The 57,671-nt window shown below is 72.3% G+C and carries 45 protein-coding genes and 1 pseudogene (1 of these 46 running past the window's edge); 16 read left to right on the forward strand and 30 right to left on the reverse strand.

Annotated elements, in window-relative coordinates; genetic code table 11:
- On the forward strand, positions 1-984 hold a 984-nt coding region (locus tag AC507J_RS27740), incomplete at its 5' end, for a pectate lyase family protein (RefSeq protein WP_496292654.1).
- Between the two features lie 103 nt (positions 985-1,087).
- Positions 1,088-1,687: a mycothiol-dependent nitroreductase Rv2466c family protein gene (locus AC507J_RS27745; protein WP_496292656.1), complete on the forward strand. Its 600-nt coding sequence runs from the start codon at positions 1,088-1,090 to the stop codon at positions 1,685-1,687.
- A 112-nt stretch (positions 1,688-1,799) separates the two neighbouring features.
- Here the strand turns inward: AC507J_RS27745 and AC507J_RS27750 are convergent, their stop codons facing one another.
- Positions 1,800-2,150, reverse strand: coding sequence for a UBP-type zinc finger domain-containing protein (locus AC507J_RS27750; protein WP_496292658.1), 351 nt, complete (start codon positions 2,148-2,150; stop codon positions 1,800-1,802).
- A gap of 718 nt (positions 2,151-2,868) precedes the next feature.
- Between AC507J_RS27750 and AC507J_RS27755 the strand changes: the two genes are divergently transcribed.
- Entirely contained in the window at positions 2,869-3,945 is a 1,077-nt protein-coding gene (locus AC507J_RS27755) for a helix-turn-helix domain-containing protein (RefSeq protein WP_496292660.1), read from the forward strand.
- Between the two features lie 100 nt (positions 3,946-4,045).
- Complete coding sequence (locus AC507J_RS27760; RefSeq protein ID WP_496292663.1) at positions 4,046-4,336, forward strand: hypothetical protein; 291 nt, start codon at positions 4,046-4,048, stop codon at positions 4,334-4,336.
- Between the two features lie 9 nt (positions 4,337-4,345).
- Here AC507J_RS27760 and AC507J_RS27765 read toward each other — a convergent pair whose 3' ends face one another.
- A complete protein-coding gene (locus AC507J_RS27765; RefSeq protein WP_496292665.1) occupies positions 4,346-5,254 on the reverse strand; it encodes an LLM class flavin-dependent oxidoreductase in 909 nt (302 codons plus the stop codon).
- A 128-nt stretch (positions 5,255-5,382) separates the two neighbouring features.
- Entirely contained in the window at positions 5,383-6,645 is a 1,263-nt protein-coding gene (locus AC507J_RS27770) for an NAD(P)/FAD-dependent oxidoreductase (RefSeq protein ID WP_496292666.1), read from the reverse strand.
- Positions 6,646-6,775: 130 nt separating this feature from the next.
- Between AC507J_RS27770 and AC507J_RS27775 the strand changes: the two genes are divergently transcribed.
- Positions 6,776-8,329, forward strand: a complete 1,554-nt coding sequence (locus tag AC507J_RS27775; RefSeq protein WP_496292667.1) for a helix-turn-helix domain-containing protein — start codon at positions 6,776-6,778, stop codon at positions 8,327-8,329.
- A 55-nt stretch (positions 8,330-8,384) separates the two neighbouring features.
- Here AC507J_RS27775 and AC507J_RS27780 read toward each other — a convergent pair whose 3' ends face one another.
- From AC507J_RS27780 to AC507J_RS27795, 4 genes are read right to left on the reverse strand one after another with little or no spacing between them, the layout of a single operon-like run.
- Positions 8,385-9,161 carry a class I SAM-dependent methyltransferase gene (locus AC507J_RS27780; RefSeq protein WP_496292669.1) on the reverse strand — a complete coding sequence of 259 codons (777 nt, stop codon included), beginning with the start codon at positions 9,159-9,161 and terminating at the stop codon, positions 8,385-8,387.
- The gene (locus AC507J_RS27785) at positions 9,158-9,898 is read right to left on the reverse strand and encodes an ABC transporter ATP-binding protein (RefSeq protein WP_496292736.1); all 741 of its coding nucleotides are present in this window, start codon (positions 9,896-9,898) and stop codon (positions 9,158-9,160) included. Before AC507J_RS27785 ends, AC507J_RS27780 begins: the two co-directional genes overlap by 4 nt.
- A 41-nt stretch (positions 9,899-9,939) precedes the next feature.
- Positions 9,940-10,920 carry an ABC transporter substrate-binding protein gene (locus AC507J_RS27790; protein WP_496292671.1) on the reverse strand — a complete coding sequence of 327 codons (981 nt, stop codon included), beginning with the start codon at positions 10,918-10,920 and terminating at the stop codon, positions 9,940-9,942.
- A gap of 26 nt (positions 10,921-10,946) precedes the next feature.
- Complete coding sequence (locus AC507J_RS27795; RefSeq protein ID WP_496292673.1) at positions 10,947-12,035, reverse strand: FecCD family ABC transporter permease; 1,089 nt, start codon at positions 12,033-12,035, stop codon at positions 10,947-10,949.
- Positions 12,036-12,110: 75 nt separating this feature from the next.
- Between AC507J_RS27795 and AC507J_RS27800 the strand changes: the two genes are divergently transcribed.
- The 5 genes and pseudogenes from AC507J_RS27800 to AC507J_RS27820 all read left to right on the forward strand — a co-directional run.
- Positions 12,111-13,271, forward strand: a complete 1,161-nt coding sequence (locus AC507J_RS27800; protein ID WP_496292675.1) for an MFS transporter — start codon at positions 12,111-12,113, stop codon at positions 13,269-13,271.
- An 89-nt stretch (positions 13,272-13,360) separates the two neighbouring features.
- A complete protein-coding gene (locus AC507J_RS27805) occupies positions 13,361-14,917 on the forward strand; it encodes an ABC transporter substrate-binding protein (RefSeq protein WP_496292677.1) in 1,557 nt (518 codons plus the stop codon).
- Positions 14,914-15,879, forward strand: a complete 966-nt coding sequence (locus AC507J_RS27810; protein WP_496292679.1) for an ABC transporter permease — start codon at positions 14,914-14,916, stop codon at positions 15,877-15,879. The genes AC507J_RS27805 and AC507J_RS27810 overlap by 4 nt, the downstream gene beginning before the upstream one ends.
- Complete coding sequence (locus AC507J_RS27815; protein ID WP_496292681.1) at positions 15,876-17,966, forward strand: dipeptide/oligopeptide/nickel ABC transporter permease/ATP-binding protein; 2,091 nt, start codon at positions 15,876-15,878, stop codon at positions 17,964-17,966. The genes AC507J_RS27810 and AC507J_RS27815 overlap by 4 nt, the downstream gene beginning before the upstream one ends.
- A gap of 90 nt (positions 17,967-18,056) precedes the next feature.
- Positions 18,057-18,731 (forward strand): annotated as a pseudogene (locus AC507J_RS27820) (ATP-binding cassette domain-containing protein); the annotation flags it as partial.
- A gap of 36 nt (positions 18,732-18,767) precedes the next feature.
- On the opposite strand, the gene AC507J_RS27825 reads toward AC507J_RS27820, so the two are convergent.
- On the reverse strand, positions 18,768-19,991 hold the full coding sequence (locus AC507J_RS27825; protein WP_496292683.1) for a putative manganese transporter: 1,224 nt from the start codon (positions 19,989-19,991) through the stop codon (positions 18,768-18,770).
- A gap of 427 nt (positions 19,992-20,418) precedes the next feature.
- Here AC507J_RS27825 and AC507J_RS27830 point away from each other — a divergent pair, with 427 nt between their 5' ends.
- Positions 20,419-21,666 carry a cytochrome P450 gene (locus AC507J_RS27830; RefSeq protein WP_496292685.1) on the forward strand — a complete coding sequence of 416 codons (1,248 nt, stop codon included), beginning with the start codon at positions 20,419-20,421 and terminating at the stop codon, positions 21,664-21,666.
- 19 nt (positions 21,667-21,685) lie between these two features.
- On the opposite strand, the gene AC507J_RS27835 is transcribed toward AC507J_RS27830, so the two are convergent.
- Positions 21,686-23,035, reverse strand: coding sequence for an MFS transporter (locus AC507J_RS27835; protein WP_496292687.1), 1,350 nt, complete (start codon positions 23,033-23,035; stop codon positions 21,686-21,688).
- 231 nt (positions 23,036-23,266) lie between these two features.
- Between AC507J_RS27835 and AC507J_RS27840 the strand changes: the two genes are divergently transcribed.
- On the forward strand, positions 23,267-26,164 hold the full coding sequence (locus tag AC507J_RS27840; protein ID WP_496292689.1) for an AfsR/SARP family transcriptional regulator: 2,898 nt from the start codon (positions 23,267-23,269) through the stop codon (positions 26,162-26,164).
- Here the strand turns inward: AC507J_RS27840 and AC507J_RS27845 are convergent.
- Genes AC507J_RS27845 through AC507J_RS27905 form a run of 13 tightly spaced genes read right to left on the reverse strand, consistent with a single transcriptional unit; the run spans position 26,079 to position 39,116 of the window.
- Positions 26,079-27,251: an NADase-type glycan-binding domain-containing protein gene (locus tag AC507J_RS27845; RefSeq protein ID WP_496292691.1), complete on the reverse strand. Its 1,173-nt coding sequence runs from the start codon at positions 27,249-27,251 to the stop codon at positions 26,079-26,081. The two genes, AC507J_RS27840 and AC507J_RS27845, sit on opposite strands and share 86 nt — an antisense overlap.
- A complete protein-coding gene (locus AC507J_RS27850) occupies positions 27,248-27,772 on the reverse strand; it encodes a phage tail protein (RefSeq protein ID WP_496292693.1) in 525 nt (174 codons plus the stop codon). The genes AC507J_RS27845 and AC507J_RS27850 overlap by 4 nt, the downstream gene beginning before the upstream one ends.
- A 31-nt stretch (positions 27,773-27,803) precedes the next feature.
- Positions 27,804-29,759 (reverse strand): putative baseplate assembly protein, encoded by a 1,956-nt coding sequence (locus AC507J_RS27855; protein WP_496292695.1) that lies wholly within the window; start codon positions 29,757-29,759, stop codon positions 27,804-27,806.
- Positions 29,759-30,169, reverse strand: a complete 411-nt coding sequence (locus AC507J_RS27860; RefSeq protein ID WP_496292697.1) for a GPW/gp25 family protein — start codon at positions 30,167-30,169, stop codon at positions 29,759-29,761. The genes AC507J_RS27855 and AC507J_RS27860 overlap by 1 nt, the downstream gene beginning before the upstream one ends.
- A gap of 5 nt (positions 30,170-30,174) precedes the next feature.
- Complete coding sequence (locus AC507J_RS27865; RefSeq protein WP_496292699.1) at positions 30,175-30,456, reverse strand: PAAR domain-containing protein; 282 nt, start codon at positions 30,454-30,456, stop codon at positions 30,175-30,177.
- 60 nt (positions 30,457-30,516) lie between these two features.
- Complete coding sequence (locus tag AC507J_RS27870) at positions 30,517-32,259, reverse strand: VgrG-related protein (RefSeq protein ID WP_496292701.1); 1,743 nt, start codon at positions 32,257-32,259, stop codon at positions 30,517-30,519.
- Positions 32,249-33,019 (reverse strand): CIS tube protein, encoded by a 771-nt coding sequence (locus AC507J_RS27875; RefSeq protein WP_496292703.1) that lies wholly within the window; start codon positions 33,017-33,019, stop codon positions 32,249-32,251. The genes AC507J_RS27870 and AC507J_RS27875 overlap by 11 nt, the downstream gene beginning before the upstream one ends.
- A gap of 4 nt (positions 33,020-33,023) precedes the next feature.
- Complete coding sequence (locus tag AC507J_RS27880) at positions 33,024-33,461, reverse strand: phage tail protein (protein WP_496292705.1); 438 nt, start codon at positions 33,459-33,461, stop codon at positions 33,024-33,026.
- 47 nt (positions 33,462-33,508) lie between these two features.
- The gene (locus tag AC507J_RS27885; protein WP_496292707.1) at positions 33,509-36,505 is read right to left on the reverse strand and encodes a hypothetical protein; all 2,997 of its coding nucleotides are present in this window, start codon (positions 36,503-36,505) and stop codon (positions 33,509-33,511) included.
- Between the two features lie 4 nt (positions 36,506-36,509).
- Positions 36,510-36,668 carry a DUF6760 family protein gene (locus AC507J_RS27890; protein ID WP_341716248.1) on the reverse strand — a complete coding sequence of 53 codons (159 nt, stop codon included), beginning with the start codon at positions 36,666-36,668 and terminating at the stop codon, positions 36,510-36,512.
- Complete coding sequence (locus AC507J_RS27895) at positions 36,665-37,114, reverse strand: hypothetical protein (RefSeq protein WP_496292709.1); 450 nt, start codon at positions 37,112-37,114, stop codon at positions 36,665-36,667. The genes AC507J_RS27890 and AC507J_RS27895 overlap by 4 nt, the downstream gene beginning before the upstream one ends.
- Before the next feature lie 4 nt (positions 37,115-37,118).
- Positions 37,119-37,562, reverse strand: a complete 444-nt coding sequence (locus AC507J_RS27900) for a phage tail protein (protein WP_189047989.1) — start codon at positions 37,560-37,562, stop codon at positions 37,119-37,121.
- A gap of 24 nt (positions 37,563-37,586) precedes the next feature.
- Positions 37,587-39,116 (reverse strand): phage tail sheath family protein, encoded by a 1,530-nt coding sequence (locus AC507J_RS27905; RefSeq protein ID WP_496292712.1) that lies wholly within the window; start codon positions 39,114-39,116, stop codon positions 37,587-37,589.
- A gap of 174 nt (positions 39,117-39,290) precedes the next feature.
- Between AC507J_RS27905 and AC507J_RS27910 the strand changes: the two genes are divergently transcribed.
- Positions 39,291-39,632, forward strand: coding sequence for a PadR family transcriptional regulator (locus tag AC507J_RS27910; RefSeq protein ID WP_496292738.1), 342 nt, complete (start codon positions 39,291-39,293; stop codon positions 39,630-39,632).
- Positions 39,629-40,834 (forward strand): hypothetical protein, encoded by a 1,206-nt coding sequence (locus AC507J_RS27915; protein ID WP_496292714.1) that lies wholly within the window; start codon positions 39,629-39,631, stop codon positions 40,832-40,834. Before AC507J_RS27910 ends, AC507J_RS27915 begins: the two co-directional genes overlap by 4 nt.
- Before the next feature lie 121 nt (positions 40,835-40,955).
- Here the strand turns inward: AC507J_RS27915 and AC507J_RS27920 are convergent, their stop codons facing one another.
- From AC507J_RS27920 to AC507J_RS27950, 7 genes are all read right to left on the reverse strand, one after another.
- Positions 40,956-41,297: a hypothetical protein gene (locus tag AC507J_RS27920; RefSeq protein ID WP_496292716.1), complete on the reverse strand. Its 342-nt coding sequence runs from the start codon at positions 41,295-41,297 to the stop codon at positions 40,956-40,958.
- Positions 41,298-41,325: 28 nt separating this feature from the next.
- Entirely contained in the window at positions 41,326-44,844 is a 3,519-nt protein-coding gene (locus AC507J_RS27925; protein WP_496292718.1) for a phage tail protein, read from the reverse strand.
- A 272-nt stretch (positions 44,845-45,116) separates the two neighbouring features.
- Complete coding sequence (locus AC507J_RS27930; protein ID WP_496292720.1) at positions 45,117-45,878, reverse strand: eCIS core domain-containing protein; 762 nt, start codon at positions 45,876-45,878, stop codon at positions 45,117-45,119.
- Positions 45,879-45,996: 118 nt separating this feature from the next.
- On the reverse strand, positions 45,997-48,108 hold the full coding sequence (locus AC507J_RS27935; RefSeq protein WP_496292722.1) for an AAA family ATPase: 2,112 nt from the start codon (positions 48,106-48,108) through the stop codon (positions 45,997-45,999).
- A gap of 3 nt (positions 48,109-48,111) precedes the next feature.
- On the reverse strand, positions 48,112-48,738 hold the full coding sequence (locus tag AC507J_RS27940) for a Pvc16 family protein (RefSeq protein WP_496292724.1): 627 nt from the start codon (positions 48,736-48,738) through the stop codon (positions 48,112-48,114).
- Between the two features lie 4 nt (positions 48,739-48,742).
- Entirely contained in the window at positions 48,743-52,477 is a 3,735-nt protein-coding gene (locus tag AC507J_RS27945) for a VWA domain-containing protein (RefSeq protein ID WP_496292726.1), read from the reverse strand.
- Positions 52,478-52,617: 140 nt separating this feature from the next.
- Positions 52,618-53,241: a response regulator transcription factor gene (locus AC507J_RS27950; protein ID WP_496292728.1), complete on the reverse strand. Its 624-nt coding sequence runs from the start codon at positions 53,239-53,241 to the stop codon at positions 52,618-52,620.
- Positions 53,242-53,401: 160 nt separating this feature from the next.
- Between AC507J_RS27950 and AC507J_RS27955 the strand changes: the two genes are divergently transcribed.
- Positions 53,402-54,733, forward strand: coding sequence for a COG1470 family protein (locus AC507J_RS27955; RefSeq protein WP_496292730.1), 1,332 nt, complete (start codon positions 53,402-53,404; stop codon positions 54,731-54,733).
- Between the two features lie 141 nt (positions 54,734-54,874).
- Positions 54,875-55,507: an HNH endonuclease family protein gene (locus AC507J_RS27960; RefSeq protein WP_496292732.1), complete on the forward strand. Its 633-nt coding sequence runs from the start codon at positions 54,875-54,877 to the stop codon at positions 55,505-55,507.
- 83 nt (positions 55,508-55,590) lie between these two features.
- Here AC507J_RS27960 and AC507J_RS27965 read toward each other — a convergent pair whose 3' ends face one another.
- Positions 55,591-57,671 carry the 3' portion of a fibronectin type III domain-containing protein gene (locus AC507J_RS27965; protein ID WP_496292734.1) on the reverse strand. It continues 49 nt past the right edge of the window, so 2,081 of the gene's 2,130 nt are visible here — the last part of the coding sequence; its start codon lies off the right edge, out of view; it ends in the stop codon at positions 55,591-55,593.

Raw genomic sequence — 57,671 nt, forward strand, 5'->3', positions numbered from 1 at the left:
GTGGCGCGGATGCAGTGGCGGTTCAACCCGACCTCCGGCACCCCGACCAACCCGCCGACCACGGCACCGCCGAGCACGCCGCCGCCGAGCAATGTGCCGTACTCCAACAACCCGGACGGCTTCGCCGGGGCGGCCGGCACCACCGGTGGAGCGGGCGGCACCACGGTCACCGTCACCAACCAGGCCGACCTCGAACGCTACGCCTCCGCCAGCGCGGCGCACATCATCCGGGTCAACTCGGCGATCACCATCACCCCGTACGGCAAGGAGATCCGGGTCGGCTCGAACAAGACCATCGTCGGGGTCGGCCGTAACGGGCAGATCGTCAACGGCGGGTTCTTCCTCGGCGCCGGCACCAGCAACGTCATCATCCGGAACCTGACCATCCGGGACACCCGGGTCGCCTCCGACGACCCCGACGACAAGGACTTCGACTACGACGGCATCCAGATGGACACCGCCAACCGGATCTGGATCGACCACAACCACATCACCCGGATGAACGACGGCATCATCGACAGCCGCAAGGACACCACCAACCTGACCGTGTCCTGGAACATCATCGCCGAGGCGAACAAGACCTTCGGCATCGGCTGGACCGAAAATCTCACCGCCCGGATGACCATCCACCACAACTGGTTCCGCGACACCCGCTCCCGCGTCCCCAGCACCGACAACGTGGCCTACGCCCACCTGTACAACAACTACCTCCAGAACAGCGGCTCCGGTAACCACTCCCGCGGCCGCACCAAGATGGTCCTGGAGAACAGCTACTTCGACCGCGTCACCAACCCCTACTACCGCGACTCCGGCGCCGAACTGCGCCAGAGCGGCAACATCGTGGTCAACAGCAGCGGCCGACGCGAATCCAGCGGCTCGGCGTTCAACCCGTCGAGCTTCTACTCCTACCGCCTCGACCCCGCCGCCGACGTCCCGAACCTCCTGCGCACCTACGCCGGCCCCCAGGACGCCATCGGCCGGTAACCCCTCCCACGCGTACGGCGTGACCCGCGGAAACTCCGTCGGGTCACGCCGTGCCCGTACCTTGAGATCGACGAACGGGTGCGTTGCGTCGAGGAGGACGCCGATGACACGGACCGTGGACTTCTGGTTCGACCCGAGTTGCCCGTACACCTGGGTCACCTCGCGGTGGCTGGTCGAGGCCGCCACGGTACGACGGCTGCTCATCCGGTGGCACGTGATGAGCCTCTCCGTGCTCAACGAGGGCCGCGAGGTCGATCCGGAGGGCGACACCGAGGGGTGGCTGTGGCGCCCGGTCCGAGTCTGCGCGGCCGTGCGGCAGCGGCACGGCCAGGACGGGCTGGCGGCCTTCTTCACCGCGTACGGCCGGCGGGTCCACGAAGGCGGCCAGTGGTGCGACTTCGGTGACGCGCTGGCGGACGCCGGCCTGCCGAGGGACCTCGCGGACGCGGCCGAGACGGCGGAGTTCGACGCTGCGGTACGCGCCTCGCACGCCGAGGGCATCGCCCTGGTCGGCGAGCACGTCGGCACCCCGATCATCGCCACCACCGACGACACCGGCCGGCGAGTGGCCTGCTTTGGCCCGGTCATCTCCCGCATCCCGCGCGGCGAGCAAGCCGGCCGCCTCTGGGACGGCACCCTCCTGGTAGCCGCCACCCCCGGCTTCCACGAACTCAAGGGCCGCCCCCCGCTCCCCCCGCGTTGATCATGAGGCTGCCGGCTCCCCCCGGGTTGATCATGAGGTTGACGGCAGTTGTTGATCTTCAAACTGCCGTCAACCTCATGATCAACGGGGTGGGTCCGGTGGGGCCGTGGGTTCAGCGGTGCAGGTGGCGTTTCCAGTCGGCGGGGACCCGGTCGGCGGGGGCGGGGACCGGTTGGTCCAGGGGGCGGTGGGTGGGCGGCGCGAGGGCCGGACCCTGGTCGTAGAGCACCTGGTCGGTGTAGTCCCAGAACCACTCCTCGCCCGGCTCGAAGCTACGCGCGAACCGGTGACCGGTGCTGGCCGCGTGCGCGCTGGCATGCTGGCCGGGGGAGGAGTCACAGCAGCCCACCTGCCCGCACTGGGCACACCGCCGCAGATGGACCCACCAGCCCGGTGGCTCCGCCGCCGCGCAGTCGGCACACCCGGTGCCGCTGGGCGGTACGTCGGGATCGATGCCCTCCATCGCTCGTCCTCCTTCAGGTGGCCGCGTCAAGGTCGACTCAGCGATCCGGCAACCGTCGCAGCCGGTACCCGCCCGGTCAAGCCCGACTTCCGATCATGAACGAGGAGGCGGGCGGGGCGAGCTGCCAGCGGAGCAGGGCAGATGAGCCTGACGCCGCCCAAACCAGCTGTTTCAAGCGACATTCGTTACCCCATCTCGGCCTGGCGCGAGATCTTGGAGACTTCCCGTTAATCGCTAGCTAATCGCTGGCGGTAAATTTCCAAGATCTAAACGACATCATCCCGCCACGCGAGAGCAGCGGCGCGTGCGTGGCGAGCCATGCCGGTATCGCGGCGTCTCTTGTGCGCTTTAGTGCGACCGGCAATAGGCCGTCCGTGGTGTCTCGCCGCCGTTCCGCGTCGCTCACCGCCGCCCACGGCTCGGCCCACTGCCGGGCAGCCCGACGCCGGCACGCCCTTCCGCGTTCCCTGTCGAGCTGAGCCGTCTACGCCATCACACGACGCAACGCCCACCGTCACCCCGCCGGCAAGCCGCGATCCGTCAATGCGGTCAGCTCGACAGGACCAACACCCGTACCCTGACCCGCCCTATTGCCGGTCACACTTAGTCACCGTCGCGGGGTGCGCAGTGCGGCGGCTGGTGGGCGTACCGTCGACTGTGGCGGTCTGCTGGTCGTAGCGCTCGGTGGTCCGTCGGCCAGACCGCTACCTGGGAGGCGATGGTGACCGACCCGGCAACCTTTGGTGCGCGGCTCCGCGCGTATCGCGAGCGTTCAGGAAAGACTCGGCCGGTCCTCGGCGGGCTAGTCGGCCGGAGTGCGGAGTGGGTCAAGGCCCTGGAAAGCGGCCGGCTTCTGCCACCTCGTCTGCCCATGCTGCTGCGGCTGGCTGAGGTGCTGGACATTTCCGATCTTGCGGATCTGACCGGTGATCAGTCCCTGCCGGTGGCCTCGGTGACCGCCGCTGGGCATACCGATGTCGGCAAGTTGGCTGCCGCCATGCAACGTGCTTCCCTGCCGGTCGGGGCGGTCACACCGGTCGAGGTTGTGCGTGGCCTGGTCGACCAGGCGTGGGCGCTGTGGCATCGATCGACCACCGAGCGTACGGCGGTAGCCGCGGTGCTTCCCGGGTTGCTGACGGATGCGCAACGTAGCGCCCGGCGGCTGGACGGGGTTGCGGCTCGTCGGCAGGCGCTTGTCGAGTTGGCGCGGGTCTACCACCTGGTGCAGTTGTACCTGGCCCACCAGCCGTACCCGGAACTGGTGTGGCTTGCCGCCGACCGAGGAATACTGGCGGCTCAGGAGGCCGACGATCCCGCCGCGATGGCGGTGGCTGCCTGGTACTACGCCCACGTCTACCGGGGTGCGAACCAGGTGGAGGCTGCCGAGCAGGTGCTGATCGACGTCGCGGGGCTGGTCGACCCAGCGGCAGGCGGCGAGCAGTTGGCGCGATGGGGTCAGGCGCAGCTCGGCATCGCGTTGGCGCACAGCAAGGCTGGTCGGGCGGGCCGGGCCTGGCGTGCGTGGGATGCCGCAGATTCGGCGGCGAGTCGCCTCGGTGGCGGGTACGTCCACCCGTGGTTGATGTTCGGGCCGGCGGCCTGCGCGGCGTACGCGGTCACCATCGAGACGGACCTTTGCCGGCCGGGCGAGGCCGTGCGACGGGCCGACACCACCGACTACCGCGCACTGCCCTCACACACCCGTCGGGCTGGCGCACTGGAACTGTCGAACCGCCCGGGGACGATCGGTGAGGACGCACGGGAGTTGGCCCTCGCCATCGGAGTGACGGGGTAACGCTCCCTCAGGTACAAACTCTCCCTACCGCCGCCGGTGACCGTTCTCGTACGCGGTGGTGCGGGATCGGCCAGCCCCGACGGTGCCCGTCGATCGTCTCGTGCGCCAGGTCGGGTACGCCTGGACGGTCTACCAGCATGCGCGCTATCCGCAGGTGGTGCGGTTGCTGCCCCGGCTGCTCGGTGATGTCGACCGGGCCGGTGCCCGGGATCCGGTGGCGGGGCGGGCGGCGGTGGTGGCGGCGTACCGGTTGACTGCGGCGTTGCTGGTGAAGCTGGACGATGCGAATCTTGCCTGGTTGGCCGCGGACCGGGCGGTGACTGCCGCGACCGGTGATCCGAAGGCACCGGCGGCGATCGGCGAGCTGGCGCTCAGCCTCGGCCTGGTGTGAAGCGGGCGGTCAGTCGAGTAGGGCGCGGGCCTCGGCGAGGAGTTCGCACTGCCGGCGCCAGTCGCCGCCGGAGAACCCGATGACGAGGTGGTGTGCTCCGGCGCGGCGGTAGCCGGCCAGGCGCTGGGCCGCCTCTCGGGGCGTACCGGTGATCGGGATCGTCGCGGCGCGTTCCGCCGGAATGCCGTACGACCTGGTCAGGCCGGCGGCGATCGCCGCGCGGGTGGGCAGGTCGCCGTTGGTGCCGAGGACTCCGGTGGCACCCACCGCGACGGTCGGGGTGGGCCGTCCGTGGGACGCGGCGAGTTCGGTGAGCCGGGGCAGCGCTTCGGTGATCTCGTCCTCGGACACGAGCGAGGGGAACCAGCCGTCGCCGTGGCGGGCCGCGCGGCGGATCGCGACCGGGGAAGCGTTGCCGACCCAGAACGGTGGCGTCGGCACGGAGAGAGCTAGGTCGACGACGGGTTGGCCCGGCTCATCGCGCAACTGGACCGGCTGCCCGGCCAGCAGGCCGGGCAGCAGCTCCAGCGCGGTGTCGGTGCGCCGCCCCCGTTCGGCGTACGGCACACCGGCGGCGGCCCACTGGTCCGGCCCGCCGCCCGAGCCGATGCCGACCACCAGCCTGCCCCCCGATACGTGCTGGAGGCTGGCGATCTGCTTGGCGGCCCAGGCGAGCGGACGGATCGCCGGAACGAGGACGCTGGCGCCGATCCGGATCCGCCCGGTGGCGGCGGCCGCTGCGGCGAGCGCGACGGCGCAGTCCAGGGTCGGCATGCCGACGGCCAGGTGGTCGCCGTGCCAGACGCTGTCCAGGCCGAGTTCCTCGGCGTGCCGGGCGGCGGCCGGCAGGTCCAGGTGTTCGCGCTGCTGGACCGCGATCGACGGCAGGATCGCGCCGACGCCCAGTGCTGCCGTCATCAACCGACTCCATTCCCGTCGTCAACGGGATCGAGTCTGCGACCTCAACCTTGGTTGAGGTCAAGTCGCCCGGGTTCCGGTGGTCTGCCCCGCGCCGGCCTGTCCCTCGCCACCGCCGCCGGTCGGGCTCAGCGCAGCGGGTCGAACGGTTGGAGTTCGGCGGGCTGCCGGCCGGTGGTGATCTGCTCGGCGAGCAGCTTGCCGGTGAGGGGGCCGAGGGTGATGCCCCACATGCCGTGGCCACCGGCCGCGTGAACCCGTGGGGACCTGGTCCGGCCGATCAGCGGCAGTCCGTCCGGGGTGCAGGGGCGGGACCCGACCCACTCGTCGACGCGGGCGTCCAGGTCGGCGTCGCGCAGCAGCGGCCGCGCGGCCTCGGCGATGGCGGAGATGCGGCGACGGTCCAGCGGCGCGTCGGCGCTGCGGAACTCCATCATGCCGGCGACGCGCAGCCGGTCGCCCAGCGGCGTGCAGGCGACGCGCTGCGCGGGGAAGTACACCGGACCGGTCGGTACGTGCTCGATCGGGACGCTGAAGCTGTAGCCCCGGCCGGCCTGCACGACGGTCCGGACACCGAAGCGTCGGGCCAGCTCACCGAGCCAGGTGCCGGTCGCCAGCACCACCGCGTCGTAACGTTCATCGGAGCCGTCGGCGGTCACCACCCGGACCCCGGCACCCTCGTCCTGCACCCGCACGACGTCCGCCCCGGTCACCAGGGCCGCGCCGCGAGCGCGTACGGAGGTGGCGAGCGCCTCGACGTACTGCCCGGGGTCGATGTAGCGCTGGTTGTGCAGGCGGATGGCCGCGCCGATCGCGTCCGACAGCGAGGGCTCCACCTCACGTGCCTCGGCCCCGGTAAGCACGTCGAACTCGATCTCCTGGCCGGCGGCGTGGATGTGCGCCAGCTCGTCCAGCAGGACCGACCGTTCGGCCTCGGTCCGGTACGCCGCGACGAACGACTTGGCCTCGTTCGTCATCGCCGCGACCCCACCCGCCGTCAGGTCGTCGAACGCCTCGAAGGCCCGCCGGTTCATCGGAATGTACGCCCGCATCGCGAGCTGCCACTTCGCCGCGGTGCTGTGCCGGGCGAAGCCCGCCAGGAACTTCAGCAGCCGGGCGTCGGCGCGCGGCGGCACGTAGACCGGTGACGACGGGCTCAGCACGGCGCGCAGTCCGTAGCGCAGCACCGCAGGCTCCGGCAGGGGAGTGGTGATGCCGGGGGTGAGCCAGCCGGCGTTGCCCCACGACGCGCCCGCCGCGACGCCGGTGCGGTCGAGCACGGTGACCTGTACCCCGCGCTCCTGGAGGAACCAGGCGGTGGCCAGCCCGACCATCCCCGCGCCGATGACGGCGACGCGCCGGGGGGCGGGTACGGACTCGAGGGCAGGCATGTTCTCTCCTTCGAAGCAACCGAGGTTGCCGCAATCCTGTCCCCGTCGCGCCGGGTCGTCATTGTCCTGAGCAGCCAATACTCGTTACGACCGTTGGTCGGAGCGGACAACACCGAGGGATAATCCGGTCATGATCACCGTGGCTGGGGTGGTGGACGCGGTCGGTGCCGCGCTACTCAAGATCGTCGTGCCGGGCGATGCGGTGGAGGTGCGCGATGTGACGCTCACCGAAATCGACGAAGCATCGTCCGGACAGAGCGGCGACCTCGTCCTCGGCGTCGGCATCGCCACCTGCGACCAGGCGCTCGCCGTCATCCGGCGCTGCGCGGAGACCGGCGCGGCCGGCCTCGTCCTCAAGCCCCCGCTCGCCTCGCATCCGGACGTGACGTCGGCCGCCGCAGATCGCCAGCTGACCCTGGTCGAGCTGGGCAGCCACGGATCGTGGACGCAGCTTGTCTGGCTGCTCCGGGGAGTGATCGACACGGCCGCCGTGCCCGGCTCACCCGAGACCGGCGAGGCCGGGGTGTACGACCAGCTGTTCGCCCTCGCCGACGCGGCCGCCGCCATCGTCGACGCGCCGGTGACGATCGAGGACGCCCAGTCCCGGGTGCTGGCGTACTCGTCCCGGCAGGATCGCACCGACCCGGCGCGGGTCTCCACAATCGTCGGACGACGGGTGCCGGGCGACGTGATCGCGTACTTCCGGTCCCGTGGCGTCTTCCGCAAGCTCGCCAAGGGCAGCGTGCCGATCTTCGTACCGCAGGGGCCGGACGGGACGTTGCCCCGGCTGGTGATCCCGATCCGGGCCGGCGGTGAGCTGCTCGGCTCGATCTGGGCCGTGGTCGAATCCCGGGTGCCGGCGGAGCGGCTGCGCGAGCTTCAGAGCGCGGCAAGCGTACTGGCGCTGCACCTGCTCCGCCTCCGGGTGCAGGCCGACGTTGCCCGCCGGGCGTCGGCCGACCGCCTGCGGATGGCGCTGCGCGGCCCCGTCCCGGCCGGCCAGGACCTGGGCCTGCCCCCGGGGCCGTGGCGGGTCTTTGCGCTCGGGGCACACGGCGGGACGGGGGAGCTGGTGCACGACCTGGCGTTGTGGGAGTCGATCACCCGCCGCCACGGCTGGCGTCAGCCGCTCATCGCGGACGTCGGTGACGTCCTCTTCGCCGTCGTGGTCGACCGGGGTGAGTCACCCGGCTCCCGGGCCTGGCTGGAGCAGCTGATCCACGACATCGCCCTGCACGACCCCGGGGCGCGCGCCGCGTCCGGCAGTGTCGCCACCACCCTGGCGGAGCTGCCGCGATCCCGCGCCGAGGCGGCCGAGCTGCTGACGCTGCACCGCTCGACCCGACAGCGAGGTCCACTGCTGCGCTTCGAGGACGTCTGGGCCGAGGTGGTCGTCCACCGGGTGGTCACCACGGTGCCCCAGGTCGACCTGCTGGTCGGCGGACCGCTGCCCGACCTCGTCGCCCACGACCGCAGGCACGGCACCGAGTACGTTGCCACGATCGCCGCCTGGCTCGAGCAACAGGGCGAACCGACGAAGGCGGCCCGGCAGTTGCACGTGCACCCCAACACGCTCCGGCACCGGATGCGTCGCCTCGCTGAGGTCGTCCCTGTCGATCTCGACTCGCCGCGTACCCGGCTGGCGTTGCAGATCCAGCTGGCGGCGCTGCGTCCGGGGGACTGACCTGCGGACGGCTGGGCGCTCACCGCGTCGCCGGCACGTCGCGTGCCGGCGCGGCTCAGACCGTGCCGGTGACCAGGTACTGCATCTGGTGCTCGTGGTTCGGGGCGACGCCGTACCGCTTGTCGAGTTCGTAGATCGAGGTCAGCGGCGTCACGGTGACCTTCGCCAGGCCCGCCTCCGCCAGGACCGCGACGGTCTTGTCGATGGAGGTGGCGGCGGCCAGCGGCAGGACCGCCTGGACCTGGGGGTCGTAGTGCTCGGTGAAGTTCTCCGAGGCGTTGTCGAGACCGTCGGGGAACCAGGTGCTGTCGACCACGGCGATGGTGCCGCCGGGGCGCAGCAGGCGGGCCCAGTTCGCCACGGCGATCTGCGGCTCGCGCAGCGTCCACATCAGATAGCGGCTGGTCACCGCGTCGAAGCTGGCGGCCGGGAAGTCCGGTGCCACGGCGTCGCCGGACCGGATGACCGGGCCGTTGTCGACGCTTGCGGCGTGCCGACGGGCCTGGTCGAGCATCCCCTCGGCGAGGTCGATGCCGGTGACGCGGTGCCCGAGTCCGGCGAGGACCATGGCGACCTGCCCGGTGCCGGTGCCGACGTCGAGCACGTCCAGCGGTGCCGCCGGCAGGGCCTGCGCCCAGATCCGCGACCAGGCCGCCTGGTCGTCGGCGAGCCGGTCGGGGCGTTGCTGGTACGCGTCGTAGTCCGGCGCGCGCCCGGTCCAGTACGCGTTGATCCGTTCCTGCTCGCTCAGGCCGGTCCTCCGCTGGCGCTCCGGGCCGGCCTGAGGCTCCACGGCACTGTGCTGATGATTCGCTCGCTGACGCTCGCTCATGCGGCACTCCTTGCTTCGATGGTCTGGTCGATCGGGTGGTAGAGCAGGTGGATGCCGTTGTCGAGGTCGAGGCGCTGGATGCCGATGCCGTAGACCGGTTCCAGCACAGCGGGGTCGAGCACCTCGTCGGTGGTGCCGGCGGCGGCCACCCCGCCCGAGCCGAGCAGCACCAGGTCGTCGCAGTAGCGGGCGGCCAGGTTGAGGTCGTGCAGCACCACGACGGCGCAGGTGCCGAGGGTGCGTACCAGGTGCAGGATCTCGTGCTGGTAGCGGATGTCCAGATGGTTGGTGGGCTCGTCGAGCAGCAGGTGGGTGGCCTGCTGGGCCAGCGCCCGGGCGATCAGCACCCGCTGCCGTTCACCGCCGGAGAGCTGGGCGAAGGCCCGCGCGCCGAGGTGCGCGGCACCGACCCGGGCCAGGCAGCGGGCGGCGATCTCGTGGTCGGTGCGGCTGGTGCGCTGGAACGTCGACAGGTGCGGCCCCCGGCCCAGCAGCACCAGCTCCGCCACGGTCAGCGCGGTCTCGCCGCCGGTCTCCTGCACCACCACGGCGAGCCGGCGGGCGGCCTCCCGCGCCGGCAGGGTGGCCAGTTCGTCGCCGTCGACCGCGACCTCGCCGGTGGGGCTGCGCAGGGCGCCGTAGAGCAGCCGCAGCAGGGTGGTCTTGCCGCTGCCGTTCGGGCCGATCAGGCCGAGCACCCGGCCCGGCCGGGCGGCCACGCTGACCCCGTCGATCACCGGGTTCGCGCCGTAGCGCCAGGAGACCCGGGTCGCGGTGATCACGCGGGGTCCTTGAAGCGCTGCACGATCCGCTCCAGGCCGTCGATCGAGAGCGGCGTCGGCGGCTCGGTGAAGTTGAACAGCTGGGTCATCACCTGACCGTCGCGGACCGCGGCGAGCTTCTCGCCGCCGGGCAGGCCGGTGAGCGCCTGCTCGACCGCCTTCGGGTCGCCGTCGCCGTAGAGCAGGATCAGCACGTCGGGGTCGCGGCCGAGCAGTTCCTCCACGGTGACCTCGAAGACCCGGTCCTTGACGTCACCGAAGACGTTGCGGAAACCGGCGGCCTCCAGTTGCGGGTGGGCCATGCTGGCGGTGCCGTAGGCGTACGTGGTGCCGCCGCCGACTGTCGGGTACAGCACCGCCGCGCTGCGCCCGGAGGCCGTACCCGACTCGGTCTGGATCTTGGCCATCCGGTCCCGGAGCGCGGTCACGGCCGTCGCGGCCTCGGCCTCGCGCCCGAACACCCGGCCGTACGTCTCCAGCTGTCGGTAGATGTCGTCGAAGCTCGGTACGGCGGTGCTGTCCGGGCACATCGCCGGCTCCTCCAGCAGCGGGATCTGCACCGCGGAGAGGGCGTCGCGGGAGAGGTTGTCCACCTCGCCGAGTACCAGGTCCGGCTGCTGGCTGATCACCACCTCCTTGGAGATCTGGAGGTGACCGCTGGTGTCGGTCTTGTCGGTCAGCAGCGGGATCCGGTCCAACTCGGCGAGGGTCGCCGCGTCGTAGTACTCCCTCGGGTACTGGCCGGCGCGGGCGGTGACCCGGTCCAGCACGCCGAGCGTGTGCAGGTACGGCACGGCGGCGCTCTTGAGCAGGACGACCCGCTGGGGAGCGGCGTCGAAGGTCACGTCCACGCCGCAGTTGGTGACGGTGACCGGGAAGCCGGGGCCGGTCGCGGCCGGCTCGCCGGTGGTGCCGCCACCGCACCCGGCGACCACCAGCAGGAGGGCGGACGCGGCGGCGAGACGGGTTGCCTTCATGGGTACTCCTCGACTCCGGCCGGCGCTCATGCGCCGTTGGCGTGCAGACGACGGATCAGGATCAGCAGGAAGGGTGCGCCGAGCAGGGCGGTGATGATGCCGATCGGGATCTCCTGCGGGGCCAGCAGCACCCGGGCGAGCACGTCGGCCCAGACCAGCAGGATGGCGCCGAGCAGTGCGGCCACCGGCACCACGCGGACGTGCGGCGCCCCGACGATGCGGCGGGCCAGGTGCGGCACGACGAGGCCGACGAACCCGATGCTGCCGGCGGCGGAGACCAGCACGCCGACGCTCAGTGAGACCAGCACGAGCAGGCGCAGCCGGAACCGGTCCGGCGACACACCGAGGGTCTGCGCGGTCTCGTCCCCGATGGCCAGCACGTCGAGCCGCCGCCCGGCGACGGTCAGGTAGCCGATCATGCCGATCAGCACCACCGCGGCCACCGCCAGCAGGGCGTCCCAGCGGGCCAGGCCCAGGGAGCCGAGCAGCCAGAACATCACCGACCGGGCACCCTCGGCGGACCCCGAGGCGAAGATCAGGAAGCTGGTGGTGGCGTAGAGGGCGTAGCCGACGGCGACGCCGGAGAGCAGCAGCCGGATCGAGGTCACCCGCCCGCCGCTGCGGGCGATCAGGAAGACCAGCAGCGACGCCGCGAGCGCGCCGAGGAACGCGCTGGTGGAGAGGGCGTACTGGCCGAAACCGGCGCCGGCACCGAAGAGGATCGCCGCAGCCGCGCCGCTGGAGGCGCCGGAGTTGATGCCGAGCAGGTACGGGTCGGCCAGCACGTTGCGCACCATGGCCTGCAACGCCACGCCGCAGACGGCCAGCCCGGCGCCGACCAGCATGCCGAGCAGGACCCGGGGCAGTCGTACCTGCCAGACGATGGCCTCCTGCGGAGGCGTCCAGGTCGCCTCGCCGGGCAGGCCGACGAGGTGGTGGCCGATGATCCGGGCCACCGTCAGCGGGGGAATCCCGATCGCACCGGAGCCGACCGCGACGACCCCGGTCACGACCAGCCCGGCCGCCAGCGTGAGCAGCCAGAACGCCGTCCGGCGTCGCTGTGCGGCGACCCCGAGCAGGTCCGGCTCACCCCGTGGCAGGGCGATGGCGGTCACCGTACCCCCATCTGCATTGCTCTTGCTCTTGCAAAGTCTTTGCGAAAAGCTACCAGCAAGATCAGGGAGGCGGTAGTGCGGGCTCGGGTGGCGTTGCTGGTGAGCGGCTTCCTGGTCAACGTCGGCTCGTTCTCGATCTATCCGTACCTGGCCGTGCTGCTGCGCGACCGGATGGCCCTGGGGATGGGCCAGGTGGGGATCGTGCTCGGCACCGCGACCCTGGTGCAGTTCGCCAGCGCCCCGGCCACCGCAGCGCTGGCCGAGCGGGTCGGGCTGAAACGGTCCCTGCTCGGTGCCACGGTCCTCTACAGCCTGGGCGGCGGTGCGTTCCTGACGGGGGCGGGCCACCCGGTGCTCACCGTCGCGGGCCTGCTGCTCATCTCGGCCGGCGGCTCGCTCTACTCGCCGGCCTACCGCAGCTACCTGGTGCACGGCGCGAGCCCGCAGCAGCGGCCCCGGCTGCTCTCCGCCGGCAACGCCGCCGGGAACCTCGGGATCGCGCTCGGGCCGGTGGTGGGGGCCCTGCTCATCCGGTACCCGGGCGCGATGTTCGCAATGGTCACGGCGATCTACACCGCGCTGGCGGTGGGGCATCTCTTTCTACCGACGGAGCGGCCCGACGCGGACGCCCCGGCGGTGGAGCCGTTCCGGCGGATGCTCTCCGGTGTGGCGGTGCTGCCCTTCGCCGCCACCGCGCTCTCCATCTACCTTTACATGCAGTTTTATCAGTACCTGTCCAGTTACGCCCAGGGGCGGATCGCCACCCTGCTCTTCGGGGTCGCGATGATGGGCTACTCCCTCGGCCTGGCCCTCGCCCAACCACTGCTCGCCGACCGGGTCGGCCGGATGGGCTACCCGGCGGCGATGGCCGTCGGCTTCGGCGCCCTGGCGGTCGGGATGATCGGCTTCGCCGGTGGCACCGGCCTCACCGTCGTGCTCGGGGTGATCACCATCAGCGTCGGCAACGCGGTGCTGTTCCTCAAGAACGACCTTGCCGCGCTGGCCGGGTCGAGGCGCTCCGCGACAGTGGTCTTCGGGCAGCAGCGGCTGGCCGTCGGGGTCGGCGCCTTCTTCAGCGGCGTGGTCGGCGGCAACGTGTACGCGGCCTTCGAGCACGCCGGCATCCTGCCCGGATTCTGGCTGGCGGTGGCCGCACAGTGCGTCCTGCTGCCCCCGCTGATGCTGGGCGTACGGCGACTGCTCCGGCGTACCCGCCGCCGGGCCGGCCCGGCCTGAAGATCGCGGGAACCAGCGTTGTCGGGCCGCCGACTACTCCTATCGAGCGCCACCCATGCCACCGGCTGCCGCCCCTCGGGAGTTGATCAGTGCCGCGACCACGTCCGCTCGTTGCCGCCCTCGCCATGTCGATCGCGCTCACCAGCGCCTGCGGCTCCGGCTCCGGCACCGCCACACCGTCAAGCACACTGCGCATCGGGTTGAGTGCCGAGTCCGGCGCGCTGGATCCGCACGCGTTCACCGGCAACTTCCTGCTGCTCGACGCGATCTACGAACCGCTTGTCGGCTACGGCGAGGACGGGCGGCTGGAACCGGCCCTGGCTCGGTCCTGGACCGTGGCCGAGGACGGCCGGCAGGTGACCTTCGAACTGCGCGACGGGGTGCGCTTCACCGACGGGACGCCGCTCGACGCCGCCGCCGTGAAGTGGAACTTCGAACGCTGGGTGGGCAACAAGCGCTTCTCGTTCTTCCGGGCCGCGCAGGTGATCTCCGCCGTCGAAGCCGTCGACCCGGACACCGTACGGCTCACCCTCGCCGAGCCCTACGAGCCGCTGCTCCAGGAGCTGTCGATCGTCCGCCCGGTACGGCTGCTCAGCCCGAAGTCAGTGGCCGCCGACGGCACGTTCCAGACCCCGGTCGGCACCGGCGCCTGGCAACTGGTGTCCAACACCGCCACCGGTGCGGTGCTGGCCCGCAACGACGACTACTGGGGCAGCAAACCCCGGCTGGAACGGCTCGAATTCAAGGTCATCCCGGACTCCCAGGCGCGCGTCGACGCGCTCACCAACGGCGAGATCGACCTGATCGGCGGCGCATACCTGGCCCCGATCACGCCGGTGGAGGCGAAGTCCCTCGACGAGCGCGCCGACGTCGAACTGCTCACCGGCGCACCGGATGTCTCGATCATGCTCGGGTTCAACCCGCGCGGCCCGGCCGGCGACCAGGCCGTACGGGAGGCGGTGATCCGGGCGGTCGACACCGCCGCCCTGGCGAAAACGCTGCTGCTGGGCTACGCCGAGCCGGCCCGACGGGTGTTCCCGCCGGACGTACCGGATTCCGGCACCGATCTGCCGCTCGGCTTCGACCGGGCCGCCGCCAACCGGGTGCTGGACGCCGCCGGCTACGTCCACGACGGAGACACCCGGGCCAGGGACGGCAGGCCGCTCGCGCTGCGCCTGCTCATCCCCGCGACCCCGGCCGAGGGCCAGCTCGATCCGCGCACCATGGCCTCGGCGATCGCCGCCGCCCTCAAGGAGGTGGGCATCGCCGTCGAGATCACCCCGGTCGACGCCGCCGCCTACTACGACGAACGGGCGGAGGGCAGGTACGACCTGACGTTCTTCGAAACCCTCGGGGCGCCGTACGACCCGTCCAGCTCGATCGTCTCCCTCTTCACAGGCGGTGCGCGGGCCCCGCTCTGGGCGACACCGGCCACGGAGGAACTGGTCGACAAGGCGTTGTTCGCCCGCGATCCCGCCGCCCGGGGCGCGGCGTACCAGGACCTGTACCGGGCCGTGGCCGCCGACGCCGGGTTCGTGCCGCTGGTCTACCGGCCCCGGCTCTGGGCCGTACGGAACGGGGTGACCGGGTTCGCGGTCCCACCCAGCGACGTCGACCTCGAACTGACCGGGGTCACCGTCGGGTGAGCGCACCCGGGCGGTTACGCGCTGCCGGCGGTCACCTCGCCCGCTGGGCGGTGGACACCGTCGGCGTGCTGCTCGCGCTCTCCGCCGGCACCTTCGCCCTCGTGCTGCTCGCCCGCGGCGACCCGGCGGCGGTGCTGGCGGCGACCCGGGCCGGCCGACCCGCCACGCCCGAGCAGGTCGAGGCCGTCCGCGCCGAGCTGGGCCTGGACGCGCCCGCACCGGTGCGGTACCTGCGCTGGCTCGCCGACGCCAGCACCGGCGACTTCGGGCTCTCGCTGCGGACCAACACGCCGATCGGGCCGGAGATCGCCGACCGGGTCGGCGTCACGCTGGGACTGGTGGCCGGCGCCGCCGTGATCGCGCTCGTGGTGGGCGTGGGCATCGGCATCGCCGGCGCGGTGCTCCGGCGCGGTCCGCTGCGCGGCGCCCTGCGGGTCGGGGCCCTGCTGGTCACGTCGGTGCCGGCGTTCTGGCTGAGCTACCTCCTGGTGCTCTTCCTCGCCCTGCGCCTGCGGGTGGTGCCGACCTCCGGCATGGCGGGGCCCGCCACCTGGGTGATGCCGATGCTGGTGCTCGGACTGCCGGCGGCCGGCGCGCTTAGCCGAGTGGTGGCCGTCACGCTACGCGAGGCGCTGGACCGGCCCTACGTGCTCGCCGCGCGGGCCCGGGGCAGCGCACCGCTCTCCATCGTGTTCCGCGACGGCCTGCCCAACGCCGCCGGACCGATCCTCTCCGTGGCCGGCTTCACCATCGGCACCATGCTGGTCGGCACGGTGGTGGTGGAGCAGATCTTCGGCTGGCCCGGCCTCGGCGCCTATTTCGTCCGGGCCGCCGGGGCTCGGGACGTCCCGGCGCTCCAGGCGGGCACGCTCGTGCTGGGCGGCGGGTTCATCCTGGCCAACCGGCTGGCCGACGTGCTCCAGCTCCTCATCGATCCGCGTGCCCGCCGGGGCGCGGCGTGACGGCGGACGAGCGCCGCAGCGGCGGCCAGGCGGGAGAGCGCGGAGGCGGCGTACCGGCGGGGAAGCGCCGACGCGGCGTGCCGGCGGGCGTACGCACCGGCCTGGTCGCCCTGCCGCTGGTCGGGTTCGTGATCGTCGGGGCGCTGGCACCGGTCCTCGCCCCGGCCGACCCGACCGCCAACGACCTGGCGGCCAGCCTGCTGCCACCCTCGACCGAGCATCCACTCGGCACCGACCAGCTCGGCCGCGACCAGCTCAGCCGGATCCTGCACGGGGCACGGGTCTCCCTCACGGTCACCACGGCGGTCCTGGCGGTCGCGCTTACCGTCGGGGTGGTCACCGGCACGATCGCCGGTTACCTGGGCGGCTGGGTCGACCGGGTGGTCTCCCGGGTCGTCGACCTGGCCGTCTCGCTACCCGGGATGCTGGTGGCGTTGGCGGTCATCGGCGTACGGGGCCCCGGTGTGCAGAACCTCATCATCGCGATGTCGCTCTGGGCATGGGCACCGTACGCCCGCATCGCCCGCGCCCGCGTCGCCGGCCTGCGCGGCAGTCCGCACCTGGACGCCCTGCGACTGCTCGGTGCCCGGCCGGCGCGCATCATCGGTCGCCACCTGCTGCCGCCGGCCGTCGCGCCCTGCCTGGTCTACGCCAGCACCGATGTCGGGGCCATCGTGCTCGGCGTCGCCACGCTGAGCTTCCTCGGCCTGGGCATCCCGCCGCCCCAGGCCGAGTGGGGGCAGCTGCTCATCGAAGGGCGCCCCTACCTGGCCTCCGCCTGGTGGCTGGCGTACCCGCCGGGCGTCGCCATCACCGTCGTGGTGTTCGCCAGCAACCTGCTCGGCGAACGCCTGGCGGTGGGGGAGGAGCGGCCGTCGATCCTGCGCTGGGTACTGCCCGCCCGGCCGCGCCGCCGCGCCGCCGATCCGGCACCCGGCCGGCCGGGCGCGGTGCCGGCCGCACCCCCGGCTCCCGGCGTCGGCACGGTGCTGCGGGTACGCGACCTCTCCGTCAGCTATCCGCACGGCGGCGGTCGCCGCCGGGTGATCGCCGACGTCGGCTACGAGGTATGCCGTGGCCGGATCCTGGGTATCGTCGGGGAGAGCGGCAGCGGCAAGACCACGGCGGCGCTGGCTCCGTTCGGGCTGCTGGACCCCAGCGCGGTCGTCACCGGCTCGGCGCTGCTCGGCGACGGGACCGGGGCCCGCCAACTCGTCGGCCACGAGCCGTGTGACCGGCACCGGGTCGACCCCCGCCGGGTGGGCATGGTCTTCCAGGACAGCCTCGCCGCCCTCAACCCGCTGCGGAGCATCGGCGCCCACGTCGACGAGGCGGTCCGCAACGCGGGTCGTGGCGGCCGGCGCGACGCGACCCGCCGGGTCACCGAGGAACTGCTGCGCCTGGCCGGTCTGCCGGATCCGCCCGGGACCGCCCGCGCGTTGCCGCACCAGCTCTCCGGCGGGATGCGCCAGCGGGCGCAGATCGCCATCGCCCTCGCTGGTGAGCCGGAGCTGCTCGTCGCCGACGAACCCACCTCCGCTCTCGACGTCACCGTCCAGGCGCAGCTGCTCGACCTGTTGGCCCGGCTGCGCGACGAACTCGGCATGTCCATGATCATTATCAGCCACGACCTGGCGGTGGTGACCCGGCTGGCGGACGAGGTGGCCGTGCTGTACGCCGGCCGGATCGTCGAGTCGGGACCGCTGGCTACCGTGCTCGAACAGCCGCAGCACCCGTACACCCGTGGCCTGCTCGACGCGGTGCCGCGGCCTACGGCGGTACCGGGCACCCGGTTCCGCACCATGCCGGGGCGCTCCGGTGCGGGGCCGGACGACACCGGCGGCTGTGCCTTCACGCCGCGCTGCCCGATCGCCGTGCCGGCCTGCGCGGAGCATCGGCCAACGCTGGAAACGCTCGACCCGCTGCCGGCCACGCGGGATTCGGTGCCGAGCACGCTCGACCCGGTGCCGAGCGCGTCTGGCCCGGTGCCGAGCGCGTCTGGCCCGGTGCACCGAGCCGCGTGCCTTCGACCGCGCGGCGCGACCACGCGGCTGCCCGGGACCGCCGGCACACCGTACGAGGAGTGACCGATGTTGGAGATCGAGCAGCTCACCGCCGGCCACCCCGGCGCCCGGGGTCGGGGTCGGGGTCGGGTGACCGTGGTCGAGGACGTGACGATGCGCGTCGAGGCAGGCGAGATCGTCGGGCTGGTCGGCGAGTCGGGCTGCGGCAAGACGACCCTGGCCCGCGTGATCACCGGACTGCACCGACCCGACACGGGATCGGTACGGTTCGCCGGCATCGACGTGCACGGCCTGCGTGGTCGGCGCCTACGGGAACACCGGCGACAGGTGCAGATGGTGTTCCAGGACCCCGGTCTCACCCTCAGCCCCCGACAGACCGCCCGCCAAGCCATCGCCGAACCGCTGCACATCCACCGCATCGGCGCCACCCGCCTCCGGTCCGCACGCGTGGACGAACTGCTGGATCTCGTCGGCCTCGATCCTGGCGTGGCCGACCGCCGGCCCCAGCAACTCTCCGGCGGCCAGCAGCAGCGCGTCGCGATCGCCCGGGCGCTCGCCGTCGAGCCGCGCCTACTCGTCTGCGACGAACCGGTCACCGCGCTCGACGTGTCGGTGCAGGCCAAGATCCTCAACCTGCTCTGCGACCTGCGCGATCGACTCGGCTTCGCCTGCCTGTTCATCTCCCACGATCTCGCCGTGGTCCGGCAACTCGCCGACCGGATCGCGGTGATGCGCAACGGTCGCATCGTCGAACAGGGCGAGACCGTGGCGGTCACCACCGGCCCCCGCCATCCGTACACCCGGGCACTGCTCGCGGCGACGCCCATGATCGAACGGTCGGGACTCCCGGGGTCGGACGGTGCGTCAGAGGAGGACGAGCAGGGCGGCACCGACGGTCGCTGCGGGGACGGTGGTGATGACTGTCGCCACCAGCGCGGAGTGCCGGCGCAGCGCGGCGAGCGGGATGAGGGCGTCGCCGTCCTGGCTGATGGCGTTGGCGACCAGGGTGGGTAGCGGCAGCCCGCCGTTGACGTAGAGACCGGTGAAGACGATCTGCACGGCGCAGCCGGGGATGAGGCCGATCGCCGCGCCGACCAGTACGCCGAGGATGCCGGTCAGGACGAGCTGGGAACCGTCGAAGCCGGTGGTGGTGGTCAGCACCTGCCAACCGAGGTAGGCCACGGCGACCCAGACGGTGACGAAGCTGGCCTCGTGTGCGCTGTGCCGCATCGTGGCGGCCATCGAGCGGGCATGCGCGGTCTCCAGGGTGTCGTCGGCCAGCCGTCCCCGCCCGGCGGCGAAGATGAGCGCCGCCACCAGCGTGCCGAGGACACCGAGCGTGAGGTACGGATCCACCCCGCCGAGCAGCCGGGTCAGGGCGTTCGGGTCGACGAGTTGGAACACCACAGGCACGGAGACGGCGAAGGCGGGCGTGGTGAGCCCCCAGAACGCGGTCGCGGCGGAGACCCGGGGCAGCACCCCGCCGAGCAGGCGTCGGGACGAGGCGAGGTCGGTCCCGGCGTCGCTGGCGAGGCTCAGCCCGGCGGCGGTGGGGCCCGGGGCGGCCGGGCTGAGCGCGGCCGGGCTGAGCGCGGCCGGGCTGAGTGCGGCCGGGCTGAGTGCGGTGGCCGGGCTGAGCGCGGTGGCGGTGGGGATCAACGCGGTGGCGGGAGCCTGCGGTCTGACGGCGGCGCGCGCGGGATCGATGCCGAGCGCGTCGACGACGTACCCGGTGACCAGACCGACGGCGAACAGGAGCACGTGCAACTTGAGCGCGAAGAGCGGGTTCCAGGCGAGCACCACCCAGGACGAGTCGCCCATGGTCGCGACCAACGCGGCCACCACCGTGCCGAAGCTGACCTTGCCGCGGGCGTACAGCGGCATGAGGATGATCGCGCCACCGCAGCCGGGACTGACGCCGAGCAGCGCGCCGAGCAGCGGCCCCACCCGGCGGCGACGGGCGAGCCCGTCGGTGACCCGGTCCCCGTAGCGCCAGCGCAGCCACCCGAACAACGCCACCATGACGGCGACGTAGACACCTACCTGCATGAACGCGTCCGCGAGCGGGCGGAACACGAGTTCGGTCATCTCGCCTCCTCAAGGAGGGGGCGTCGGGCCGTCGGAACGAGGGCCGTGACGCTGGGCAGGATCGCAGTCAGGGGTGCCCCCGGCTCGTCCGGTCGGCTGGCGAGCGTCAGCCCGTTGACGCCCGTCGCCCCCTCGCCGAGCACTGCCGCCAGGTGCGTCGCCTGGTCGCGCCCATACCGTCCCCGCAATTGCCCGGCTCCCCCCGGTCGCCGTGAACCGCACGGTCGTACCCGTTTGGGAAGGGAACAGGCATGTGCGGGTCCGACTCGACCGATGCCACCTGGCGAGCTGGCCTGACCGGCTACCTCGGCCCGTCTAGGGGAGCAGAGGAGAGAGCAAATGTTAAAAGGGGGCCCCTTTGCTACCGCAGGCGTTAATGGGGGGCCCTTCCTTGTTTCGGTGGCGGCTGAACGGGCAGCACCAGCACATGCTGTTTGACCTGATGGGACGCGTGGACGACACCTTGACAGTCGCGATTCAGGGGTACGGGTGGCTGCCCAACCGGATGCGCCGCGAGCACAGGGACGTGTTCCGTACGCGGCTGCTCGGGCAGCAGGCGGTCGCGTTGCGCGGCCCCGAGGCCGTGCGGTTCTTCTACGACGAACGCCACATCCAGCGCGAGGGTGCCGTTCCGGAACCACTCCAGGGGACGCTCTTCGGCAAGAAGGCGGTGCACACCCTCGACGGTGAGCAGCATCGGGTCCGCAAGGCGATGTTCACCGCGTTGCTGATGAACGGTGGGTTCGAGGGCCTGGTCGAACGGACCGAGGCGGCCTGGGACGCCGCCGTACGCTCCTGGGCGGGTCGCCGGGTCGTGCTCTTCGACGAGATCCCTGTGGTGTTGACCCGCGCGGTCTGTGACTGGAGCGGAATCGCGGTGGACGAGGCGGAGTTGCCGGCGTTCGCCGAGGACCTGGTTGCGATGGTGGACGGCTTCGCCACGGCGGGACCCCGACACTGGAAGGCGCGCCTGGCCCGGGGCCGCCGGGAGCGCTGGCTGGCCGACCTCGTCCGTCAGGTCAGGGCGGGCGAGATCCGGGCACCGCAGGGGTCGGTGCTGGCGGCGGTGGCGGAGCACCGCGACAGCGATGGCCGGCTGCTGGACGCGGAGACCGCCGCCGTCGAGATCCTCAACGTCATCCGCCCGACCGTCGCGGTGACCTGGTTCGTGACCTTCGCCGGGCACGCGCTGCATCGTTGGCCCGAGTACCGTGACCGGCTCCGCGCCGACGACCCCGCCTTCAGCGAGGCGTTCGCGCACGAGGTGCGCCGCTTCTACCCGTTCGCCCCCTTCGTCGGTGGCCGGGCGGCGACCGACCTGACGTGGCAGGGCACCCACATCCCGGCCGGAGCCATCGTCCTGCTCGACCTGTACGGGCAGAACCATGACCCGAGAGTCTTCCCCGACCCGTACCGGTTCGACCCGCAGCGCTTTCTCGGCCGACCCATCGGCGCCTTCGACCTCGTACCGCAGGGCGGCGGTGATCCGCGCACCGGCCACCGCTGCCCGGGGGAGCAGATCACCGTCGCCCTGCTGCGGGCGCTCTGCGTCCGGCTCGCCCAGCTCGACTACCGGTTGCCGGAGCAGGACCTGGACATCCCGCTGCACCGCATACCGACCCGACCCGCAAGCGGGGTCGTGCTCGCCGTACCGGCGACGGTTGCGGTCTCCTGACCACCACCGCCAGCGCGGCTCACCGGCCGGTCGGGGCGGGGCCGTCCAGGGCCTCCAGCAGCCGACGTCGCCGCAGCCAGACCACCAGCAGGCCCAGCGCCACTGCGGTCAGCGCCACCGCCCACCGCACCCCGATCAGGTCCGCCAGCCAACTCTGCACCAGGGCGCCGGCCGGATAGCCACCGGCGAAGGCCATCCAGTACAGCGAGGCGACCCGGCCGCGCAACGCCTCGGCCGTAAGCACCTGCATGGTCACGTTGGCGTTGGAGAGGACCGCGAGGTAGCTCACCCCGACCAGGAGCACCGCCGCGAACCCGGACCAGAGCGTCGGGGCCACCGCCAGGGCGAGGGTCGCGATCCCGTGCACGGTCAGCGCCAGCCCGGCCACCCGGGCCCGCCGGTGGCCGGTGCCGTAGACGCTGAGCAGGACCGCGCCGAGGACGGCACCGGTGCCCAGCCCGGAGGCGAGCAGGCCGGCACCGGTGGTGCCGGCGTGGTAGACGTCGGTGGCGAAGACCGCAGCGAGTTGCACGATCGGCGTACCGACGAAGGACACGCTGCCGGCGAGCAGCACCGCGACAAGCAGGCCGGGCACCCGGCGGGTGTAGCGGACGCCGTCGCGCAGCCGGGCGAGCATCGACCTGCGCGACGCCGGGCCCTGGATCGGGCGCGGCCGCACCGCCACGAGAGCGAGCAGCATCAGGACGTTGGCGCCGGCGGCCACCAGGAAGGCCGCGGTGCCGCCGGCCCGGACCAGCACCGCCGTGGCCAGCACCGGGCCCAGCGCCCGGGCGAGGTTGGCCTGCATCGCGTTGAGCGCGATCGCGTTTAGCAGGTGGCGGGCGGGCACCAACTGGGGGATGAGGCTCTGCCAGGCGGGCGTCTGCACCCCGTTCGCCGCGCCGGAGAGGGCGACCAGGGTCAGCAACGCCGCCGGGTGCGCCGCGTCGGCCCGGCTGAGCAGCGCCAACAGCAGGGCGACGAGCAGCGCGACCGCCTGCGAGACGGCCAGCACGGCCCGGCGTGGGTAGCGGTCGGCCAGCAGCCCGCCGACCGGGGAGCCGAGCATCGCCGGTACGAACTGTGCGAAGGCGCCGAGCCCGGCCCACAGCGCCCGACCGGTGGCCTGGTAGAGCAGCAGCGGCACGGTCAGGTTGAGCATCCAGGTGGCCGTGCTGGCGCAGACCGCCCCCGCCCAGAAGGCCCGGAAGGGCGGGCACCGTAACGCCGCCACCGCGCCGGCCCAGCGGACCCGCTGTGGTGGCGTGGGCACCCCGCCGCCGGGCGGCACCAGCACCGCGTCCGAGCCCGGCGGCGGCGTTCCGTCTGGCTCGGACGCGTCCGCACGGGCGGCCCGGTCCTCTGTCATCGTCACCTCGGTACCCCCACCGGGCCACGCAAATGCGAGATCGAGCATCTTTGATGGCTGACGGGTCATCGTGCACGAGGCGGCGCAAGGTGGGATCGATGTCAATCGACTTAAATCCGACGGTGTGGGTCGGATTACCGAAAGCTACTATGCGATTTCGCTGACTACCATGAGCGGTGGTGCGGTCACGGGAACGTGTCCTCATGGGCGGCCTCGGGGGAGGTGTACGTGATGTCGACGGAGTCTGCCCGCAGCCCGTCGCGGGGCCTCGTGCGATCGAGGCTGATCACCGCGCTGAGCGTACGACCTCGGTCGCTCGGCCTGGTCGTGGCGCCGGCCGGATGCGGCAAGACCACCCTGCTCGCCCAGTACGCCGACCAGGTCGACGGCCCGGTGCGCTGGTTACGGATCGTGCCGGCCGACGCGGATCCGGCGCTGGTCCTGGCCCGCGTCGACGCGGCCCGCCCCGACGGCGACGACGGCCTGCTGATCGTCGACGACCTGCACCTGATCGAGGGCTCGCCGGGGGAGTCGGTGCTGTTGGAACGCGCCCTCGCCCTGACCGGCGAGGGCCTGGGCGTCCTGATCGGTACCCGTCGGGTGTCCCCGCTGATCCTGACCCGGCACGAGTTCTCCGACAGCGTCGTCGTCGACGCCGAGCAGTTGCGCTTCCGCGCCTGGGAGGTCGAGCGGCTGCTGCGCGACGTCTACCGGGAACCGCTGCCCGCCGACGACGTGGCGGCGTTGGCCCGGCGGCTCGGCGGATGGGCGGCCGGACTGAAGCTCTACCACCTATCCACCCAGGGGCAGCCGTTGCCCGACCGGCGCCGGGCCGTGGGCACGCTGAAGGTCCGCTCGGCCCTCTCCCGCGACTACCTCACCCGGACGGTGCTGGCGGAGCTGGCCCCGGAGCTGCACCGGTTCCTCGTCCTCACCTCGGTCTTCGAGATCGTCACCGCCGAGCGCTGCGACCGGCTGCTCGGCAGCGGTGGCGCGCAGGTCGCGCTGGAAGAACTGGAACGGCGGCAGGCGTTCACGGTGTCCCACGACGGCGGCCGGTCCTTCACCTACCACGAGGTGCTCCGGGGCCACCTCACCGCCGTGCTGACCGAGGAGAAGGGGGAGGCCGGGGCCCGGGACTGGCACGCCCGCGCCGGGCGGCTGCTCGCCGAGGAGGGCGCCACGCTGGAGGCGGCGCGCTGCTTCGCCCGCGCCCAACGCTGGCCCGAGGTGCACCGGCTGCTCGACGCCGCCGGCAGCGCCGTCGCCGTTCGCGGTCTCGATCCGTGGTCCGACCTGCTGCCGGCATGGTTCATCGCCGAGGATCCGTGGCTGGTGCTGGCCGACGCCCAGCACCGGATCAACGAGGGGCAACTGGCGGCGGCGGCACCGCTGCTGCGCCGGGCCGAGGAACTCTTCGGCGCCGGTCCGGGCGCGGCTCGATGCCGATCCCTGCGCGCCGACGTGACGGCCTGGCTGCCGGACACACCGCACTGGCGCGGACACTGGTCGGGTTGGTTGCGCACCGCCACCCGCCGGCACCCGGCAGTCGTGGTCGGGGAGGCGGAGCGGCTAACCGGTGCCGAGGACGTACTGGTCCGGGCCGCCGCCTCGCTGCTGGCCGGGCACGTCACCGAGGCGTTGCGGGTGCTGGAGCAGGAGAGCTGGGCCGACAGCGACCTGGTGGGGCTCGCCGGCCGGCTGTTGCGGGCCGCCGTCGCGGTCGCCCGCGCCGATCCACAGGCGGTCACCGCGGTCGCCGCCGTGGGCTTGGCCGCCGACCGGGCGGGACTGCCCTGGCTGGTCCGGTTGGCCCGGGCGGTGCCGGCGCTCAGCGGCGCGGAGGCGGACCTGAAGGAGGCCGCCGCGGTCACGGAGGAGTGCGACCGGCTCGATGACCCGTGGGGTGCCCTGCTCGCCGCGGGTTGCGTCACGCTGGCCCGCTCGCTGCACGGCGGGCCCGCACCGGAGGAGGCGACCCGGCTGCTCGACCGGGCCCGCGCGGTGGACGCCGGTGCGCTCGCCGCCTGGGCGCAGTCCCTGCTCGGGCTGGCCGCCGTGCGCACCCGGGTACCCGACGCCGAGGTCGAGGTCCGGCGGGCGGAGAGCACGGCGCGGGCCGCCGGAGTGCCGGGGGCGCGGGTGCTCGCCCTCGCCGCCGGGGTGCCGGCCGGTCCCGGCCGCAGCAACGCGCTGACGGCCGTGCACGCCGCCGCCGAGCACGCCGGCATGCCCCGGGCGGCGGTGTCCGCGTGGCTCACCCCCGAGGCCCAGCCGTCGGCGGCCGTGCCACGCAGCGCCCCGCTTACCGTACGCTGCTTCGGCGGGTTCCAGATCTGTCTGCACGGTGAGCCGCTGAACTGGGCCCCGCTGCGTCCCCGTGCCCGGGCGTTGGCCCGGATGCTCGCCATGCGGGCCGCCCCGGTGCACCGCGACCGGCTGCTCGACGCGCTCTGGCCGGACACCGACCCGGCGACCGCCACCCGGACCCTGCACGTCGCCCTCTCCAGCCTGCGCCGATTCCTGGACACCCACCTGCCGCACGCCGACCGGGAGACGCTGCTGCACCGCGACGGCGACGCGTACCTGTTGGCGTTGCCACCGGACGCGTGGTGCGACGTCAGCGAGTTCCGGCGGGCGGTGGAGCGGGCCGCCCGGCGCGCCCCCACCGACCCCCGGACCCTGGACGACCTGCGGGCGGCGGTGACCGCGTACACCGGTGAGCTGCTGCCGGAGGACGGCCCGGCGGAGTGGGTGGTGGCCGATCGGGAGACCCTGCGCCGGCAGGCGGCCGACGCGGCGGCCCGGCTCGCCGAGGCCGCCCTGCGCGGCGGCGACGAGGCGGAGTCGGCGATGGCGATGGCGGCCCGCTGCGTCGAGATCGACCCCTGCCACGACGTCGGCTGGCGGGCGCTGATCGCCGCGCACGACCGGGCCGGGAACGCCGCTGCGGCGGCACACGCCCGACGCCGGTACGCCGACGTGCTCGTCTCGCTCGGGCTGGACCCGGCCATGGTCGCGGGTGCCCCGTCGCCGGTCACGGTCAGCGCCGACCAAAGAATTCCGCTTCCCCGATCGCCACGGCCGGGATCAACCCGGGACCGTACGTCGAGCGGACAACCAGCCTGATCCGCACCAGGTTCGGCCGGGGAACGTCGAAGTGCTGCTCCCCGGGCTCGTCGAGCAGTTCGATGTCGGTGCTCTCTTCCTCGCCCTCGGCGTCGACGGTGATCACGGTCAGCTCGCGGGGGCGTCCCGCGGCGAGGTATGCCTGCCGGCGCGGACTGACACCCGGGGTGATCACGATGGTGAGCAGACGTACCGGCTCGTTGAAGCGTCCCTCCACCCACGAGTCGACTGCCCGGCCGGTCGGTGCCCAGTACCGGTTGCTCGCCCCGTCGATGAGCCGGTTGGCGCCCGAGCCGGGCGCCTCCGACGAGGCGACCACCGAGGTGGGTACGAGCGGGGTCGGATCCTGGATGCGGTCGCGTACCGCCTCCACTCCTCGCCGCGCCAACGGCGGACCGACCACGGCCAGCACCGCGACGACACAGACGGCCAGCATGATCAGCAGGATCCGGCGGGCGGCCGCGCCGACCCGGCGTTCCTCGTCGCGCAGACTGCGATGGCGGGACCCCCGCCCCCGCAACCAGTCCAACAACCGCTGCCACCAGGTGCGTTTCCGTTCCGCGGTGACCGTCGAGGCGACCAACGACGTGCCGCAGCGCAGACAGAACCGCCGGCCCGGGTCGTTCAGCGCGCCGCAGGCCGGATTCGGGCAGGTCACCCGGGTGTCCGGCGGGCGTGCCGAGTCCTCCTCCGACACCGGCCCGGGCTCCGGCGGGCCGGGCTGCACCGGTCTCGGCCGACCGGGCTGCACAGGTTTCGGTGCCTCGGGTTGCGCCGGTTCCGGTGGCTCGGACCGCGCGGACTTCGGTGCCTCGGGCTGCCCGGGTCCCGGTGGGTCGGGCTGCCCGGGCCTGGTCGGGTAGGGCTTGGTCGGATCGGGCTGGCCGGGCCTGGTCGGGTCGGGCCGTGCCGCCTCGGGGTGCCGCTCGTCGCCGGTCTGGTCTTGCTGGTCCGGTGGGGGCGTCGGCCGTGCCCGGTCGGTCGCCTGCCTGGTGCGCGACGAACTGTCCCAGAGGAACTCGCCGCAGGTCCCGCAGAACTGGGCGCCGGCCTCGTTTGTCGCGCCGCATTCGGCACAAGTGATCATGGCAGGATCTCCAGGGTCGTCCGGACGTGGGCCGGTACGGCGGAGGCCAGCACCTGGCGCACCAACGCCTCGTCGACGTCGCCCCGGACCCGTACCCGGACCGCTGCGGCCTCCTCGGCCGGCGGCTCACCCGTCGGCGTCGCCGACCAGCTCACGCCACCGTTGTCGGTGACCTCCACCTGGGCGCCGGTGGCGACCCGCAACGCCAGTTCGACGCCCCTGGCCGTGCCACGCCAACGGTGCAGTTCCACCGCGTGCCGGACCAGATCGCGGCGCGCCTGCGCCGGCCGGTCCCCGTCCGACGGGGCGGCGACCCAACCGGCCAGCCAGTCCAGGAAATCCGGCGGCGCCAACTCCAGGTCGAAGTAGGCGTCGAGGCAGTCCAACGTCAGCAGGACCGGTGCCAGCACGTCGTCGAGGCCGGCGGTGAACCGCTGCGCGAAGTCGTCCTCCAGGTAGACCGCGGGCAGCTGTTGCCCGATCGGGTGCGGGCTGACCAACCCCGGAATCGAACCCCGCATCATCTCCTCCTGACCTCGGCGCTGCGGCCCGTCACCCGGTGACCCGCACCTGGTGGCCGTACGAGAAGGCGAGCGCGTTGACGTCGAGTTCGAGGCGCTGCACCGCCTCGCCGCGTGCTCCGCTGGTCGGGTCGGCGCCGAAGAGGCGTACCTCCTCGACCAGGTCGACCCCGACGACACGTTGCAGTACCGCGTGCAGCTCGCCGGACTGCACGGGCCGCCCGAAGGGCCAGCCGGTGCCCTCCGGGCCACCCCGCACCGGATCCAGGTAGTCGTAGAGGGCCCGCACCGCGCGGCGGCGCAGGTCGGCGTTGGAGCCGCTGGCCCGGGACCGGGCGCGGATCTGGGCGACCACCGTGACCCCCTGGTAGAACGGCGGCTCGACCAGCACCCGGGCGCCGACGCAGCGGCGGGAGTCGAGGAAACTCCGGATCCGTTCCAGGATCTCGTCGCGGGGCCGCAGCGCGGCGAACCGGGCCGCGTCGTCGTCGGTGTCGCGGTGCTCACCCAACGCGGGGACCACCAGCACCCGCACCGCGGCGGAGTTCTCGCCCGCCGGTACGCACCGCACCCGCTGCACCTCCGGCGCGGCCTGCCGGGACAGCTGCTCGTAGTCCTCGGCGGTGACCGCCCGCTCCCGGGTCCGCAGGGTAAGCGGCCCCCGTACCGACGTCTCGGCCAGCGACTCGCCGTCCACCCCGCCGGTGGCGGCGGCCAGGTTGGTCACGGTCGACACGAACGGCACCGGGTCACGCAGCACGCTGAGCGTGCGGGCCGCCACATTGCCCTGCCGGCCGCCGCCCGTCCGATAGGCCGGAATCCGGACCACCGCGCCCTTCGGGGGCACCGCCCCGTGCTGGCTGAGGGTGCCGTCGGGCTGTCGTACGGCCGGTCCGAAGCTGATCTCCCCGCTGGCCCGGTCCACGCAGACGTGCCGATCCTCCGGCCGCGAGTCGGCGAAGGTCGGCACCTCCTGCCAGGTCTGCCAGCCGTCGGCGCCGCTCACCTCGATCTCGATCGCGCCGTCGGCGGCCACGATCGGGGCCCGCTGGACCGAGAACCGCTGGCCGGGTACCCCCTCGGAGGCGCCGAGGTTCTCCCCGGCGATCAGCTCCGCGTGGCAGGCCTCCACCGTGCCGCCGATGCTTACCGCCTCCGCCTGGCCCAACCGGGGCGGAGCGTTGAAGAACGGCTGCCCCGGTGCGGGCTGGCGCAGCCGGCACCGCAACCAGCCGGCGCGGTGCCGCGCGACCACCGAAGCGCTGTGTCCGGCCGGTACGTGCAGCACCACCTCGCCGGCCCGGTTGAGCGCACCCGTGCTGTCCCGCTCCACCGGGCACTCCACCCAGCCGTCGTCGGTCAACGCCTCCCACACCAGCGGAGGGTTCGTCGGGTCCACGCCGCGCCCGGCGACCTCCCAGTCCATGGTGAGCAGCACCGCGCAGCCGGGCACCGGCTCGTCGAGCCCGAACAGCACCGCGTCGCCGGCCACCGGCGGGTCGGCAAAGGCCGGTAGGCGGTCCGGGCCGTGCAGCTCACCGGTGCGATCCGTCGGCTGGCCCCCGGCCGGCACCGTCAGCACCCGCAGCAGCCGGCACGGCGGCACCGTCAGTTCGCGCAGCGTCTCGAAGGTGACCGGCTCGACGTTCTCCGCCCGGACGGTCGCCACGTGCGTGCCGGCCGGCACCACGACCGGCGCGTCCCGTGGCGCGGAGAGCCAGAAGGTGACGTCCGTCGAGGCCACCGCCGGCGGGAACGGGGTGATGCCGAGCAGGTCGAGGAACTTCACGTAGTGCCGGTCCGGCACCCGGTTGAGCCGGTAGAGCATCTGGTCGACCATGTACGCGAACGTCTCGATCAGGGTCACCCCCGGGTCGGAGACGTTGTGGTCGGTCCACTCCGGGCAGCGCCGCTGCACCAGACGCTTCGCGTCGTCCACCAGATCCTGGAACCGGCGGTCGTCGAGATTCGGTGCGGGCAGGGCCATCACTCGGCTCCGGGTTCGTGCGTGGGGATCACATAGAACGGAAAGACCAGGTTGCGCGGGTCGTTGTCCTGGCGCAGCCGGTAGCGGATGTCGATGTGCAGGGTGCCGCGGGCGGCGTCGGCGAAGTCGACAAGCACGTCGTCCAGTTCGATGCGTGGCTCCCACCGCTCCAGCGCCAGCCGTACCTGGTAGGCCACCTGCCCGGCGGTGGTCGGGTCGGCCGGCGCGAACACCAACTCGTGGATGGCGCAGCCGAACTCGGGCCGGCCGGGCCGTTCACCGGGCGCGGTGCCGAGGATCAGCCGGATGCTCTCCACCACCTCCCGGTCCCCACGGACCAGCGCGATCCCGCCGGTCGGGTCGGTACGCAGCGGAAAAGCCCAGCCGGCGCCGACGAAATCCGTGGCCATCCGCCTCACCCGCCGATCAGCACGGTCGGGCAGCCGGCGATGATCGGGGCCCCGCAACCGCTCAGGTCACCTATGCGGGCTGCGGGCCGTCCGCCGATCAGCACCGTGGGACAGCCGGGCGGCACCAACGGCGAGGGTGGATGCGGTGGGACGCCCGGAAAGGCACAGGTGTGCATGGTGCCCACGGTCGCCGCGGGCTGCCCGCCGATCAACACGGTGGGCACCCCGGGGCCGCCGATCGTCCCCGGGTGAGCCGTCGGATCGCCGACGCGTGCGGCTGGTGGCACGACACTCTCCCTTCGGTGCGGCCGACCCGTCGGCCGGGTTGTTCAGTTGATTCGGGTTGTTCAGTTGATCCGGACCACGGCGCCACGAACGGTGACCGGGCCCTGCCCCTCGACGCTGAGGTCGCCCTTTGCCGAAACGGTGACCCGTTGCCCGGCCAACTCCAGCGACCCGGTGCCGGCGTCCAGGCTGATCCCGTTGCGAGCCTGGACGCTCACCTTGCCGTCGCTGACGATCTCGATCTGCTTGCCGGCGCGGTCCAACCGCACGGTGAACTTCCGGTCGCCGGTGGCGATCAGCACCCCGTCCGGGCCGCTGCCGGCCTCCAGCAGCTCCAACCGGTGACCGGTGCGGGAGACCAGCGCCCGCGCGGCGATCCGGCCACTGCCGCCGTCCACCGCGTCGGTGTCCAGCTTCGGCGGCGCGTCCTTGCCGTTGTGCAGCCCACCGAGAACGTACGCGGCGTCCAGGTTGCCGCCGGTGAACCCGACAAGCACCTCGTCGCCCACCTCCGGCAGCAGCACCGCCCCCCGGTCCGCGCCCGCGCCGGGCTGCACCACCCGGGCCCAGCCGGTGGTGTACTTCTCGTCCAGCCACGGCAGGGTGAGCCGGACCCGGCCCAGCTTCTTCGGATCCTTCACGTCGCTGACCACCGCCGGAACCAGGCCCTGGCCGGGTCGTTCGGGCACCGTACCGCCGGCGGTCAGGCCGTACAGCGAGCGGTCGGAGCGGCCGGAGACGGTGAACGCCGTGGTGTAGCCGGCCTCCTGGCTGAACAGGTGCCGGGTGCTGGTCAGCACGTACCTGCCCTGGAACGGTTCGCCGATGTTGGCCAGCGCCACCGCCGTGCCCGCGCGTAGCCGGGCGTTGCCCTTCGCCACCCCCTCGATCTCGGCGCAGCCGGCACCGAGCTCACCGGCGAGCGCGTCGGCGACCGTCCGGACCGCGGCGTCCGTGCCGAGGATCGGATCGGCGACCAGGTACGGCGGGCTGCCCACCTTCTTCCCCAGCTCGGCCGGGTTCACCCCGATGCCCTGGGCGCCGGGCACCTTCGGCGTAGCGGTCGAACTGACCGCCCGCTTCGTGGCCGGATCCCAGCCGCGCGCGCCCACCTCGGGCACCTGCGCGGTGGCGGTGACCCCGGCGCGCAGCGCGATCAGGTTCTGGTTGACCTCCAGCACCAGCGGGTCCTGGGTGGCCCGCGCGGACGGATCGGGTGCGCCGGCCGGTGGTTCGGGCATCCGCAGGTGCAGCTCCCCGTCGACCACCATCACCTGGGCGCCGACCAGCTCCGCGAGCCGGTGCAGGAATGCCCAGTCGCTGACGTTGTCCTGGCTCAGCTGCGTCTCCGGCTCGCCGCCGATGCCCGCCACCGGGTCGATCCGGCCCGCCTTCAGCCCGGCCCGCTGCGCCACCTTGCGCACGATGTCGGGCACGCTCATCCCCGGGTACGCGGCGACCCGCCGCCCGCGCAGCAGCCGGTGCGCCAGGTCGAGGCCGCGTACCTCGCTGAACGTGCCGGTCGGGTCCAGTTCGCACTCCAGGGCGGTGACCTCGCCGCTGAGCAGGAGCACCGGCCCACCCGGGTCGGAGGTCTGCACGCTCAGCCGCACCGGCGCGCCGATGGTGAAGCCACCCTTGGCCAGCACACTGCGGTCCGGGTCGCGGTAGCGCAGCACGAACCGGTCGGGCAGGTTACGGCTGTCGTCCACCGCCGCGTACGTCAGCAGCGCCGCGATCTCGGCGGGCAACGGGCTGCCGGCCACCTCGACCAGGAGGGCGTTTGCGAACTGCTCATTGGCCACGGGCACCGTCCGTCAGTTCCTCGGGTGCCGGCACCAGCAGGGCGGTGCCGGGGCGCAGCCGCATCGGGTCGTCGATCTCGTTGGCCTCGGCGATCTGCCGCCACAGCCCCGCCCGCCCGTACGCCTGATAGGCCACCGAGTGCAGGGTGTCCCCGGCGACGACGACGTGGATGTCCCGAGCGGCGAGCGCGCCGGAGGTGGGGTTCTGCCCCGGCTGCTCGCCCGAGATCTCCTCCAGGGTCACCGTGCACAGCGCCCGTACCGGTGTCCCGCCCGGGGTGAACAGGGTGTACTTGGCGTTGACACTTGCCACGAAGGACGGAAAGCCGACCATGCCGCCCCAGTGGAACACCACCCACGGCGGCGAGCCCTTCTTCTGCTGCCGGCTCGCGTCGGTCGGTACGCAGCAGGCGAAGAGTTCCTCGACCCGCTTCACCACCGAGCTGTCCATGGTGTCGGTGGCGTCGAAGAACATCTCCAGGCTCAGCTTGCACGGATCCGACCCGGTGAACTCCGGCACCCCGCTCTTCTTGGCGTTGCGCTGCGCGTCCCGCTTCCACTTGGCGGTCTTGGTCAGCGCCAGCTCCTTCGGGTTGAACTGGAACGGGATCTGGCTCAGCTTCGCCCCGGGTGAGGCGGTGCCGCCGTTGCGGGGCGGCTCGTGCAACTGGAGGTAGGCGTGGGTCAACTGCGGCGGTGCCCCGCCGCCCCGCCCGGCGGGGCTGCCGGCGGCGGTGAACGTGACAGGTGAGGCGCTCACGGCTTCACCCCCCGGCCCCGGGACCGAAGAAGCCGTGGTGCGCCAGCTCCAGCGTCTCCACGGCGACTTTCGGGCTGTCCGGGCTGAGCTGCGGCCCGGACCACTTCACCGGGATGACGTCGAGCAGTCCCCAGCGGGCGATCACGGTGCCCTCCAAAGTGCGAGCCTCGATCGTGGCGGTCTTGCGGGTGATCCCGTTGGCCATGCCGGAGAACCAGCGCATCAGCTTGGTGCTCTCCGCCGTGATCGGCCGGGAGAGCTTGACGTTTGAGAACTTCATCCGGGTCGGCAACTGCCAGACGTGGCCGTTGTTGCCGCCCTCCTCGCGCTGCTCCACCACCACCTCGCAACCCAGCCCGTCGCAGGTGTTGAACGCGCCGAGATCCTGATCGTCGATCTTGACGACGAAGGCGATCGCGACGGCGACCTCGTCCTTGGTCATCCATTCCTCCTGGTCGTTCGGCGCTGGTTCGCGGCGCGGTGGTGCGGTCAGCCGGGTCCGCCGAGCACCCCGTGCCGTTCCCGGTCGAGGCGCAGCTCGGTCTTCAACCGGCGCAGCAGCGGGTCGTACAGCTTCTTCAGCAGTTCCTCGGGCTCCAACCCGGCGCCGGGTGCGCCCGGCGTGGCCGGCTGCCCGGCCGCCGTCGCGTCACCGGGCGGCGGTGCCGCCACTGTCGCCGACGGCGAGGGCAGGTCGGGCGGGGGCGGGCTGGACAACTCCGCCGGGGGCAGGTCCTCCGTCGGCACGGTCGTGGACTCGGCCCGCTGCACGGGCAACGACCCGACCGGCCCATCGGAGTACGCCGCCGCAGTGCCGCCCGCGCCGGAGCTGACGAGGTACGTCATCGGGGCACCGTCGCTGCCGGTGCTGGTGAAGAACGTCATCGGGCCGCCACCGCCGCCATAGCTGGTGAGACCGGGGGTGTTGCCGCCGGTGACCGGGGTGTTGCCGCCGCCCGAGCCGGACCGGAGGGAAGGGGGCGGCGAGCCGGGTGGCGCACCCACCCAGCGCTGGACCGGCGTGCCGCCGCCGGCTCCGCCCGACGTCGACGCACCCGAGGCGGCCGGCAGTGTCGAGCCGCCCGTGGTGGTCGGCGGTTGTGCCTCGGTGCGCGGCTGGGAGTGCTCCGGCCCGGGGGCACCGAGCGGGACGGCGTCCGCCCGCGCCTCGTGCTGCTGCCAGCTCACCCGTTGCACGCTCGGCCCGGCGGGCGCGGCCGGCTGGGGCAACTCCCCGGTCAGCGACCGGATCGGGCGGTCGCCGACCAGCCGGGCCACCACGATGGGCAGAGGCACCGGTACGACGTCGGGTTGCCCACTCGAACCGTCCGGCTGCTCCGGCGGTGCACCGTAGCCACCGACCAGACCGGCAGTGCCGGACCCGAAGCCGAAAGACTCGATGCCGCCGGTCGGTGCGTCCGTCCCGGTGGTGGCGGCACCGCCGTCGAGTGTGGCAGGTGCCTCCCGTGTGGCGCTGCCGGCCGGTGCGATACTCGCGTGCCTGCCGGCCGGCCGTACCGGGGAATCGTTTGTGGCGGCCGACGTGGCCAGCCGGGACACCACCGGCAGATCGGCACCCCCGCCGCTCCGGGCGACGCCGGGATCCGTTGCCCGGCCGGATGCGCTGGCCGGTCCCGGCGGGGCGGCCCGGGGCGGTGCCGGCTCCCCGTCGCTGGGTGGCGTCGCCACGGACGGTTGGCCGAGCAGGGGAGCCACCTGTGTCTCGCCGTCCGGTGGCACGTACGTCTGCACGGTGGTCGGCGACCCACCCGCGCCCGAGGGCGGACCGCCGTCCGGCGCGCTCCGGCCTGCCGGTGCGCCGACGACCGGCAGGTCACCGACCGGCGTCGGGGAACCGTCGCCGGTGCCGGCGTCGGGGCCGACATCTGCCGGGGAGGGGCCGGAGTCGGCATCGGCGGCGAGGCGCGAGACGACCGTCTCCCCGATCAGTCCCGCCTGGTCGCCGGTGCTCGCGCCGCTCCCGGTCACGCCCCGGTCGTTGCCGTCCAGCTGGCCGGTGTCGGTGCTCGGCTGGGTGGCCGGTTGGTCGGCGCTGCTCGGGCTGTTGCCCGGTTGGTCGGGGAAGCTCGGGCCGGTGGTCGGTTGGTCGGCGGCTACCGGTCGGTGGACCAGCGGGGGTGGGGATGCGCTGTCACCGGCCGGCACGCGCTGCACCGGGGCGGCTGGCGACGTGGCGTCGCGCGGCGGGAGCAGCGGAGAGACGATGGGCTCGCCGAGACCGAGCCGGCGGGGCGGTCGCGGCACCTCCGGCGTACTCCGCTGCACGGGCAGGTCGAGCCGCGGCCGGCCGGACGCTCCCGATTCTCCGGTAGCGTCCGCCGACGCTGCCCGGCCCGGATCGTCGACGGCGGATGCACCCCCTGCGGGAAGCACCGGATCAACGGGCTCGCGGCCCAGCGTGGGTACCTCGGGTGCGCCGGACTGTCCGCCGCCGTCTGGTGGCTCGACATCGGCCGGTTCGACGGTGGGCGGTTCGACGGTGCGCTGCGCCACAGTGGTCGGCTGATTGACCGTGGGCAAATGCAGCTCCACGGGTGGGGGCGGCGCGGTCAGCAGCCGGCTGACCGACACCGGCTCCAGCGGTACCGGCCGCGGCGGCGTCGCCAGCGGCAACTCCGACGCCGGCCCGGGCAGCGCAGCCGGTGGCAACCGCAGCGCGTGCGGCGTGCCCGGCCCCGGGTCGGACGCGCTGGCCGCGCCCGGCTGATGGCTCGCGACCGGTTCGCGGCTCGCGGTCGGGCCGGGGCCGCTCGTCACCGGGCCGGGTTCGTGGCTCGGGACCGGGCTGGGTCCGTGCGTCACCGGGCTGGGTCCGTGCGTCACCGGGCTGGGGAAGGCGGCCGGGCCGGAACTGTGCGAGGCGGCCGACCCGGACGAGTACGGGGCGGCCGTCGCGGGATCGGCGCCTCCGGAGCCGAGCACCGATCGTTGCAGGGACGCCGTACGGCGCGGCGTCGGCGCGGCCGGCGTGGCGAGCGGCATCGGCACCGAGTCGTGGGCGGCGGGCTGCCCGACCGGCCTCGGTTCCGTCGGCGCGGCCACCGGCTCGGCGGTGCCGTGCAGCACGCCTGCCGGTTCGGTGCCGGAGACGAGGTGCCCGAGGGGTGCCAGGTACGACGGATCGCGCCAGGACGCCAGCGTGCCGGTGAACGTGTCGGGCAGGTTCAACCGTGGCTCGTCGGGGGTGATCCGTTGGATCGGCGGCAGGCCCTGCCAGGCGGGCGGCTCGTTGCGCCGGTACGGCGCGACATCGGTCGCCGTCTCGGCCGGGCGGTCGCCGGTCGCCGTCTCTGCCGAGGCGACGCCGGTCGCCGTGTCTGCCGGGCGGTCGCCGGTCGCCGGGTCGGCGGCCCGGTCGTCGGCCGTCGTTGCCGCGCGGTCACCGGTCGAGGCGGTGTCGGGCGTGGCGTCCTGCGCGGTGGACCGCTGCACGGTCCGCTGCGAGCGCCACGGCCACCGCCACATCGGCTCACCGTCCCTGACTGATGCGATTGTTGATGTTCGCGATCTCGGCCACGTAGCGCAGCCGTTCGCCGTGTTCGAGGTCGAGGATCTCGTCCAGTGACCAGTGGAAGTGGTAGGCGACGTACGCGACCTCGGAGTAGATGCGGTCGGCCGCGTACGTCACGATTCCCCCAGGCGGCCGCCGGCGAGTTCGACTGCGAAACGGTGCTGGCACTCCGGGCAGACCACGCTGGCGCGGGTGTGCCCTTCGCTGTTGATCCGCCGGTACATGTCCTGAAGGAAGGCCAGGTCGGAGGCGAAGAGGTCCTCCACCACCCCGGGATGGATGTCCACCACCGTGCCGATCCGGGTGATCACCCGGCTGAGCAGCACCACGGTCAGGTAGGCCGGGTTCTCGCGTACCCGGTCGTCGCGCAGTGGCACCAGCTCGTCCCGGGCGGTCGCCAGCCGCATCACCCCGTCCCGGTGCACCGTGCCGGAGCCGTCGACGTAGCCGCGGGGCAGCTCGAACGGGAACTCCGTGCGCAGCGTCTCGCGCCGCGGCGCCACAGCGGGCGGTTCGGCCGCCTCGGTGCCGGGCGGCGGGACCAGGGATGACGTACGGCGCATGGGGCTACTCGACCTCCATCGCCTCGTACGTCACCACGAGCTTCTCGGTGAGTACGCTCGTGTCGCCGGCCTTGAGCGAGCTGATCTCCAGGCTCTTCGGCCAGGCGTTTGTCAGCTTGTATCGCTTGATCGGGATGCCCTCGTAGTCGAAGACGATGATGGCGCCACCCTTGCGGGCCTGGCCCATCTTGCCGAACCGGCAATCCTTGATCCACGATTCGAAGCTGTTGTCCGCCGTCAGACCTCGGGTCAACGTCACCTCGCCCGCCTTCGGCGCGCCGGGCGCCTTACGGACGGCGAACTTGCCGTCGGCGGTGTTCGACTTGTACTCGATGACGTCCTGCTCCATCTTGAGGCCGGTGACCTCGGTGATCTGACGGATGACGATGCTGTCCACCTCCAGCCCGAAGGAGTGGCCGACGGCGGAGTCGAAATCGGGGAGCGGCACGACTGCCTCCTGACGCTACGGGGATTACTCGTTGACCAGGCTGGTGCCACCGGACATCTGCGCCAGCTGGAAGATCACGAATTCGGCGGGCTTGACGGGTGCGACACCGATCTGGCAGACCACCTGGCCGGCGTCGATGCTCTCGGCGGGGTTGGTCTCCCGGTCGCACTTGACGAAGAACGCCTCGTCAGGGGTGAGACCGAAGAGCGCGCCGCGCCGCCACTCGTTGACCAGGAAGGCGCTCACCGTGCGCCGGATCCGGGCCCAGAGCATGTCGTCGTTGGGCTCGAAGACCACCCACTGGGTGCCGTTGAGGATCGACTCCTCCAGGTAGTTGAAGAGCCGCCGCACGTTCAGGTAGCGCCAGGCCGGGTCGGAGGAGAGGGTCCGGGCGCCCCAGACGAGGATGCCCCGGCCGGGGAAGGCACGGATGCAGTTGACGCCCAGCGGGTTGAGCAGTTCCTGCTCCGTACGGGTCAACTGGGTCTCCAGCGCCACCGCGCCCCGGATCACCTCGTTGGCGGGTGCCTTGTGCACGCCGCGCGACCCGTCGTTGCGCGCCCACACCCCGGCCAGGTGACCCGACGGCGGCATGAACCGGTTGGTGCCGGTCAGCGGGTCGAACACCTTGATCCAGGGGTAGTAGAGCGCGGCGTACTTCGAGTCGTAGCCGGCCTGGTCGGTGCGCCACTCCTTGACCTGCTGCGGGCTCAACGCGGGCGGCGGGTCCAGGATGGCCATCCGGTCACCCATCAGCTCACAGTGGGCGATCATCGCCGACTGGACCGTCTTCACCGACTCCAGGTCGATCGCGCCGCGCTGGTAGGCCCCCATCAGGTCGGGCACCGCGACCATGGTCACCTCGTCGACCGCCTCCAGGCCGCCGAAGCCGGTACGCTCCGCCGCGTCGCCCACGTACTCGTCCGCCGAGACACTCTCCGGCGCCGAGGTCGGGCCGGGGCCGATCAGGGCCACCTCGCCGCCGCTGGGCCGGGCCAGCTGCCCGGTCGGCGCCGCCTCCTCGATGGTGATCAGCTTGGAGCGTTCGCGGACCACGTTCACCACGTTGTCCTTGCCGCGCTTGGTGGTCACCGACTCGAACGTCTCGACCACCTGGCCGCCGCGCTTGACCACCAGGTTGAACCGGTCCTCGCCGGCACCCTCCGGCGGGTCGGCGACCTCGACGCTGACATCCTCCGGGGTTCCCTCGGGCAGGGCCCGGCCGACCACCTTGTACGTGCCGAGCACGGCGCTCGGCGCGGACGCCGCCGGCAACGCCTCCTCGGCCCGGTCACCGCCGACCCGCACGATGTACGCGGCCCCGCCGCCCTGCATGAAGTACCCGTAGACGGCGTGGCCCAGGTAGCAGTCCGGGGCGAACTCACCGAAGATCTGCGAGTACTGGCTCCAGTTGGTCACCAGCGTGGGGGTGTTGAACGGCCCCTGCGCGGCGAAGCCGACGAACGCGGCGACCGCCGTGCCGACGCCTTCGATCGGGCGGGAGCCGGACTCCACCTCCTCGACGTACACACCCGGCGCCAGGTAGTTGGGCATCACGCCTCCTCGTCCTTCGGGGATCAAGGCCAGCGTCCCGCGTGTGTCGTTGCGGTCGAACGTCCGACGGGACGCCCACCAGGGAAGAGATCGATGTCCTTTCAGGCAGGTGCTGCACCGCCCCGCTGGCGTGATAGTCAAATCATTTGTATATTCAGCCGCGTGGCACGTCCAATGAGAGAACCGACGTTCTGGATCCTGACCGCCCTGGTTGATCAACCCCGGCACGGCTACGGGGTGATTCAGCAGGTCACGAAGCTTTCCGGCGGTGAAACGCGACTGCTGGCCGCGACGCTCTACGCCGCGCTGGACCGGCTGGCCGCCGAGGGCCTGGTGGAGGTCGACCGGGAAGAGGCAGTCGACGGGCGGCTGCGCCGCTACTACCGGCTCACCAGCGACGGCGCCGCCGCGTTGACCGCGGAGACGCAACGATTGAGCCGCAACGTGCAAGCCGCGACCCGGTTGCTGGACGCCCTGCACCCGCCCGCCGGGCCCGCCACGGTGACCTTCGGATGAGCGCGATCAGGTCCACCTCCTACCGGTGCCACCGTCTCCTCGTCCGGGCCTATCCACCGGGGCACCGTCGGGCCGAACTGCTCGACACGATGCTCATGGTCGCCGAGGACACGGGACGCCACCAACCGACCGCCCGTGAGGTCTTCGACGTGCTCCGTCACGCACCGCGCGCCCGGCTGGGACGACCGGGCAGCCGGGCGGTGGTGGCCGTCGCCGTCGTCGTCGCGATTCTCAGCGGTTTCGTGGCCGCGTCGCTCGCCGCCCGCCTCATCGGCGAGACCGACCGGGCGTTGCCCACCGCGACGGAGATGGCCGGCATCGCCGAGCTGGTCACGCCGGGCGTCGTGGTTCCACCGCTGGAACGTCATGACCAGGTCTTCGTCAACGGCAACAGCGAGGCGCAGTTCGGCCAGGTCCGTTACCAGGTCGACCATGTCACCCCGATACCCGATCTGCGCGGGTACGACGCCGAGGTGGCCGAGCGGTTGACCGCTGCCGGCTGGCGGCTCGGCCCGACCGACTACGCCGGCCACTCGCATCTGCGTACCGGAGAGACCCTGACCGCGGTGAAGGACGGCTGGGTGTTGACCTTCACCAATTCCTACCACTCCGAGGAACCGGCCGAGGGCGGTTGGTTCGAGGTATCGGTACGCCGGGTCGAGTCGGCCGCGCTGCCGGTCGGGTTCGCGGCCGGTGGGATGCTCGGCATGGTGCTCGGCTGGTTCTTCACCGGCTGGGCGAGCCGCCGAACCGAGCACAACGCGGCGGCCAGCAGTCTCCTCGCCCTGTTGGCGTACCTGGCCGCCAGCAACTCCATTTTCCTGATCATCCACGTGATGCGGGACTACCTCGCCATTGTCGATCAGGGATTCGCCGTCCACGAGGGGCCGATCTGGTCGTGGCTCGTCCTCGGCGACGAAGGTCTCCTCCTGTCCGCCCCGGCGATCCTCGCCACCGTCGTCGCGGCAGTCGTCCTCGCGCGGTGTCGCCGACCCGGCGACGCCATCCCGCGGCAGGCGGTCCGAAGGTCTGCTCTCACCTTCGGTGGCTGGCTGACGGTGCTCGCCATGTTCGGCCTAGCGGTGATCTCCGCGTGCAGCGGGTGGGGCTACTACGGCCTGTTCGTCGCCGTCCTGTTCCTGGCGATCGGGTGGCGGATCTACCTGGTCAGGCGCCGGCCGGTCAGCTCCGCGCCTGGATGACGGCCTCCCTGCGGTGCCCTGAGCGCTCGCGCGCCCGCTCAGGGCACCAGGTCGGCCGGCTGAGTGTCATCGCTGGCTGGGCCCGCGCAGCGTCACCCGAGGGCCGGGCAACAGGTGCTCGTCAATCTGATATGCGCCAGTCGAAACTGCTGGAGACGATGAGTGCGTCGCGAATTATTTGACTGATGTCGAACGTTTCGATTTCCATCTGCGTGCTGTCCAGATAGTCGAGGTAGGCGTAGTCGGTTACGTCTCCCTCAAATCGGAATATGCTGCCGGTGGTGTCGCTCCATTCGTAAAGGCCGATCGTCATGCCGACCAGCTTCCCTGTCATTGCAGGGACCTCTCGAAAATCTCCTCGATGAAGCTCGCAGCCAAGTGCCTGCGATACTCTCCGTCCCATGTCGGCAAGCTCGATCTGCTTGTGGCAGCGAACGGCGAAGCGTGGAACTGCGAGCTTCATGCGCCACTCCTAGGCGGTGGTCCGCGTCCTACCGTGGAGGATTTTTGCGAAGGACGATTATTGATTCCCTGATGTGAGTGTTGTTGGGGAAGGCTGCGGCTAGTTTGTTGGCTATTGTTCGGGAGAGTGAGAGCAGGCTTCGCGTCTGCGAGTCAACAGCTGGGAAAATCTTACCATTGGTCTCGCGTGATGGTTGCAGCTTGACGATCTCTTCGAACTTCGCCGGGTGCACCACGTACATGTCCACGTCGAAGTCGCTGGGGTTGAAGTGGGTCTTTCCCTTGTGCTCGCCACGCCAACCCGTCTTGGCGCTTCCTCGGTACTCGATCGGCATGCCTTCGTAAGAGTGCGCGGCGAGGATGGCGTCGATCTCGGCCTTCTTCTGTGCATGGGCCTTACGCCAGATCTCGTTTCCCTTCACGCGTATAGTTTCCTCGATCTTGCTCGTGCTCAGGTCTTCGATGCCGAGATCGTTGCCCCACTTCTTAATTTCTTCAAGTAGTTTCTCAGCTTCTGCGACCAGCGGACGCACCTTGCCTGCTGCTTGTTGTTGTCCAGTCCTGCCCAGCGGGGTTGCGGGGGTTCCTTTGGGGAAGAAGGCGTCATAAATCGCCTTGAATCTTTCGACTGCTGGCGCCTGGAACGCCTCGATCCTCGGGGCGAGCTCCATCTCGTAAAGTTCTTTGACTGTGTCGTCCTTTATGGAGGACATGTAATACTTGAAATTGTCAATGCTGGTGTGTGCCTGTTGGAACTTCTTCGTCAGGGGCAGCTCTGCCCCGGACGCCATGGTGACCGCAACGTCTTTGGGCTGCGGTTTGAGGGTGAGAGTGTGTGGCTCGCCAGCCATCTGGAAAGGCACACGTACGGTCGGTCGTGCAGCGTTTCCGTCTTTGCTGTCTGGTGTGGTGGGGGGACTCTGTTCTTGCCTGCCTTCTTTCTTGCCCTTCTTGGCGCGGTTCTTTATGCCTGCCCAGATTCTCCGGCCGATCGCGGCGATCTTGTCGGCGACCCAGCCCACAGCCTTCATCACGGGCTTGCCGAGGGCGGCGAAGAAGCTCTTGACCTTGCTGGCGATGCCGCCGACGCCGAGCACCGCCGCGAGCACCCCGATCAGCACCGGTACCGACCGGGCCAGGGCCTTCTCGATCAGCGCCGGTACGCCGCCGGAGCCGCCGCCGGCGATGGCGATGATGGCGTCGAGGACGGAGTTGACGAACTCGATGATCTGGGCGCCCTGGGTGATGATGAACGTGACGAAGTCGATGATCATCTTGGCCGCGCGAATGAACGCCGACGCGGGGTTGAGCAGGCTTAGGATCCAGGTGATGCCGGCCATCAGGACGGTCGGGATCAGGTACTCGCTGATCTTGGAGAAGAGGTTGGCCTTGAGGTCGCCGACCTTCTCCTTGATCTCCTCCCAGATGCCGCCGAGGCCCTGCGACTGCACCTTCTGCACGATGGGCACGGACTTCTCGACCGCGCCCATGGCCTGCTCGGGCACACCGCGCTTGATGATCAGCCCTCGGATGGACGCCCAGGTCAGTCCCAACAGTGAGCCGATCATCATCACGATGCCGCGCAGATCGAACTTGGCCGGCAGTTCCAGGCCGGCACCGGCCATGGCACCGGTGAGCCAGCCGACCAGACCCTTCTTGAGGTGCTCGCCGATGTTGGCGATGAACGCCTTCAACCCGGCACCGACGGCGGAGACGAGGTTGCCGAGGAAACCGATCGGATCCTTGATGATCGCCGCGACCGCGCTCGCGGCCTTGGCCAGGACGCCGAGCAGCATGTCCTTGAGTTGCAGGATGGTCTTGATGGCCCCGGCGACGGCGTCCACGGCCTTCGCCACCAGGCCCTTGTTCTTCTCCTTCTCGGCGGCGATCTCCTCGTCCACCGAGGCCAGCGCCTCGTTGTACCTGGTCGCCAAGGTGTTGACCAGTTCGGTGCCCTTGTTGTTGACCGACTCGGTCAGCTCGTCGAACTTGCCGGCGAAGTCGGCGGCGGCCTCGCGACCAAGCGCCTGGAGGTCGGCGGGGAGCTTCTTTACCTCGGCCTGAAGCTCGTTTCGGCCGGTGGCGATGCGCTGCTTGGCCCGGGTCAGCTCGGTGCCGATGGTGTCGGCCACCGACGAGATGACCTGCTGCATCCGGTCGACGTAGCCCTTGCGGGCCGTCACGAAGATCTGGTTGGCCTCCTCGGGCAGCCCGGCGAACTTGTCCTTGATCCACCGGCCCTTGCCGACGATGCCCGAGTACCGCTTGTCCTTGTACTCGTCCATCCGCCGCTTGTGCTCGGCGGTGAACGCGTCCCGGGCTGCCTTCTCACCCTTGGTGAACTGGTCGTCGACCTTCTTGTCCAGCCCGGAGAGGATGTCCTCGACATCCTTCTTGGTCGCGTCGAAGACCTTCTGGAGGATCGCGGTGACCTTCGCCCGCTTGACCTCGTCGGCGGACTTGGCCTGTTCCTTGCCCGCCCCGACCTGCGCACCGGCCTGTTTACGATCCGCCGTCAGCGCGGTCATCGCCGCCGCGCCCGCCTGCCCGGCCGCCGCCTTCGCCCCGGCCAGGGTCTTCGCCTCTGCCGCCCGCACCTGACCCGGGGCGGTGGCCGCGTGCTTCTCGGCGGCGTTCTTCTCCTTCAACGCCCCGGTGAACTCCGGCTCGTTGGACTTCGCCAACTGCTCCTCGGTCACCTGCGCGTCGGCCATCTGCTGGTCGACCTGCTTCGGCCCGTCCGAGAAGTCGGTCGCCGCAGGCGGCGCCTTGTCCGGTACGGCCTTTGCCGGATCCGGGGTGCCCGGGGTGCCGGGTGGTTTCTCCGCCACCAGCGGCGTGACCGGCTTCTCCTTAGCCGCCGCCGTGTCCGGTGGCGCCTTCGTGGTGGTCTCGATCGCGTTCGCCGACGCCTTCTTGCCGTCGGTGACCTGGCCCTGCACCTGCCCCTTGACCGCGTCGGCCTTGCCCGAGTCGCCGAACTTGTCGGCCTCGTCGAGATTCTTCGGGGCCTGGGCGGCGATCGCCTCGTTCACCGCCCGGACAAACGCCGCCTTGTCGAACTCGCCCGGCTTCGCGGCGTTCATCTTCTCCGCATTGGCCGCCTTGCCCTGCGCCTCCTTGTCGTCCTGCGGCGGGCGCGCCGCGCCCTGCGCCTTGGCCGCCTCCGCCTTCGCCGGTGGGTGCGCGGCGAGCAGTTTCTGCTTGCCCCGCACGTCCGCCTTCAGCGCCGCGAACTTCGGGTCCGCGTTGGGCCCTGGCCGCTGTCCGGTCGCGGCGTCCGCGCCAGCAGCCAGGCGTTGCACCGGTACGTGGAGCGACGGCTCGACAGCTGCACCGTCGGTGCTGGACGCCGGGGTCAGCTGAGTCGTTGCCGAGGTGGACGATGGTGTGGAACCGGTCTGCGCGGGTGCGCCGCCGGACGCCGGTCGGGCGGTGGCGGGCGGTCGACGTGCGGTCGGTGCGGCGGCCTTGCGTCGCGCCACCAGGGCGGACACCGCGCGATTGCCGGCCGCCGCCTGTAACCGCTGGGCGACGGCGGGGCTCAACGGGCGACTGTCGCTCCGACGCTCTGCCGCAGCCGTCGACTCCAGGTCGTCGGCGGGCCGGGTCGGTGGCGGAGTGGCCGGGCGCACCGCTGGGCGTTGCGCCCCTCGTTCCTCGGCCGGCGCCTTCACGCTGCACCTCCCGGGCCGGGCAACGCCACTCAGTTCCCCGTGAAAACGAGCCTCCGACACCCGGAGTCACTGGTCACCGACCGGGCAGCCTCTCGGAAGTGCCACGAAGGTTGCCCGATCGGGCATTGCCCATCCGTCGAGGCTCAGGCGGCGGGGGCTTCCTCTTCCTCCTCGCCGGCCTCCTGCCGCTGCACGTACGTCTGCGCCGACTCGTCCTCCTCGGACATCTCCTCTTCGCGCTGCGCCACCGGGTGGTCGTGCCTGGCGTGCTCGGCCGACCGCTGCACCGGTGCCGCCGGTGCCGCCTGGGCCGGTGCCGCCGGAGTGGACATCAACCGGTCGGCGTTGGCGACGGCCTCCCGCTCGAAGCGGTCCGACGGGTCGCTGACCTTCACCCCACCGCCGTGGTCGGTGCCGTCGACCGGCCCGCTGCGCTGCTGCACCACGTGGGTCAGCTCGTGGGCGAGCATGTGCTGACCGCCCGCCGAGGACGGGTCGTAGCTGTCGCGCTGGAAGACGATGTTCGACCCGACGGTGTACGCCTGCGCGTTCACCGACTTCGCCGACTCGTGCGCGGCACCGTCGGTGTGCACCCGGACGTCGGAGAAGTCCTGCCCGCCGAAGCGGGACTCCATGTCCGCCCGCACCTCCGGGGCGAGCGGGCTCCCACCACCGGAGTTGACCACGTCGTGCACGGGCGAGGAATCCGGCTCGACCAGCTCGCCGACCGCCCGGTTACCCACCGCCCGTTGCAGGCCGAGCAGCCCGGACGCGCCGAGCACGTCGGGGCGGCCGGCGCTCGCCGCGGCGTACGTCAGGGACTCGGTGTCCCGGTCGGCGCCGGTCGGACGGTCACCGGCCGGGCGTACGGCCGCTTCCGAATCGAACTCGCGGTGTCCGCGCATGGTTACCCCCTGCCGCCAGGCTCACCTCGACCGTGCCCCCTGACCGGGGTCTCCCACCGGGTCGGTCGGCGCCGCAGGAAGGGCAACAACCGCTGCCCGAAGGGGCACCAGCTGTTGGTCAGCCGGCAAGGCCGAGGTAGGGGCCGAACTCGCTTTCCAGGGTCAGCCGGCCGAGCTTGCGGTACTCGCGGCCGACCGCGCCGATCAGCTCCGCCATGCCGACCGGGCGGCCCGCCCCGGCGGCCAGATAGCCGGCGGTCACCGCGGCGGAACGGATGTGCCCGCCGGCCAGCTCGAACGCGTCGGCCAGGAAGTCCAGGTCCACGTCGGCCGCGCGGGGCACCCGGTCGCCGAGGCAGCGGTCCCACAACGCCCGCCGGGCCGCCTCGTCGGGCACCGGGAAGTCCACCACCACGTCCAGCCGCCTGGTGAACGCCTCGTCCAGGTTGGCCCGCAGGTTCGTGGCCAGCACCGCCAGCCCGTCGAAGGTCTCCATCCGTTGCAGCAGGTACGCGCTCTCGATGTTGGCGTACCGGTCGTGGGCGTCGCGGACCTCCGAGCGCTTACCGAAGATCGCGTCCGCCTCGTCGAAGAGCAGCACCCCGTTCACACCGGCCGCCTCGCCGAAGATCCGTTCCAGGTTCTTCTCGGTCTCTCCGACGTACTTGTCAACCACCGTGGCGAGGTTGACCGTGTACAGGTCCAGCCCCAGGCTGCCGGCGACCACCTCGGCGGACATGGTCTTTCCGGTGCCCGAGTCGCCGGCGAAAAGGGCGGTCACCCCGTGCCCGCGCCCGCCACCGGGGCGCATCCGCCACTGCCGCAGCACCCGGTCCCGGTGCCGGGCCCGACCGGCCAGCTCGTGCAGCAGCGACAGCGTCGGGGTCGGCAGCACCAGGTCCGCCCAGCCGACCTCCGGCGGGATCCGTCGGGCCAACCGCTCCAGGCCGGCGGCGTTCTGGGTACGCGCACCCGCCCGCAGGTGCGCCTCGTCGACCGGCTCACCGGCGGCCGTGGCGAGCTGCACGGCCACCGAGGCGGCCCGATGGATCGCCGGCGCGCCGAGCACGAACTGGGCGGTGGCGGCGGCCGGGTCGAGCCCGGCGGCGAGCCCGTCGGGCAGGGCCGACCGCCACACCGCGGCCCGTTCCTCGGCGGTCAGCGGGGCGACCTCCACCTGCAACGGCGCCTGGACCGTCCAGGCCGGATCCCACGGTTGCGTGCCGTACGCCAGCACCGGCACCTCGCCGGCGGTCAGCCGGGCCCAGACCGCCCACGGCTCGTCACCCTGCACCGGCCCGACGACAAGCCCCGCCCCGGTGAGCAACGCCTCCCGGACCAGCGCGGTGGCCAGCTCCGCCGGCTGCGGATCGGCCGCCAGCCGGGGCAGGTCGACCGCGAGGGCGGCCCGCCCGGCGCCGTCGAGCGCGGCCACCGCCAGCGCTGTCGCGCTGCCGCCGGGACGTTCCCGCAGGTACGCCAGGCGAGCACCGGCCCGGTCCAGCGCCCGCCCCAGCGGTGCCGCCTCGACCGGCGGCGGACCGGACGGGGTGACCGGTGCGGCGAGCCCCACCAGCAGCGGCTCGGGCGCGTCCGCACCGAGCAGCCACCCACCGACCCGGTCCGGCACCCAGAGCCCGCGGCTGAGCAGCGGCCGGTCGGGGGAGTCCACCCGCAGCAGCGCCAGGTCGATAAGTGGCGCACCGGTGGCCAGCCGCAGCCGGGCCGACGCGGCGGCCTCGGGTAGCCCGCAGAGCCGCAACGCCAGGCCGATCGAGGGGCGGCGGCGGGTCACATCGTCGTTGAGGTAGCCGTAGAACTGCTCGAACCGGCTGTCCACGTCGGGGGCGAGCGCCACCAGCAGCAGCGCCTCGTCCAGCGGGGTCAGCCCGGCCGCGCGGGCCAGCGCCGCCAACCGGTCGCCGGTCCCAGGCCGGCCGCCTTCCGGTCCGCTGTCTGTCGGTCCGCCGGTTGCCGGGCCGCCGCCTTCCGTTCCGGTTTCTGTCGGGCCGCCGCTTTCCGGTCCGGAGCCGACCGGGCCGGAAGGCCACGGGTCGAAGGGCTCGCGGGCGGTGGCCAGGGCCGCGTCGACCGCCTCGTCGGAGAGGTAGAGCCCGCGGAACGGGTCGTCCGGCTGCGGGTCGCTCTCCCGCCGACGCGCCACAGCCGCGCGTACCGCCAGTTCCAGGCGCTGAAGACGATGCAGCAGCGGTCGCGTCTCGTCGGCCACGCGTCAACCTCCCGACCGGGCCGGGCGGTGCCCGACCCGGTCGGCCCGGCCGTCGTCGGTGGTGTCGGCGACCTCGGCGACCACGCCGTCGTAGGCGGGCGGCCCGACCGGCATCTCGCGACCGCTCTCCACAGGTGTGCTGACCACGACATCGAGCGAGGGTTTCAACTCGCCACCGAGCGCGGTCCAGACGTCGGCGAAGGCCCGGTCCTCCGGCGGTGGCAGCGCGACCGTCATCGGCACCGGCATGCCGATCGTGGCCACCGAGCCGGTCAGCACCGCCGCCGGTACGGCGTCGAAGCGCAGGAAGCAGAGCAGCAGCGAGGAGAGCAGGCGGTGTTCGTCCTCCGGCCGCTGCGTCCAGGCGGTGACCAGGTACGAGAGCTTGATGTAGCGGGGCGGCATGACCCGGCGGCTCACCTGACCCCGCTCGTCGTACTCGTTGATCAGCCCCCGGGAGCGGCGGCGCAGATCCTCGCGAATGTCGTAGAGGTAGAGGTTCACGGTGGGGGCGTTACGGCGGGCCGCCCACTCCTTCGTCGGTGCCTCCAGCACGATGTCCACGCCGGATCCGGGCAGCGCCTCGTCGCGCACCAGCCGGCGCAGCGCGTCGTCGATCTCGTGGATCACCGCCTCACCCCCGACCGGCGAACAGCGGCGGAGCGAGCCCGCGCGGCACCACCAGGAACGGCTCGGGTGCGCGTACCGGCGCGAAGGTGCGACCGGCGGACCGCTCGGCGGTCAGCTCGCGGGGACCGAGGGTGTCCTTGCGCAGCACCAGGAGTTGGGTGCGGAAGCTGCCGTCCGCGCCGACGACCACCGTGTCCGGAGTGGTGGTGATCCCCGGTGACCAGCTCAACCGCACCCGGGCCCCGGGCGGGAAGTCGGTGCCGATTGCCGCGGTCACGAAGCCGGGCGGACCGATGGCCGGGTCGACGCGTACCGCCGGGGCCAGTACCCGCACCGGGGCCTGCGCGGTACGCGTCGCCGGCACCTGTCGTACGGTCGCGGTGAGCCGGCCCACGACCGGGGCGGCCACTGCGGCGCGTGGGACCAGCACCACCCTGATCACCTGCTGGGCGCCGGGGCCGAGAGTGCCGAGCCGACAGAGTCGCCGGCCGACGTCGCAGCGGGCGTCGGTGCTGACCAGCGGCAGCAGCGGCGCGGGCGGGGTGATGTCCAGCCAGACGTTTTCGGCCGGTAGGGCGGTGGCGTTGCGCACGGTGAAGGTGACCGTGCTCGGGTCGCCGCCGAGGTAACCGGGTTGGGCGTTCACCGAGACGGTCAGGCTCAGATCGGGCACGGGCAGACGCTGGAACGCCGGCTCGCGGCCCACCTGCGGGATCACCATGGTCGCCGGGCCGCCGCCGCTGGGCAGCACCACGATGTCCGAGACGCCGGCCGTCGGCGGCTCCGCTGCCGGGGCGCGGCTCAGCGCCACCGCGATCCGCCGACCGTCGGGCGACCAGGCCGGGTCCGCCACCGTACGCCCGGCGCGGTCGCCCGGAACGAGCGGGTGCCGGGCGTCACTGCCGTCGGGCCGCACCACGCAGAGGTCACCGGAGCTGTCGGCGTACGCGATGCCGCCGCCGTCGGGTGACCAGGCCGGCGCGCGGTCGGCGGAGCGGCTCGGGCAGGCCGGACCGACCCGGGCGCTGAGGTCCAACTGGTCGGTGACGGTCACCGTGCCGGCCAGGTCGCCGTCGAGGCGAGCCAGCCAGATCCGGCTGCCCTGAGCCGCCGGGTCGGTCACGATGATCAGACCGGGATCGGACCAGCTCCGGCCGTCGCGGTCGGTGGCCGTGCAGGTCACCACGGTCTGCCCGATCGGGAAGATCGAGTTCGGCGGCGGCTGGCAGCGCACCGGTAGCGGCCGGCCGACCGCATCCACCGCCGACGCCTGGTAGTTCACCCGCGCGCCGTCCGGCCCGGTGGGCGGCACGCGTACGTCGTCGATGCGGACGAATGGCGCGCCGGGCTGGGCGACGCGGACGATCAGGTCCTGTACGGCGTCCCGGTTGGGCTGCGGCGGGTCGAGGTCGAAATTGATCGTGCAGCGCAGCACCGACCCGGGGACCGCGTCGGGCGCGACGGTGATGATCTCCCGGATCCGGGCCCGGGTGCCGGCCTCCACCTGGGCCGGGTCGGGGTCGAAGGTGACCGAGAGACCGTCGTCGCAGTAGGTGACTTCCGGGTCGACGGTGACGGTGAGGCCACGGATGGCGCGCTGCACCGCCTCGATCAGGCCGTCGGGGGAGCTGTCGGCGGTGAGCCGGCCTCCGGTGGCGGTGGCGATCCGACCGGCCGCCCCGTCGAAGTTGAGCCCGTGCTCGAAGTCGGCGCCGACGATGGGTACGCCGATCAACGCGATCCCGGCGGCCCGCAGCTCGTTGATGAGGCTGGCCTCGCTGATCTCGCCCTCCTCGGGCGGCGGAGCCGTCTTGTCGACGCTGTCGGTGTCGCTGATCAGCACCACCACCCGGCTGCTGTCCGGCCGGAAGCCGATCCGGTCGTTGCGGGCCAGCTGCCGTAGCGCGTAGAACCAGTTCTCCGTGCCGAATCCGCTCTGCGCGGTCAGGCCCGCCACGGCCCGGTTGATGAGGGCGTCGTCGGCGGTCACCTCCTGCCGGGGGTAGTACATGAGCGGGTCGTACTCGCCGTTGCCGCCGCGTCCGCTGAAGGTCGCCAGGCCGAATCGGGAGTCCTGTTCGCTGGACCGGACATCGGCGATCACCTCGGGCAGCCGGGACCGCAGCTGCTGGATGACGCTCGCGCCGCCCTCACCCGGCTCGGCCATCGAGCCGGTGTCGTCGACCAGGAAGACGATGTCCGGCCGGGGCGGGATAGGCGGGGTACGCACCGACTGGGTGAAGTCGATCGTGGCGCCGGGCAGCGCGGGCCGGTCCACGACGGGCCATTCGAGTTCGCTGTCGCGGGCCCAGGAGTTCCGGGCGAAGGCCAGCTGCCGCCCATCCGGTGACCAGGAGGGCTGCGCGTCGGCACCGCGCAGGAACCACGGCATCGGCACCTCGGTGAGCAGCCGCCCGTCGGTGACCGAGACGGCGAGGATCCGCGACGGGCGGCGCTGGTCCGACGAGTGGCGGGTGAAGGCGATCGCCGTGCCGTCCGGCGCCCAGGTCGGATCGGTGTCGTGGTCCAGGCCGGTGGTGCCCGGTGGCGCCAGCACCTGCGGGTCGGCGCCGGTGGCGTCGGCGACGACGATGCGGGCGCCGCCGTCGGGCTGCTCGGCGCTGTAGGCCAGCCGGGTGCCGTCCGGGCTGAACGCCGGAGCGCTCTCGTCGCGTCCCGGCCGCGCGGTGAGATCCCGCCGGTCGCCGCCGGTGGCGTCGGCACTCCACACATCGCTGGTGCGCTCGGTGTCGGTGCCGGTCCAGATCAGGTCGTCGCCCCGCCACACCGGATGGTGCTGCGACAACGGGCCGGTGGCGACCGGGATGATCCGCCCGTCGCGCAGCACGTGCACGTCGCCGGAGGGGTCGGCGCGGGTGGCGGTGAAGGCGATCCGGGTGCCGTCGGGCGACCAGGCCGGTTCGGCGGCGTCCCCCGGGCCGGGCACCGCCCGGGTCACCGCGCCGCCGGTCGCGGCCACTGTGGCCACCGTGCGCAGGCCGGCAGTGCTGGCCGGCGCGAAGCGGGTGGTGGTGAAGGCCAGCCGGCGGCCGTCGGGCGACCAGGCGGGCTGCCCGTCCGCAGCGGGGCCGTCGGTGAGTCGGGTCTGCGCGCCGCCGGTCGCCGACATGACCCAGAGGTCACCGGCGAGGTCGGCCCGGGTGCTGGCGAACGCGATCCGGGCGCCGTCGGGCGACCAGGTCGGCCAGCTGTCCTCGGCCGGGTGGTCGGTGAGCCGACGCAGCCCGGTGCCGTCGGTGCCGACCACCCAGATATCGGCGTTGCCGGCCCGGTCGCTGGTGAAGGCGACCCGCCGCCCGTCGGGGGAGAGCGCCGGATGCGCGACCGTGCCGGGGCCGCCGACCAGCCGCAGCGGCGCCGCCCCGGGCCGGCGGAGCCAGAGGCCACCGGTCAGGTCGGCGCCTCCGGCGGTGGCCCGGCGTCCCACCCAGACCACCCGGCCGGCGCGGGCGTCGGCGTCCTGCTCGGCGTCACCGCGCTCGGCCTCGGTCAGCAGCGGCCGTGGGGCACGGCTGCCTTCCTGGCCGATCAGCAGGGTCGGCCGTTCGGTGCTGGTGTAGCCGAGCCGATAGTCGACCTCGGCCGCGGGTGCCGGCGCCGCGGGCGACGGTGTCGGTGCGACCGGCTCGGGCGCGACCATGACCGGCCCGGCCAGCAGCCCGAGCACCACGACTCCCCAGCGGCGGCTGCCCCAGCGCACGACACCTCCCGTGGACACACGTGCCACCACCCTGGCCGCCGCCGACCGGCGGGATGGTGCCGGTGCGGGCCGGTCTGCGGGCAGCGCGGCCTGCCCGAACGGGCAACTGGTCGGCAGACCAACGCCGTCCAGCAGGGCCCGGCTACGGCCGGTCGCGCTCAGATCAGGCCGTTGCGCAGCGCGTACGCCACCGCGTGGCAGCGGTTGCGCAGATGCAGCCGGTTCGTCACGTCGTGCAGGATGTTCTTGATCGTCCGCTGCGAGTAGGAGAGCTTCGTGGCGATCTCGGCGGTGTCGAAGCCATCGGCGACCAGCCGCAGCACCTCCACCTCCCGCTCGGCCAACCCGGAGAAGGTCAGCCCGCGTGGCCCGAGTACCTCCCGCTGCAACGCCCCGACCTGCTGCAACAGCCGGCCCAGCAGGTCAGGTGGCACCGCGCCCTCACCGGCCGCGGCGGCCTGGATCACCGAGACCAGCCGCTCCGCGCTCGCCTCGGAGCGGCGCACGATCCCGGCCACCCCGTGCTCCACGGCGGCCACCAGGCCGGCGTCGTCGGCCTGGGTCACCACCAGCACCAGGGCGGCCCGGCTCCGGCTGCGCAGCGCGCGCAGCGTACGTAGGGCCGGCTCGTCGATGCTGTCACTGACGATCACCGCGACGGCCGCCTGGTCCGCCTCGGACTCGTCGAGCAGCAACACCTCCGGGCGGGGCCGGAGCTGGCTGACCACGCCGGCACGTGAGATCACGTCAGTGGAGTAGAGATGGACGGGCAGACGTCGCATTGGCTCCCCCAAGCAGCGCACAGTCGAACGACACGTCGCGCCGAGTATCGCCATGCGCACCAATCGTGCAGTCAACGTGGGCTCAACGGCCCTCCCGCGTTGCCCGAAGGTCTTCCTCTATGCCTGCTTGAACCGGCCGGAGCGATCCTAGAGTCGCGCCATGACCACCGAGGCCTACCTGGACGCCGACCTGGTCGAGGTCAGCCCGGGCAGCGAGTCGACCTGTCGGCTCGAGATCCGCAACACCGGATCGATCGTCGAGTCGTACGCGATCGAGGTGCTCGGCGAGCCGGCCGGCTGGACCAGCGTGGACCCGCCCCTCGTCACGGTCTATCCCGGCGACACCGGCTCGGCCGTCGTCCGCTTCCAGCCGCCCCGCTCCGCGCAGGTGGTGGCCGGGGAACGGCCGTTCGCGGTGCGGGTCACCCCGGCCGAGAGCCCGGACGCGCAGGTGGTGCCGGAGGGCACCGTGCGGGTGCTGCCGTTCTCGGCGATCACGCCGGAGATCCTGCCGCGCACCTCGCGGGGGCGGCGTACCGGCCGGCACGAGGTGTCGGTGGCCAACGTCGGAAACATCCCGCTCGGCCTGGCACTGAGCGGCACCGACCCGAACAATCGGCTCGTCTTCGCGATCCGGCCGGCGGAACTCGTCGTCGCCCCGGGTGAGGCCGCGTTCGTCCAGGTCCGCGCCCGGTCCCGCAAGCTGCTGTGGCGTGGCCAACCGGTCACGCTGCCGTTCCAGGTCGACGTGGTCACCGACGACGTCCCGCCCGCGCGGCTCGACGCCGCCACGGTGCAGGAGCCGATTCTCCCGCAGAACCTCGGCCGGGTGGTGGCGGCGCTTGTGGTGCTGGCGTTGCTGGCCACGGGCCTGTGGTACGCGCTGCTGCGCCAGTCGGTGAAGTCGCTCGCCGAGGAGGTCGCCCAGGAACAGGTCGCGCCGGTGGCCCAGCAGGCCCAGGCCGCGGACTCCCGGGCCCAGGAGGCGCAGGCCAAGGCCGACCAGGCGGTGGCGGCGGCCGGTGCCACGTCGGCCCCACCGAGGCCCAGCCCCACGCCAAGCCGCACCCCGGAGGTGGGGGTGCCCGTGCTGCCGCCCGGCGCAGAGTCGTTCAGCCGGCGGCTCGCGGTCACCGCGCCGGCCCGCGCCACCCGCACCGACCAGTACACGGTGCCGTCCCGGCGGGTCTTCGTGCTGACCGACATCTTCCTGCAGAACCCGCAGGGCGACGAGGGGCGGCTCGACCTGGTGATCGACGAGAGGACGGTGCAGACCGTCGCGTTGCAGAACTTCCGCGATCTGGATTACCACATGGTCTCGCCGATCGAGATCCCGGCCGGGGCGGTGGTGAGCCTGCGGGTCAACTGCCGGCAGGCGGGCACCGCGCTGGACGGTGCCGGTGGCGGTGGCGGTCAGTGCCGCGACTTCGCCCTGCTCAACGGCTACATCCGCCGAGTCGCCCCGAGCCCGACCGCGACCCCGGCGCCCTGACGCCCTTCAGCAGGCGTTCACGGAGCCTTGCCGCACGATTCGATCCAAAGATCACAATGTCTGCGACAATCCGTGTTGTCCCTGCCATGCGTCAGTCGGGCTCCCCCACCCGCCGTGGCCAGGGAAGCAAGGAGTCGTCAAATGGCTCGCGTACCCAAGGCCGCCCTCGCCACGGTGGCCGCCGTCGTCCTCTCCGTCCTCGTGGTCCCGACATCGGCCCAGGCCACCCCGCCCAACATCCCGTCGCACAGCACGGCGGTGAGCCGGCTCAACGCGCTCACCGTCGCCGCCGAGTCGCACCGGTCCAGCTACAACCGTGACCTGTTCCCGCACTGGATCACGATCACCGGCACCTGCAACACCCGGGAGCAGGTGCTCAAGCGCGACGGCAGCAACGTCGTGGTCGACGCCAGCTGCTACCCGACCTCGGGGTCCTGGTACAGCCCGTACGACGGGGTGACCCGTACCAGTCCCGCCGAGATCTCCATCGACCACGTGGTGCCGCTCGCCGAGGCCTGGCGCTCCGGGGCCTGGTCCTGGACCACGGCCCGGCGGCAGAGCTACGCCAACGACCTCGGTGGCCCGGAGCTGTGGGCGGTCACCGGCAGCATCAACTCGGCCAAGGGCGACAAGGACCCGGCCGCATGGAAGCCGCCGCGCGCCGCGTTCCACTGCACCTACGCCCGGGCCTGGATCCAGGTGAAGTGGTACTACGCCCTCTCCGTCGACAGTGCCGAGAAGTCGGCGCTCAACAGCATGCTGAACACCTGCTGACGCCGCTGGGGCGGTGGACCCGATCGTCCACCGCCCCGCCTCACACGCCGCCGCACCGGCCCTGAACGGCGTTGCGCCGGCCCTCAACAGCGTTGCGCTGCCTGGTGTCGCTCCCGCAGCAGCGCGCCGTGCGCCAGGTCGTCGCGGGCGGCCGAGTCGCGTACCTGCCGCAGCGCCGGACCGTCGAGGAGCGCCCGTAGGTCGCCGTAGCGCGGTGCGTCACCGGTGAGGCTCGCCGCCAGCTGGACCAGCAGCTGCTCCACCGACCGGCTCAACTGTTCGCGCTGGACCAGCCGCAGCACTCCGCTGCTCAGGACCGTCGGTGTCGGCGCCTCGGCCTGCGGCAGGAGGCCGGCGGTCGCCGCGAGCCGCGCTCCGGAGCCGCGCGGCACCAGCCGGTAGAGGTACGCGGTGCCGGCGACGGCGCTCCGGTCGACGAAGCGGGTACCGGTCGAGACGCCGACCACCTCGAACGACTCCGGGATCGTGAGCGGTGGCCCGGATCGGGCCGGGACGACGCTTGGCGGGGTCGCCGGCCGGAAGCCGTTGGGCAACCGGGGCGGGGGTGTGACGCCGACGCCGGTGACCCGGTGCAGGACGGCGCGTTCGACCGTGTAGCTCGTACCGGCGGCGGCCCGTTCCCAGCTGAGCACCGTGCCGCAGCGGGCGGGTGAGGCGGTCAGCCCGGCCGGTGGCCAGGCAGCCGACTCCCCGGACGCCGTGGCGGTGTTCGACGTCGTGGCGGTGTTCGACGTCGTGGCGGTGTTCGACGTCGTGGCGCACGACGCGCCCGCTGAGTCACGCCAGACCCCGGTGCCGGCCAGATCGTTGGTGCTGCCGAGGAAGGCACCGGCCGGCGTGGACGCCATGGTGCGGACACCGTAGTGGTACGGGCCGTTGCCGAAGGCGTTAGTGGTCGCCGTCCACCAGTACCGCCCGTCGCAACTGCCGTAGACGTCGAAGCCGAACTGCCCGGCCAGCCGTCGGGCCAGCACCGGCAACCACCGCAGGGTGTGGCTCCAGTCGTTGGTGCCGAGATAGAGCGCCCCGCCGTGCGGCTGCATCCGCCAGAAGTGGGCGTTGAAGACGTTGCCGAAGCCGTCGGGCAGTCCGCTGAGCGGGTACCGGAAGGCACCGTCGCCGGTGCTGCGGGCGTTACCCACGATCAGCGACCAACTGTCGTCCTTGTTGATCCGGATCAGTTCGGAGGCCGGGAAGAGCGAGGAATACCAGCCGCTGGCCCCGACGTAGAGGCGGTCTTGGAACACCTGCATCGACACGACCGAGGTGATCGCCGTACCCCGACCAGCGCCGGCGGTCACCACCGGGGTGAAGGTGGGGGAGGGGCCGGCCGCGTCCGTGCGCCACACCGAGTAGCCGGCACTCGCGTCGCCCGCCCCGACATAGATCTTTCCGTTGAACGTCTTCATCTCGAACACGCTAAGCGTGGCCGGGCTGACCTGTTTGTACTGTGGCTTCCTGCTCCACGGCTTCTTGATCTCGACGACGACGCCGTCGCCGGTGAGTCCGCCGGTGGCCGTCACGAAGAGTCGCCCCTGGTACACCGCCGGGGCGCGGTACCCCATGGCCCGCTGCTGGCCGAACGGCGTGTCGATGACGCCCGGACCGCCGGCCAACGGCTTGAAGCTGCTGCCGTCCGTGGTGCGTAGGATGCGGGGTGGGCTCACGGTCGCCAGTTCGGGGATGTACTCGTTCGCGGTGACTCCGAACACGTAGAGCGCCTGTTTGCCGCTGGGCTCGGTGTGCACCTGCATGCCGCGGAAGCCGATGTCGCGGGCCACGAACTTGCCCGGTGCACGCGGGTTGGGCAGGTCCGCCGGTGAGCGCAGGGCCAGCCGCCACCGCCGGGTGCCGGGCGTGTACTCCCAGATCTCGGCGCGCAGGTCGAGGTCGTACCGGTCGGCCGGGCAGGTCACCTCACGGTTGGGCTCGGGCCGGTAGTAGCCCCGGTCCGGGTAGTAGAAGTCGAGGGTGGCCTTCTCCACGCAGACCTGGCTGCGGGCGGTGCCGACGTAGAGCCGTCCCTTGAACCAGGCCATGGACCACGCGAAGCTGTTGCGGAGATCGCCGAAGCCGCGGTCGGCGATCTTCTCGGAGTCGGCGGGTGCGGCCCGACCGGCGGTCACCGGTGCCAGCCCGACGG

Source organism: Micromonospora sp. PRAS1, from assembly GCF_059553435.1.

What these genes read in the sequence shown, in the direction of transcription:
- AC507J_RS27955 (WP_496292730.1), top strand. Translation starts at nt 53,402, where the DNA reads ATGACCACCGAGGCCTACCTGGACGCCGACCTGGTCGAGGTCAGCCCG.
- AC507J_RS27835 (WP_496292687.1), bottom strand. Translation starts at nt 23,035, where the DNA reads ATGACAGAGGACCGGGCCGCCCGTGCGGACGCGTCCGAGCCAGACGGA.
- AC507J_RS27920 (WP_496292716.1), bottom strand. Translation starts at nt 41,297, where the DNA reads ATGAAGCTCGCAGTTCCACGCTTCGCCGTTCGCTGCCACAAGCAGATC.
- AC507J_RS27750 (WP_496292658.1), bottom strand. Translation starts at nt 2,150, where the DNA reads ATGGAGGGCATCGATCCCGACGTACCGCCCAGCGGCACCGGGTGTGCC.
- AC507J_RS27930 (WP_496292720.1), bottom strand. Translation starts at nt 45,878, where the DNA reads ATGCGCGGACACCGCGAGTTCGATTCGGAAGCGGCCGTACGCCCGGCC.
- AC507J_RS27770 (WP_496292666.1), bottom strand. Translation starts at nt 6,645, where the DNA reads ATGCCTGCCCTCGAGTCCGTACCCGCCCCCCGGCGCGTCGCCGTCATC.
- AC507J_RS27905 (WP_496292712.1), bottom strand. Translation starts at nt 39,116, where the DNA reads ATGCCCAACTACCTGGCGCCGGGTGTGTACGTCGAGGAGGTGGAGTCC.
- AC507J_RS27855 (WP_496292695.1), bottom strand. Translation starts at nt 29,759, where the DNA reads ATGGCCCTGCCCGCACCGAATCTCGACGACCGCCGGTTCCAGGATCTG.
- AC507J_RS27780 (WP_496292669.1), bottom strand. Translation starts at nt 9,161, where the DNA reads ATGAGCGAGCGTCAGCGAGCGAATCATCAGCACAGTGCCGTGGAGCCT.
- AC507J_RS27960 (WP_496292732.1), top strand. Translation starts at nt 54,875, where the DNA reads ATGGCTCGCGTACCCAAGGCCGCCCTCGCCACGGTGGCCGCCGTCGTC.
- AC507J_RS27840 (WP_496292689.1), top strand. Translation starts at nt 23,267, where the DNA reads ATGTCGACGGAGTCTGCCCGCAGCCCGTCGCGGGGCCTCGTGCGATCG.
- AC507J_RS27885 (WP_496292707.1), bottom strand. Translation starts at nt 36,505, where the DNA reads ATGTGGCGGTGGCCGTGGCGCTCGCAGCGGACCGTGCAGCGGTCCACC.
- AC507J_RS27845 (WP_496292691.1), bottom strand. Translation starts at nt 27,251, where the DNA reads ATGATCACTTGTGCCGAATGCGGCGCGACAAACGAGGCCGGCGCCCAG.
- AC507J_RS27765 (WP_496292665.1), bottom strand. Translation starts at nt 5,254, where the DNA reads ATGACGGCAGCACTGGGCGTCGGCGCGATCCTGCCGTCGATCGCGGTC.
- AC507J_RS27775 (WP_496292667.1), top strand. Translation starts at nt 6,776, where the DNA reads ATGATCACCGTGGCTGGGGTGGTGGACGCGGTCGGTGCCGCGCTACTC.
- AC507J_RS27895 (WP_496292709.1), bottom strand. Translation starts at nt 37,114, where the DNA reads ATGCGCCGTACGTCATCCCTGGTCCCGCCGCCCGGCACCGAGGCGGCC.
- AC507J_RS27745 (WP_496292656.1), top strand. Translation starts at nt 1,088, where the DNA reads ATGACACGGACCGTGGACTTCTGGTTCGACCCGAGTTGCCCGTACACC.
- AC507J_RS27825 (WP_496292683.1), bottom strand. Translation starts at nt 19,991, where the DNA reads ATGACCGAACTCGTGTTCCGCCCGCTCGCGGACGCGTTCATGCAGGTA.
- AC507J_RS27880 (WP_496292705.1), bottom strand. Translation starts at nt 33,461, where the DNA reads ATGACCAAGGACGAGGTCGCCGTCGCGATCGCCTTCGTCGTCAAGATC.
- AC507J_RS27915 (WP_496292714.1), top strand. Translation starts at nt 39,629, where the DNA reads ATGAGCGCGATCAGGTCCACCTCCTACCGGTGCCACCGTCTCCTCGTC.
- AC507J_RS27860 (WP_496292697.1), bottom strand. Translation starts at nt 30,169, where the DNA reads ATGGCCACGGATTTCGTCGGCGCCGGCTGGGCTTTTCCGCTGCGTACC.
- AC507J_RS27755 (WP_496292660.1), top strand. Translation starts at nt 2,869, where the DNA reads ATGGTGACCGACCCGGCAACCTTTGGTGCGCGGCTCCGCGCGTATCGC.
- AC507J_RS27850 (WP_496292693.1), bottom strand. Translation starts at nt 27,772, where the DNA reads ATGCGGGGTTCGATTCCGGGGTTGGTCAGCCCGCACCCGATCGGGCAA.
- AC507J_RS27950 (WP_496292728.1), bottom strand. Translation starts at nt 53,241, where the DNA reads ATGCGACGTCTGCCCGTCCATCTCTACTCCACTGACGTGATCTCACGT.
- AC507J_RS27910 (WP_496292738.1), top strand. Translation starts at nt 39,291, where the DNA reads ATGAGAGAACCGACGTTCTGGATCCTGACCGCCCTGGTTGATCAACCC.
- AC507J_RS27790 (WP_496292671.1), bottom strand. Translation starts at nt 10,920, where the DNA reads ATGAAGGCAACCCGTCTCGCCGCCGCGTCCGCCCTCCTGCTGGTGGTC.
- AC507J_RS27830 (WP_496292685.1), top strand. Translation starts at nt 20,419, where the DNA reads ATGCTGTTTGACCTGATGGGACGCGTGGACGACACCTTGACAGTCGCG.